Consider the following 41,067-nt stretch of genomic DNA (forward strand, 5'->3'; position numbering starts at 1 on the left):
GGAATTTGTTCGGAGTGCGGGCAACGCCATGTTTTAACATTGAATGATAGGCGTTTTACTTGTACGGCTTGCGGAGCGTATCAAAGCCGCGATCTAGCTGCTGCTAAAAGCATAGCTAGTACAGGTGAATTAGATATAATTGCGGCTGGAATCGTTGCAAGGGTAACACCCGCATCTCAGCAGAAACAATCTGTTAAAATGAAAGTCTTCGAATTATCGAAGTTGGATTTTGGATCTGAGAAAAAAAGCTGCCTAGCCGTTAAGCTAGACTGTAGAAGCCCTGTGATCAGAATGAACCGATGTTGCTGGGTAGTTCACCATCGTCATACCCTCTGATGTTTAAGTGAACTTGATGATTAGTGACCTTTCGCAACAAATAATCAAGCTGAAAACATTCTGATAAAAACGCATATCCTGTACCACCCGCACCAATTACTGATACATTTAATGGTTTAGAAATCCACTCTGATGAAATTAAAAGTATGTTTATTTTTTAACCTTTTAATATGGCCGGACATATAATGTGAATTATTCACAAGGCCGAGCTTAAAAACTCTCCCAAACGCATAAATCGATTTAACTCTCGCATTCTTACTTTTGCATTACTTAGGCTCCTTGTGTTGGCTTTAGCGATCCAAAATGCGAGCAAATTTTGCGTTGTTACAACTTCCTTTGCTTTAAGGGTCTTTTCGTGGTTTACGTGAGTAAAGTTTGAGGCCAGTACAGTTTTCTCAACATCATTCATGCCTTCATTCATTCAGTAATTGATGTGATCTTTTTGGGTAAAGTTGCATTTCCTTGGCAAACAACTCCATTCGAATAAATATTCATCAGTGGCGCATGATACAAATGCGTATTTTCATTAGGTCGTTGATTACTTGGCAAAGCAAACACAATTAACCCATTTGGTTCTCCTTGTTTATCTTTTTCCAAACAAAAAAGAAGGGCAGGGTAGATAATTGAAAAGTTCGTGCCATATACTGTTCCTTCAGCTGACCAATAGAAGTGGCTCACATCAAAGAAAAAGCTCAAATTACCATCAGTCTGTGCTTGTAGAAGCATTCCAGCAGGCTTAAATGGCAAGATACCATTCAAATCATCTACAGAATTTTCTAACTGAATAATATCCTTAGCCAATCTATGACCATCACTAGTGTATAACTTCATCTGATGAGAATTTATAGAAAAGTTAATATGATTTAGGAACGGCCTTACATCGTTATTCGCCTTGGCATAAAAAATACCAGAAATAGCAGACTTAAATGACTCAGCATCACAAGAAAATTGAAAGCCAATAGGAATTACAATTTTGGGAATAGGGTAGCTATCGCATGACATTGTAGCTATTGAAGCTCTTGAACGACCATGTTTAACAATTACTTTATTTTCATCGAATTGAAATTTTAGTGGCTTACTTTCATCGGTAAAGCTACTTATAAAAGTATTAAGTTTTTTGGCTTTGATACAAATCTCATAATCTTCAAACGCATCAATTGGTGAAGATTGCCTAACAATCGATTGAGTGTCCGTTCCTATCACTTCTGCTATGCCGCCAATTAATGAGAAGTGGATATAATCCAACGCAGATATGTTGCATTTTGAGCCATTTGCTACACCACAAGCATCCACAAACAGATGTTTTGCGGTAGAGAGTGAGATTGAAAAATTCATGAATATGCCTTCTATTGTTTATTTAACAACAGAATGACAGCTAAGTTACATCGTGCATTTTGCAAAGAACTAATTAGCTAAAGGTATTGAGCTTAGTTCTTTTTAAATACCAAATATCATTTTTAATTTGATTTGTTGAGAGCTAAGAATAAATATTAAGGATAATGATGGTTAAATATATAGGTTAGATCTTTAGGTTAGCGCTGTGGATTGTGCTATTAACTTATTGATTTTTATAGCTAATAAAAAATAAATGAGATCGCAATTACACGTTATTTAGATCGCAATTACACCTTACTTAGATCGCAGCTACACGTTATTGGTACTCATATTGATATTATTATCAACAGGTTATAAAGGGTTGCCTGTAAAATATCCACAACGACATTGCTCAAGATCGCATTTACACTTTATTTTATTCACAACCACAGTTTGATTTTTATTCGAAATGATTGAAAATAGGCCAAATTACTGTACCAGATCGCAATTGCACGCTTCTCAGATCGCAATTACACCTTTTTTTAGGGGGTTATTCACAGCCCTGCTGAATCCATACTACAGAAGTTTAGTGAATTTTCATTTGAAAAAAGTTTTTTTTCGCCCGTTACCTTTGTTTGCGTGTGGTACAATTCTGTAAATCACTGAAATATATGTGTTTTATTTTTCAGATCGGTTTTACACTTTATTTTGTAATTTCTCTGTCCTTTTTAGAGCAAATTCTTCCGATTTATTTTTGACCAATAGTTTTAAGTTCACATCGGGTACACAGAAGTAAGTTGATGAAATAATATACTGAAAATAAATCTCAGACCCTAATTACACGTTATTCAGTAGTTATGTAGCTTCTCAGATCGCATTTACACTTTATTTTATGAGCTAAATTTTTGTGTCAGATCGCATTTACACGTTATTTTATGACTTCAAATTTCATCCCAGATCGCAGTTACACGTTATTCTATGGCCTCAAATTTCATCCCAGATCGCATTTACACGTTATTTTTCGGCCTCAATTTTCATCCCAGATCGTATTTACACGTTATTTTTGAACTAAATCTTCACCTCAGATCGCATTTACACGTTAATCAAATAGATAGGTTTTGAACTCAGATCGCAGTTACACGTTATTCATACTGTTACTCAATCTACCAGATCGCAATTACACGTTATTTTTAATAGGCTTAATAGGTAGTCAGATCACAGTTGCACTCTATTATCTTAATGATTATAAAGAGTTTTTTAATAATGGTGCATTTTACTGTGTTATTTATATAGCGATTTGATATATTTGAAATTCAAGTATGCGGGAATTTCGGTATGAGCAAAAACAAACTTACAATAAATAATTTGCCAGAGACTATCAGCACTAAAGGGCTAGTAGTTCAGGAAGCCGCTGAGGTTGAGCAGCTCAAACTCTTTACTGATGTGCATTTTGAAGGTTTGAAATCAAATTCGTTATCAAATACCTTTCCTTTATATGATTTATGGTCTCGTTTTGTAAGAGTTAAAACTACCATATACCCAATTAGACAAGCACCAGAAAGGCTCGTTAATTCTCGTTCTATTTCTGATAAGTTGGATGGTGTTGAATACACCGGTGAATTACAAATTTCACCAGCTGTAATCAAAGGTAAAGAAACTGACTATGTTGCTTGGCCATCTGACCGCGAAGAAAAGGTAGAAAGGGCGCTTATATCACTTGCAACTAAAGGCAATATTTCTAAGATTAATAACGCAAGCGGCACTCGTTACGCAATTCATTTTAAAATGAATGAACTAAATGCAGAGCTTAAGTCAGTTAATCAATCATTATCTTATCCAGATTTAAAGGAAGCGCTACTAATCCTGTCAGGGAGTCAACTGTCTTTTAACTACAGCACCAGCTCAAATGGTGAAGTAGAAACAAATGAAGCAAAAATGCCTTATCTGGGGTCAATTCATTTTTCTGGTAAAAAAGGGCCAAGCACTCAGAGATGCATTGTATTTCTTAATGAGTACATGGCTCAGCAAATTGAAACTGTATCGTATAAAGGATATTACTTTAACCAGGCGCAACAATTTAAGAGAACCTTATCTAGCTGGCTTACAACCAGACTTTATACATTGTTTAGATACGCCAGCCCCGAAAAGACGTATCACTTCATGCTTGTAAGAATAATGATTAAGTTTGGCTCTATTGAGTCAGAAGACATCACTGAAAATCGCTTAATCGCTATTCGCAGAAATATGACTTCAACAATGAAAGACCTTATTAATGCTGGCATTTTAGAGAAGTATGATATAGCTGCTGTAAAAGACGATGAAGGTAAGGTTATCGATTACAAGTACACGTTATACCCAACAGAAGGGTTCTGTGATGAAATTGTGTCGCTCAACAAACACGCTAAAAAAATTAGAATCAAAAGCAATACGACGGAAGAAGTTGTTGAAACTCTTTTAATCGAGCAGTAAGGGGCAGTACATATATTGGTTATGGGGACTGCACTGTTAAAGTTGAACAGTGCAGTGGATTAATCTTAGTTAAGTTTAAACATCTTCTTCCACAGAAGATCATTAAACCAGCTATGTTTACTTTATCAATTTACACTGTGTTTTGGTTAAGCTTGTATCCAGTCATGGCAAAATTTCCCATATGGAAGACTGTTGCAATCTATTCAGAAACAACTTTATGCATATCGATGTATGCTATTTTCTTTGTTGCTTTTAATGACAAAGTTAAATGTGATAGTGCAGTTTGACTAGGGTTGGTTGGAAATTTCTTTAATCATTCCCTTCCAAAATTAATAAAACGAATTTTTCTTCTATTTCAATTTTTTTTCAGGCTTTATTGATTGGCTAAGTTGGTAAGTTAACTCTGAGTAATTCCAACAAGGTCTAATAATGAGTTATTTAAAGGCAGCGGCTTTAACTACTTTGATGTTTTCATTTAGCGCTATTGCTATCACAACTATCAAAGGAACGATGAATGTCTACAAACCAGAATTTGTCATCGAGAACAAATCAGGCACACTTATTTCAAACGTAAGAAACTTCAAGCTTGAGGCTCGCCAAACTGTTATAGACGATTACTGTACTGTCACTACAGATAACAATTTAGCATTACAAGGGGGAACCTTAAGCGCTGGATATTGTTTATTTGAATGGAATAACACAGCCGGTTATTCAATTGATGGATTTAAAGTTGAAGGCGTCGCCTCCAATTCAGGTCCGAATAGTATTGGCTACTCAATTTATTATTATTCAGGGTCAGCAAAAGCTAAAAAGTTAGTTGATACAAAAAACTTTATTTTCAATTTTGCAGCTCCAGTTAAGCCCACTGTCCAAAGATACTCAGTTAAGCTTGGAAACTCATGGAAAAGCGTAGGTAGCCATACCAATTACAACCCCGCAAACAAGTTTTCTGCAGTTAGAGTTAATGTTGAAGCAAGGGATTACAGTCAGAAGGTATCTATACCATCGCTTGGTAGCTGTACAGTAGTAAGTGGCGCTACTTCATGCGATATTTCATTTTCAGAAATAAAGCTTGGTGATGCTATTTCAAATAAAGTGGGCTCTTTAAGCTATCAAGTGTCAGTTGATTCGAGTAATAGTTATTGGGGAGTTAGTAACACCAAACACGCTTTAACTGTTCCTTGGAATTACCAACCAACAAAAATTGACCTTTTTGAGGTTAATTCAATGCCTGCTAGTTATGCGACTACAAAGACAATAAACGTTAATAGCAAATCAATTCAAGTTTCGAATAACACAGCTAAACTCGTTTTAAATAAGCCTTCAAGCGAGATTGTTGGCGATTGGTGGGCCCCATCTGAGTTAAATGTAAAATTCAGCCGAAATAGTCAGCCAACCATTTCAAGTGGCATCACCTATAGCGGGAATGTTCTATATACAAAAGATGGCTCACTAGTTACTGCAAATAAGACTATTACGAGCACTAAGAGAGAAAGTGTAAATGGTGCATATGTTTACACGTTCGATATGACGCAAATTGAAGATGGTTATTATGGTGCTTCTGTGGCTTTCACAAATTCAAGTGGCATCCCTTCTAACCAAAATTTTAATGGGTTAAGAATTAACAAAGCTGCCCCCAAAATTGATATTTTCAAATCAGGTGTTAAGCAAAATAACAGCAGTAACTTTGCATACAATCAAGAGCTGGTAATTTCAACTTTCAATTCATTTACAGATGACGTTGACCTGGTATCGATTCAAGTTAATTCTTCTAACGTTGCTTTTAACAAGCCAAAAATTGGTGTGGCCACAATACCTGACACTGTTATTTTCAAAAATGGCTTAAATACAATAAAAGTTACGGTCAAGGATACTCTGGGACATTTATATTCCAGAACAATCACACTAAATAAAGTTCAAGATGAAATCGAGTTTAAGATTAACAATTTAGGTGGTCGATTAGTATCTCACGTAAAAGAGTCTAGTTTTGAAGCAGTCCAAACTAAGTTTTCAGGTTTCTGTGACATTGTGACCAATGAAGCGGTTGCAATTGGTACCAACAAAAATGTATCTGGAAAGTGTTATTTTGAATGGGTTGGTATGGATGAGCTTGATAGAGATAACTTTTCTCTTAAAGGTCGATTGAGAATGAGCGGAGTTGTGCCTGTTGGGTATAAAGTGTTTGCCTATTTTGGCGCAGAGAAAGAGAAAACACTAATCAAGTCTGGAACTACTTCTTTTAACGTCGAGGCCCCAATTGCGCCTGAACTAACAAAATATTCTATTTATGTAGGGAATAAATGGATCGACAATAATAGCGATGTCAATCACGATCCAAACGCTCAGGTTAAAGCCATTTCAATCACTACTAAGCCAGTTAATTATTCACAACAGGTGATTGTCGATAATTTGGGGAGTTGTTTAATAAATGCTGGAAGTACATCCTGCACAATAAATATCACTCCTTATTTCCTTGGAAATAAAAATTACATTGGCTATGAGGATGGCATTGTTTCTCACCAGTTTAAGGTAAATTCAATTAATAAGTACTTTACTGATAAAGAAATAAACTCACAGGCCATTGTAAGTTGGGAATATGCATACTCTCGGGTAGAGCAAGTAAAAGTTAATGCAAGGGCTAGTGGTTTGCCATTGAGCTTTGGCTTGTTAGGCGCTTCTATAGATGTTGAGAACGAAACAGCGAGAGTTGTATTTGATAAACCGTCTCCAGCTATATCAGGTACATGGTGGCTTCCTAAATCGATTGAACTTGAGTTTAAAGTTAGTAGTTCGCACGAAGTCCTTAAGGAACTTGAATTTGACGGTACTACTCTTTTTAAAAACGATAATATTACTGAAGGTGAAACTGTAATAGTAAAAAATCTAACCGGGCCTGAAGTTATTAATAACAAGTTTATTTATACAGCTGATGTGCAGAGTGTACCAGATGGACACTACGATATTACGGTTACTTCAAAGTACTTATATTCAAAATCAGATAAAAAAGAATTTAAAAACGCTGCATTCTTATCTCGTAAGCAGCCATCAATTTCTATTTTCAGAAACAGCCAAAGTATGGAGGAAGATGATGAGTTCTACTTTGATAGTGAACTGTTAGTAGCAGGGTTTAATGGCTACGTAAATGGTGTCACTATTGAGAGTGTACAATCAAACGGCGTGCCATTAAGTTTAAATTCTGTTGGTGACGGTATTGTCACTATTAATGGCTTAACTCAGCTGTTATCACCAAAAGATAATGCAGAAATTAGTGTTGTAGTTAAAAACTCTTCAGGTGATAAATTTAATTATGATCTAAATGTTGTCTTTGCTCCTATGTCGTTTGATATAAAGCATCGTGAAAACGACTATCTACCGTTCAGACTAATTGAATTGGTTTATTTAGATTCTGAACAAGTGAGCGGCGAAGAGTGCCGGTTCTATAGTGAAAGAGACCTCGCGGTTAAATATGCGCGCAAAGGTGTTAAAAGTTGCATATTCAATTGGGTTAATTTACCAGAAGGCTTTGAAATATCATTGCGAGGTAGAACACCATCGGCTGTTGGTTATTTAGACAAAGCGCTTGTAGAAATTGAAAGCGATATCGAAATAATTAATGAGTTTGGTGAAACGCTGATCATACCTAATGAAAAAACACAGATTTCTTCTCAGGAACCAACAGGGATTTCAGTTGAAGCTAGCTCAAGGCGAGAACTTATAAACGGTTTTTATCCAGTTGAATACTCGGGTGGTGAAATTGTCAGAATGGGTACTGTATCGAGCCCTGGTTCATTAGATATGACATTCGACACCAAAGGGGTTAGCCAAACATTTCCGAAAAACCCTTCTACAAGAACAGGTGAAATATTTAGAACATCTGGTAGGTTCGATATGCCTTTTGAAGTTGAACGCAATCTATGGGAAGTATTCCCTATCGATTACAACGTTAAGTACCATAGAATGCCAGAAATAAATGCATCCCAAAGCATTAAAGCTTTAGTCGTTCCTGATAGCACACTTGGCGTTAATCTAGATTTTCAAGATGATCAGATCCTATCTACCGATGAAGTAACAGCTAAAATCAACCTTGGGAATTACAATCGAATCGATGGATGGGTTTATGACAAAAGCTCAATGGGTGAATGGGAAGTTTACATAGGTAAGTACGACAGAAGAAATATACCTGAACCATTAACAGAAACTGTCACAATTGATGCGAAAGGAGAAGCCTTCATAAAAATGCCAATGGAAGTTATTGGCGAAGAAAGTGGAATTTATGTTGCAGTAGCAAAAGCAAAAACACCTATACCTGATTATGAGTACTATATTCAGTCTGCTCGTGCATACTTTATTGTGTACAAAGGCACTAAAATTGAAGGGGAGCTAAAGGATGGCTTAATTAAGGGCCGGATACCATTGAGAGCTTCAGCAATTTACTCACCTGAAGACCGAGCAGATGTTGGATCACTTGGCCGAGTTGTGTGGGAAGTTTCAAGTAACGGTTCAGATTGGAGGGAGTCTACAGAACATAAAGATACTTTACGTTGGCGTAAGCGATATGAAAACGAAGAAATTGAATACTTGAGAGTTAAAGTTGAAAATAAGTTTACAGGTGAATGGTCAACTAGCGGTACTCTAAAAGTTGTTGCTTATGAAAAACCTGAACTATTAATTCAACAAACTAATGAAGTTCTATTTAATGAAGCTGCAAAGTTCGTTTTGTATGACGGAGATAACCTCGTTCAAAATGGGGATGGTGTTATCGAGTGGTCAACTGATAATCGTAAGTCTTGGTTCACAGGTCCAGCAGAAATCTCATTCTATAAAGATGACTTTACAGGAAGAGATATCAATGCCCGAATGAAATATAACGGGATAGCAAGTGACAGTAGTTTGGGTGATGAAGCTTTTGTCGAAGCTAGGGCGCGATACTACTTCTTAAGAGCGCCACGATTCTATTTTGATTTAGATGTCCCTGATCTAGTCGAAGTCGGCTCTACACACCACATTAAAGGAAGCTCTTTCACAAGAACTGAGTCTATTAATGGTAGGACTCAAAACCAATGGGTGTTACCGGATGGGAAAGTAATAAATGATAGTGAATTTGACCTGACATTTAGTGAAAATCTTCTTGAAGGAAGAAACTTTATTCTGACCTACCAAGCTTGGGTAGAGGGGTCAAAGCAAGAGACAATCAACGAGACTAGAGTTCGTGTGAAAAGCTGGACATACGAGTTTCCTGAAATTGAACTAAACATGCCAGCTACAGTAAATTATATGCCTTCTAAACATATTGCATGGGTAGGCTTAGAGCGTCATTTTGCTCCTGGCGTCGAGTATACATATGAGCTACTAAAAACACCCGGAGTTAAAGTGTTAAATCAAGATGACGGCAAGTTTACTCTGCAGTTTTCCCAAGAAGGAATGAAAAATCTCACATTTAGGGTTACTAACAGCAGGGGACAAAGCAAAGAAGTAAGCCAAATTGTAGAAGTTTTACCTCCAACCCCATTAGAAATTGAGATCGTGCGTACATTCAGTAATGAATACCTGAGATATCCATTAGATGTATCACTTAGATCTCGTGTATGGCTTTCACATCCAGATGATAGAGTTTCAGTGTATAAATGGTACTTGGATGGCGAGCTTGTCATGGAAAGCAAGCGCTATAGAGAAAGTATTGGAGATTTATCAGTTGGTGATCATACTATCCGCGTTGATGTTGAAACTGAGTTTGGTCAGACAGGTTCGCAGTCATTTGAAGTGAGCGTGATACCAAATCAGAAACCAACCGGTAGTATTAATATGCATGAAACAGATCAAGTGTTTGAATTACATCTCAACTGTAATGACTCGGATGGTCGAATTGCTGCGACTACATGGCAGTTAAATGGTGAGTTACTAACGCATTCTCATAATATTATCCAATTCAGCAAGGATAAGCTAAAAGGTACAAATTATGTTGTAGGTAGATGTTATGACGATAGTTTCGAATACATAGATATCACTCAGACAATTCATTAAATGATATGTGAATATGGAAGCTGTTTTGAATGCTATATTCAAAAAAATGAACAGCCTATGATTGGGCTCAATTATTGCCAAAAATGAACCTAAAAAGCTATTTAAGACATGAACTTGGATATAAACATTAAGCTTAAGAGCGGTTTTTATAGCATCCGTTAAAATTAACTTTAACAAAATAACTCATAAATGTTTTGATGATATCAATTTACTTATTCGAAAATTTATATTAATATAAGAGGTGTATTTTTATGAGGATTTTATGTCTAAAGCATTTTCAAAAGTCTTAGTAATAACGCTTATGCTATTTGCCTTTGTAGGGCAAGCATTTGCTTATTCTGCTATGTCTTGCGAAATGTCATTAGGTTCTCACGAATCACACATGAAGATGGATCATGGTGATATGAATAAAAGCAGTAATGGTCAATCAGAAGATTGTTGTGACGTTGAATGTATTTGTCCTGCAAATGCTTGCTCATCTACGACAGTCCTAAATTCCAGTGTTGACTCGACAGATATTCAAATATTGAGTGAATCTGTAGCTGCTATGCAATCTAAACAACCTCATTCAATTTCCACTTCCCTTTATCGTCCACCAATTTTTGCCTAATACAGGATTAGTGCGTCTAAATTTCGCGCACATGTAATTAATTTTTCTGTTAGTCAATATAGCGTCGTAGCGCTATAGCTATTTTCCAGCGATGTCTGGGGGCAAAAATGATCAATAAGTATTTAAAAATAGCAGTTCTAATGCTGCTTTCACCTGCGTTTGCAAACTCCAATGAACATAAGCATGCACACAATAACGACGTAACACCTTTGGAGTTAATCGTTTATAAAACCCCAACTTGTGGGTGTTGTAAAAAATGGATAACTCATATTGAAGACAAAGGGATCGTTGCGCATTCCAAAGATTTCCGAAACATCGGCAACATCAAAACTAAGTATGGTATCAAACCTAATTACCGTTCATGCCACACGGCAGTGAGTAGAAATGGATTTGCCTTTGAAGGTCATGTACCCGCTAAGTTTATTCAGAAGTTCTTGTCAGAAGAGCACCCCAATGCGATTGGATTATCTGTCCCAGCAATGCCTGTTGGCTCTCCTGGTATGGAAGTCGGCGACCGCTTTATGTCATATAACGTATTAATTTTATTTAAAGATGGAACGAGTAAAGTATATGCAGAAGTTAAGGCTTATGAGGAGCAATTCTAATGAGATTAAATGTTTCAAGCCTTACTCTAATTTCAACTTCGCTAATGCTCGGCTTGTCTGTATTCTCAGCTCAAGCTGAGAAAGTAGTGTCACTTGAACAAGCTATCACCTTGGCTCAGCAAAATGATCCTTGGCTTCATGGGAGTCGGTTAAAACAAAGCGCGGTTGAAAATAGAAGTATCGCTTCAGGTACTTTGCCTGACCCCAAAGTATCACTAGGGATAATGAATTTACCAACAGATACTTGGGACTTAGATCAGGAAGGAATGACTCAACTAAAGGTTGGTGTTTCTCAAATGTTTCCTAGAGGTGATAGTTTAAAGATTAAACAAGAGCAATTAAAAATTGAGTCAACGAAATTTCCACTGCTACGAGAGGATCGTAAGGCTAAACTGATAAGCCAAGTATCACAGTTATGGTTAGATGCTTACTTAGCTCAACAAACCATTAAATTGATTGAAGCGGATTGGGCGCTCTTTGAGCAGATGGCGGAAGTTACTAAAGCTAGCTACTCAAATGTTGTTGGTAAAACCAGACAACAAGATGTTATTCGTGCTCAATTGGAAATCGTGCAGTTAGATGACCGATTAACTTCGCAAAAGCAGAAACTAGAAACAACAATCGCTCGCCTTAATGAGTGGCTTCATATCTACGATGCTGCTGGCTTGAATGAATCATTTAACTTTGATACGCAACCATTAGAGTTTAGGGTTTCTAAAAAGTTGCCTGCAATTCATTTGAACAATTCAACAGTCCTAAAAGCATCTAATTACTCAAGAAATCTATTGGCTCAGGAGCTTTCGAATCACCCAGCCATACTTGCAATTGATATAAAACGCAAAGCTTCAGAAAAAGCAGTTGAGTTAGCTAAACAGCAATATGAACCGCAATGGGGTGTTAATGCTAGTTATGCCTATCGGGACAATATGCCCTCTGGTGATAGCCGAGCTGATTTATTTTCTGTTGGAGTAACGTTTGATTTACCCTTGTTCACCGAGAACAGACAAGATAAGCAAGTTGCAGCTTCTATTGCAGATTCAGAGACTATTAAAACCGAGAAACTATTACTGACAAAGCAAATGATCAGTATGGTGGAAAAGGAGCTTAGACAGCTTAAGCGTTTATCTGATAGGCAATCTATCTATCAAGAACAACTCCTTAAACAAACTCATGACCAAGCAGAAGCGTCATTGACAGCTTACACAAATGATGATGGCGATTTTGCCGAAGTTGTTCGAGCAAGAATCGCAGAATTAAATGCCAGAATATCAGCCTTAAGAATTGATGTTGACGCACTTAAAACAGTTGCTCGTATCAACTATTTCTTTGCACGTTCTCAATCTAACTCAAATGCTGAACATAAGTCGATGCAAACTTCACACAAAACTAATCAGCACTTATCCAATCAGCAATTTGGAGAAAAATAATGTCAACGAATACTAAAACAATTATTGCCATCATCATTGGTGCTGCGCTAGGCGCAGGAGTATTGAGCTTATATCAAGGTGCAGGGTCAAACAGTAATACAGATGAAACAACATCAGCAGAGAAAAAGCCTCTGTATTGGGTTGCACCGATGGATTCTAATTACCGCCGGGACAAGCCCGGTAAGTCGCCTATGGGGATGGATTTAATTCCTGTGTATGAGGAAGAATCATCTGGTGATGATTTTGGTCCCGGAGCAGTAAAAATTGCGCCTCATGTAGTGAATAACCTAGGGGTTCGCACTGCACCTGTTGAGCTGAAAAATATGCATACTGAAATATCAACGGTTGGTTACGTTCAATATGATGAAGATAAGCTAATTCATATCCACCCACGTGTTGATGGTTGGATTGAAAAACTCTATGTCAAAGCGGCAGGTAACCCTGTAGAGAAAGGGCAGCCTCTTTATACACTGTATTCTCCTCAGTTAGTTAACGCGCAAGAAGAACTTTTAATAGCTTTAAAGCGCGACAATAGTTCCTTAATTTCGGCGGCGAAAGATCGCCTTAAAGCGTTACAGCTTTCAGCAGATTTCATTCAAAAGCTAGAAAAGACTAGAAAAGTTCAGCAAACCATCACCTTTTATTCACCACAAGCAGGTGTTGTTGACGGTTTGAAGATTAGAGAAGGCTTTTATGTCAAGCCGGGAAACACCTTATTAAGCATTGGTCAACTAGATCAAGTTTGGGTTGAAGCAGAAGTGTTTGAACGTGACGCAGCCTTAATTAAAGAAGGACTGCCTGTATCAATGACACTGGATTATTTACCCGGAGAGGACTGGGCTGGTGTCGTTGATTATGTTTATCCAACATTGAATAGTAAAACACGCACACTCAGAGTGAGACTGAAGTTTGACAACCCAGACTATCAATTAAAACCAAACATGTTTGCACAAGTCTCTATTCACGCTAATCAAGCTGATAGCACGATACTCGTACCTAAAGAAGCCGTCATTCGCACAGGTAAACAAGACAGAGTTGTACTTGCCTTGGGGGATGGGCAATTTAAGTCTATCGAAGTGACAATTGGCCGGGTTGATATCGATAGTATCGAAATCTTAGAGGGTCTTAATGAAGATGATGTTGTGGTGACATCTGCTCAATTCTTGATTGATTCTGAATCAAGTAAAAACTCTGATTTTAAACGAATGACTCATGACGAAGTGCCTAGCTCTGTTTGGATGGAAGGCGAAATCAACAGCGTCATGGCGGGACATCGTATGGTTAATATTACTCATGGTCCTGCTGAGGCTTGGGATTGGCCTGAAATGACAATGGACTTCGATGTAGGTGAAAAGGTAGATATTGATTCACTGAAGTCTGGTCAATCTTTGCACTTTGAAGTGAGCAAAACCGAAGAGGGTGGATATGAAGTTACTGGAATTCATATCATGAGTGAGCCTGCTGATATGAGTGAAGAAGTATCATCAGCAACAGTATCAGGTTTAATTAATGCGATTGATATTGATACACGGATTCTAAATATTAGCCGAGGCCCAATAGAGAAGTGGGATAGACCTGCTGCGACGATGGATTTTATCGTCGCGGACAATATAGAAATAGTTGATTTCAATGTTGGTGATAATGTCACTTTCACTTTTGAGGTTAGGGATGACTTAGTTATCACTGAAATCTCTCTTGAATCAGATGAACAACACGGCAAGGAAAATAAAGCTGCTGTTGATCATTCTAATCATTAAGTGGGAGAAAAATAATGATTGAATCAATTATTAGATGGTCTATCGGCAATCGTTTCTTTGTTTTGTTGATTACCTTAATTATCGCGTTTGGTGGTTTGTATTCATTACAAAAAACGCCAGTAGATGCACTCCCAGATCTTTCTGATGTGCAGGTGATAATTAAGACGAGTTATCCGGGACAGGCACCACAAGTTGTGCAGGATCAAGTGACATTTCCACTTACTACAGCGATGCTATCAGTGCCGGGGGCGCAAACTGTTCGTGGTTACTCATTCTTTGGTGATTCCTACGTCTACATTATTTTTGATGATGATACTGATTTGTATTGGGCTAGAAGCCGAGTACTTGAATACTTAAGCCAAGTAGCATCAAGCCTGCCTGATTCGGCAAAACCTCAATTAGGACCTGATGCAACAGGTGTGGGTTGGGTATACATTTACGCTTTAACAGATAAGTCTGGAAACCATGATCTAAGCCAATTAAGAAGCATTCAAGACTGGTTCTTAAAGTATGAACTACAAACTGTTCCGGGCGTGTCCGAAGTTGCCGCCGTTGGTGGTATGGTTAAGCAGTATCAAGTGCAAGTAGATCCTGACAAATTGAGAGCTTACGATATTCCTCTAAGTTTAATACAAATAGCCTTACAAAAAGGGAACAAAGAAACTGGCGCATCCGTTGTGGAAATGGCTGAAGCTGAATATATGGTTACCGCAACGGGGTATATTCAATCAGTTAGTGATATAGAGAAAATTCCACTTGGTATTAACGAACAAGGCACGCCGTTGCGTATTGGTGATGTTGCCAACGTTAACCTTGGTCCTCAAATGCGCCGTGGTATCGCAGAACTTAATGGCGAAGGCGAAGTTGTTGGTGGTGTTGTCGTTATGCGCTTTGGTGAAAACGCTCAACAAACCATAAATGGGGTAAAAGAAAAGCTTGAGTCGCTCAAATCTTCTTTACCAGAGGGGGTGGAGGTTGTCCCTGTCTATGACAGATCGAAGTTAATAGATCGTGCTGTTGATAACCTTTGGAGCAAGTTGCTAGAGGAGCTTGCGGTCGTGGCTATTGTCTGTGTTGCTTTCCTATTTCATCTTCGCTCATCAATTGTGGCAGTTGTTACTCTACCATTAGGTATATTGGTGTCATTCATCATCATGTATATGCAAGGCATCAATGCCAATATTATGTCTTTAGGCGGTATCGCTATTGCTATTGGTGCGATGACTGATGGTGCAATAGTGATGATTGAAAATATGCATAAACATATGGAGAAAACACCACTAACAGATGAAAACCGTTGGCAAATTGTAGCTAAGGCTGCGAGTGAGGTAGGCCCTGCATTATTTTTTAGCTTGCTGATCATAACTGTCTCATTCTTACCTGTGTTTATCTTAGAAGCGCAAGAAGGAAGAATGTTTTCACCGCTCGCCTATACAAAAACCTATGCAATGGCTGCATCAGCAGGCTTGGCAATAACATTGGTGCCTGTTTTGATGGGCTACTTTATTCGAGGCAAAGTCGTCTCTGAAAAGAAAAACCCATTAAATCGATTATTGATTGCTATCTACATGCCTGTTTTAAAGCAAGTCATGAAGTTTCCAAAATTGACAATAGTCGCAGCAGTATTAGTGACTATCGTTGGTTTTTGGCCTGTCGATAAAATTGGTAGTGAATTCATTCCGCCATTGGATGAAGGCGACCTTATGTATATGCCTACTACATATCCCGGCATTTCAATCGGTAAAGCAAGAGAGTTATTGCAGCAAACGGACAAGCTTATTCGCACTGTGCCAGAAGTTGAAAATGTATTCGGTAAAGTAGGACGAGCTGAAACCGCAACTGACCCTGCGCCTCTAACCATGATTGAAACCTTTATTCAATTGAAGCCACGGGAGGAGTGGCGAGAAGGCGTGACAACTGAGTCGTTAAAAGCTGAGTTTGATAAGTTGGTTAAATTTCCGGGCTTAACCAATGCTTGGGTCATGCCAATCAAGACCCGCATTGACATGTTAGCTACAGGTATAAAAACGCCTGTCGGTATTAAAGTCGCCGGACCAGAACTTGATGTAATTCAGGATATCGGCCAACAAATAGAACAACTCTTGCCAGAAGTGACAGGCACAGCGTCAGTTTACTCTGAACGAGTTGCAGGTGGACGATATATCAAGGTTGATATTTCACGAGATAAATCAAGTCGCTTTGGGTTAAATATCGAAGATGTCCAACAAGTAGTTTCTACTGCGATTGGCGGTATGAATGTGACACAAACGATAGAAGGTCAAGAGCGTTACCCTGTTAATCTGCGCTATCCGCAAGATTATCGAGATTCTCCTGAGCAGCTAGCACGATTACCTGTTGTAACACCAAGTGGTCAACGCATTGCACTAGGTGATGTTGCTGATATTCGAGTAGAGAATGGCCCACCGGGTATTAAAAGTGAGAATGCCAGAATCAATGGTTGGACTTTCATTGATATTGATAGCGTTGATGTAGGTACTTATGTTGAAAATGCTAAAGAACACTTAGCAAATAACCTGACATTACCAGCAGGCTATTCAATTACTTGGGCTGGACAATACGAATATATGGAAAGAGCGAAAGAAAAGCTCACCTATGTATTGCCTTTAACACTCGCCATTATTGTTATTCTGCTTTACCTGAATTTCAGAGCGTTTAGTGAAGTGGCTATCATTATCGTTACCTTGCCGATGGCAATGATCGGTGGGTTATGGTTGATGTATCTAGAAGGGTTTAATTTCTCAGTAGCTGTTGGTGTGGGCTTTATCGCTCTAGCTGGTGTTGCGGTTGAGATTGGCGTGATAATGCTGGTTTATCTTAATCAAGCACTTGCTGAGCTTAAGGAAAAAGCGGTGGAGCGAGCAGAACTCATCTCAGATGATGCATATCAAGATGCATTATTGCACGGTGCTGGCTTACGAGTTCGTCCAGTAATGATGACGGTAGCTACAATCATTATAGGTTTAATGCCTATTTTATATGGTACTGGTACAGGTTCTGAGGTCATGAGCCGCATTGCTGCTCCTATGGTAGGCGGAATGACAAGTGCTGTGCTGCTCACGCTTATTGTACTCCCTGCAATTTACTCAATCATTAAAAAGCCTGAAGTAAATGCCTTTAACAAAGAGCTTTCTAACGTGGAGCCTGAGAATAATGCTTAGCACGGCTAGAAAATATCACAAATGGCTAATGGCATTTGTCGGAATACAATTCCTCTTCTGGTCTATTACAGGCGTGTATATGGTGACTATGGATATTCACTATATACACGGCGAAACCTTGGCTAAGAGTGAGGAAGCCAAAATAGATTTAGCAAGTATGGATTACTCCATTGTAAAGCTAGCTGCGGATTATCCTAAAGCTAGCCAAGTTACACTTACTCAAAGTATGGGCCGTCCTTTGTATTCTTTTATTAATGGAGAAAATGGAAAAGTAGCAATAGATGCTAAAACTGGAGCTGTTCAGGCCCTTGTAGATGAAACCAAGGCTAAAGAAATCGCACAATACCATTATGCGCTGAATCATCAAATCGACAGCATAAGGTTGATTAAGTCAGCGACAAACTTGCCTGCTGAGTTGTCCCCAAGGCATTTACCTGTTTGGAGAGTGACGTTTGAGCAATTCTCCACACCGACATTTTATATAAGTCAACAAACAGGATCACTTGTTGCCAAGCGTCATGATTACTGGCGATTGTTTGATTGGATGTGGCGGTTCCACATTATGGATTACTATGATGGAGAAAACGTATCAAACTGGTTTTTGTTCTTGGTCGCAACTCTAGGTCTAATGGGAGCAATTACTGGCGCAGTATTGACTTATTACCGAGTGCTTTCCCCAAATAAAAAGAGAGTCATTTGATGCGACTATTTAAGTTAAATACAACGATACACAAGTGGCTTTCTTTATTTGTTGGTTTACAACTGCTTATTTGGTTGGGAACGGGCCTTTACTTCAATTTGATGGATCACAGTAAAGCCAGTGGTAATGAACTTAGAGTTCATTCTCATCATGAAGGTAGCATTACAGGCTTTGACCTATTCCCTATTAAAGACATTACTAGTAATGCTCCGCAGGAAGTAAACCTTATATGGGTTTTACATCAGCCTTACTATCATTTTGTGTTCGATAAGGGGCAGCATAGCTATCAAGAGCGCCACTCAAAGCTATTTGATGCTGTAACAGGAAAGCCATTTAATTTGTCTGAAGAACAAGTACTAACTTTGGCAAAAAACTCCTACTCAGGACAGGGTAAGTTAACTACTCCAGTGTTATCTCAACCTCCGTTTTCTGATCACGTAAGGCAGCAAAATCCTATGTGGCAAGTTGCCGTTGAGGATGAGAACAATACAACTATTTATTTAGATAGTATTACAGGTCAAGTACTTCGCCATGCCAATGATGATTTCAGATTGAAAGATCTGATGATGAAGCTTCACTTTATGGACTATGGCAATTCTGGAGGATTTAACCATTGGTTGATCATTGCATTTGCTTTTGCAACGCTATTCCTTTCAATTACTGGTGTTACTTGGCTGATACAACAGTATAGAAGTGGTTTACTGAAGCTAGGTTGGGGCACTAACAGGCAAAAAGTGGCAGTGACGTTTTCCAATGAAAATATTATTACTGACATCTCAGCAGTTGGTCGCTCAACTGTATTAGAAGGGCTAGCTAGTTCACATGTATACCTTCCTTCAGGTTGCGGTGGTGGCGGTACTTGTGGCAAATGCGTGTTCTTAAGTTCAACTAAATTACCTATCACACTATCTGAACAGGAACATTTATCTCAGGAGCAACTTAAGGAAGGTTATCGGCTTGGATGTCAGCATAGGTTCTCTGAAATTAGTTCGATTGAAGTTAATACTGATCGCAATATTGAAAATCATGAGCTAGTTGTGGTTGCGACTAATTTCATTACTCCTTTTATCAAGGAAGTGAAATTTAAGCTGAAATCAGGCAAACAGTTGGCATTTAAAGCTGGTGCATATATGCAATTTGATGTGCCAGCAGGGATGAATAGCTTACGTCCAGATGATATGCCAGAGTGCTATGAAAAATACTGGGATAGCTACTATCATGGAAAATTTTCTCATAACGGTGTAACTCGCCACTACTCATTAGTTAACTTTGACGAGGAGTCTGATGAGTTAATGTTTAATATCCGTTGGCAGACCGCAAAGAATGGTTTTAAAGCAGGAATAGGTTCAAGTTATTTAGGTTCACTCCAAGTAGGTGAAACGATAACTGCAAGAGGCCCTTTTTCTGATTTTTATGCCACTTCAAATAAAAAAGTTAGTCGCGTGTTTATAGGTGCGGGTTCAGGACTTGCACCACTGAGGTCTATTATTTTTGAACAGTTGAAAAAGCATAAAGATAAAAGTGGTTTGACTCTTATCTATGGTGCGCGAACTGAAGATGACTTGCTATACCATAATGAATTGAAGTCACTGAGTGAGAAGCATAAAAACTTCTCTTATATTCCTACTCTTTCTAATCCTTCAGAAGAATGGCAAGGGCACTCAGGCTATGTTCAAAAAGTACTTCTGCCGTATATGAACCAAAAAGCAGAACTGCATTTGGCTGAGTTTTACTTGTGCGGTCCAGAAGCAATGATGAGTGAAGTGGAAAAAATAATTACAGATGCTGGGATTCCAAGTAATCAAATTTTCAAAGATAAATTTAGTCGTTAATCCATTAAATAAATAGAGGTATATATGAAAACATTAATTAAACTTTTAACCATAATCAGTGTTGTTTTTAGTAGTGCAGTATTTGCACATGTGCATCTTGAAAAAAGCGTGCCTGCTGATAATGCAATGCTAATGAATACTCCAGAAAAATTGACATTGGGATTTAGCAAAGAGGTACGTGTAGTTAAAGTTACGTTGAAAAATAAAAAAGGTGAAAATATTAAATTTGACTTTAAACCATCAAAAGAAGCTTCCAGAGAGTTTTCATGGGAACTACCTAAATTAGCTCCAACAAACTATATCGTTGATGTGACCTATTTAGGTAAAGATGGACATAAAATGAAAGATAGCTTCGGCTTTATGGTTCATTAGTAAGGCTGTGTGATTGATATGGAAATGTATATCTGGAATACAGTCATTGTACTGTCAAAAATTGTATTTTACGTCGGCTTTGCCTGTATTGCCGGCTATACATTTTTCAGACAAATTTTTGAGCATAATGAATCTCATAGTAATGCTGTAATAGCGAATTTAACGTGGACAAGAACTTATATAGTTATGGCTTTGATCGCTAATATTACTTGGTTCTTTGCCAGTACTGGTGCAATGGCAGAAGAGGGAATTCAGGGGGCGATAGACGCTGATATATTGGCTATTATGTGGGACTCCTCTGTCGGCACTGGAGCTTTGCTTCGAGCGCTTGGGCTAGTTACCGCAATAATCGCTTTAGCTTTAAGGTTCAAACTCGCTGTGAACTCGTACTTAAAACAAAGCGCTTTAATGTTGAGTTTATTAATCCTTGCATACTCATTCACGTTACTGGGTCATATTTCTGAGTTAGGCACAATTGAAAAAGGCTTGCTTATTTTGCATGTGCTCGTTATGGCATGGTGGTTTGGGGCGTTATTGCCACTAAAACAGGCTTGCCATCAGCTAAGTTATGCAGAACTTCATTTGCTGATGGAAAGCTTTGGCAAACAAGCAAGTTTTACATTGAGCCTATTGTTGGTAGCAGGCCTCTGGCTCGTGATTCAATTGGTCGGAAGTCTTGATGCACTAATAAGCTCAAGTTACGGACAAACACTGTTGTTTAAATTGGCCCTTGTAGTGTCTATTTTGGCACTTGCTGCTAAACATAAACTAATACTCGTTCCACAACTTAAAAATAGTCAAGGCAGAGAGGCTTTATCTAAATCTATCTCGATAGAAATGGTAGTAGCTTTTGCCATTTTATCTGTAACGGCTGGGCTTACTAGTGTTGTTGGCCCTGCAAATTAAAACCTAAAAGAGAGAATGAAAATGAAAACAATAAATATATTACTCGTTTTATTAATGACGTTTAGTTTCGCAGCAAACGCTCATGGTGATAAGAACAAAGACAAAGGTTTGTTTAAAGGTATAGATACCCCAGCCGCAAAAGTTGTTTTGGCATTTCATCAAGCACTTGAAACTGGCAATCAAAAACAGGCTAGAGCGCAGTTAGCGGATGATGTCACCATTTTCGAGGGAGGCCGCGTTGAAAGGAGCGCTGATGAATATGCTCATCATCATATGTTGTCGGATATGAAGTATTTAGCAGCGATGAAGAGCGGCACACTTGAACATCAAGTGACGATACTTGGAAATACCGCTATCTCTGCGTCGCGCAGTCAAACTACAGGTACTCATAAAGGTGTTGAACGCGATTATCAAGGCATGGAAACGATGGTGCTGGAAAAACAAAATGGTGAATGGAAGATTAAGCACATTCATTGGTCACATTAATTTATTGTTCAAACAACGGAGAGTAAAATGAGAAATAACAATCCATTACATCAAGTTTCTACGCCACGTAGACGCTTTGTACAAGGATTAGCTGCTGGCGGTGTATTAGCTGCTTTTCCAAGTGTTCTTCATGCAGCTTCATCTTTGCTTGCTGGAACTTCAACAGGTACTGCGCCCGAACTAAGTGGGGAAGTCATAGATCTGGTGATAGATGAGTCACCAGTAAACTTCACAGGTGTTGTAAGAATGGCTACAACAATCAATGGCTCAATACCAGCTCCTACCTTGCGCCTCAGAGAAGGTGATGACGTTACTATCAGGGTAACGAATAAATTATCAGTGCCGAGTTCAATTCATTGGCATGGGATCATTCTTCCGTATCAAATGGATGGCGTACCGGGTATTAGCTTTAAAGGTATAATGCCGGGTGAAACCTTTGTTTATAAATTTAAGCTGCAACAAAGCGGCACATATTGGTATCACTCACACAGTGGTTTTCAAGAAATGACAGGTATGTACGGCGCATTAATTATTGAGCCAAGAGAAAAGGATATTATTAGTGCTGACAATGAGCATGTCATCCAATTGTCTGATTGGACTGATGATGACCCAATGGATTTGTTTCGCAAGTTAAAAGTACAGAGCGATGTATTTAACTTTAATCAACCTACTGTTCCAGAGTTTTTTGATGACATTTCAAATAGCAGCGTTTCAAATGCGCTACAACGCCGGGAAATGTGGAATAAAATGAGAATGAACCCTACAGATCTTGCAGACTTATCAGCATCTGCAATGACTTTTTTAATGAATGGTTGTGCGCCTTTGACAAATTGGCGTGGAATGTTTAAAGCTGGCGAAAAGGTTAGGCTTAGATTTATTAACGGTTCTAGCAATACGTTTTTTGATGTAAGAATACCTGAGCTGAAGTTAACAGTTGTACAAGCTGATGGACAAAATGTTGAACCTGTGACAGTAGATGAATTTAGATTTGGTCCCGGTGAAACTTATGATGTACTTGTCGAGCCAAAAAATGACGCATATACGATTTTTGCACAAAGCATGGATCGCTCAGGTTATGCTAAAGGTACTTTATCAATGGCACCTAACGTTGATGCACCAGTACCTTCTTTAGACCCCGTTGAGTGGTTAACGATGACAGATATGATGGGCAATATGACCCATGATAGTGTGCATTCTACAATGGCTGATACGGCAGGTATGTCGGGCATGAATTCTAATAAAATGGATCATAGTGCAATGGGTCATGGAGCGATGGCAATGGATCATAGTAAACATGGAATGACTAAAAACCCATTAGCTGTTGCTAGCACTAAAGTGCGTCATGCAAAAACAGAGTATGGAGCTTCTGTTGATATGCGTGTTGATATGCCTAGAACAAACCTTGATGATCCCGGTATAGGTTTACGTAAAAATGGACGCCGTGTTTTAACACTTGCAGATTTACATTCTCTTGAGGGAATTACAAGCCAGCAAGAGCCTGAGGCTGAAATTGAATTACATTTAACTGGAAACATGGAGCGTTATAGCTGGTCATTTGATGGCTTGGAATTTGGAAAAAGCACGCCAGTTCACATGAAGCATAATCAACGTTTAAGAGTTATTTTACAAAACGATACAATGATGACACATCCAATGCACCTGCATGGTATGTGGAGCGATTTGGAGAATGAAAAAGGTGATGTACAGGTTCGTCGCCATACTATCCCTGTACAACCAGCGCAAAGAATTAGTTTTTTAACAACACCTCATGACGTAGGTCGCTGGGCATGGCATTGCCATTTATTATTCCACATGGATGCAGGTATGTTTAGAGAGGTAGTTGTATCATGAGAAAATTAATACTAACCAATACGTTAAAACTATTATTAATAGGTTTGCCCCTTATAAGTGTATCTGTATCTGCAAAAGATGAGATGACTGAGATGGGTGATTCTAAAATGCAAGCACAAGGTGGAGATGCACCTAAAGATGCTAGAGACCCTCATGCTTATGCCGCAGGTACAACATTGACTGAAGGTCCTTATGCACTCAATAGCGACAAACGACTGACTTTGGCAGATGAGCATTCATTTTACGCGCTACTAGGGGATCGTCTTGAATATAATGAGCAAACAAACGCAGGTGTTTTTGACTTTCAGGCATGGTATGGCACTACTTTTGATAGATTAGTCATCAAAACTGAGGGAGATTTTAGCGAAGGTAATTTAGAGGAGAACCAAACAGATTTTCTATGGGGCCACGCAATATCTGCTTATTGGGATACACAAGTCGGTATTCGACTTGATTACAATAACGAAGGTGAAAACCGCAAATGGCTAGCTTTTGGTTTACAAGGTCTAGCCCCCTACTGGTTTGAAATTGATATGACTGCGTATTTAGGAGAGCAAGGTAATAGTGCATTTTCGATCGAAGCTGAGTATGAGCTATTACTTACTCAAAAGTTAATTGTTCAACCACGAGCAGAGTTGACGCTTTACGGTAAGGATGACGTCCAAAATAACCTTGGTAGTGGCTTATCTAGCAGTGCTATTGGTTTTCGGGTTCGTTATGAGTTTACCCGCCAGTTTGCTCCCTATGTTGGCGTTGAGTGGACAAATAAATTTGGTAATACAGCCGAATTTGCGAAGTTAAATGGGCAAAGTACTCGTGATACTGCTTTTGTTGCAGGTATCAAGTTCTGGCTCTGATGTGAAGAAATACTATATTGACTTGATGAGAGCTACCGCAACTATATTGATGGTAGCTTTTGTTTTTTGGGATTTAAACCATTTTAGTTATGTTAGGAAAGGCCTAGCTAATAGTTTTTTTGGAAAGAACTAAGAGCAGTAATAGTAAGCTACTTCTTGTTTTCAGTCTGTGCCAGTCTGGTGTATACCTATCAAGGTGGAATATCAGCTAAGAAGTAAAGTTGGCGAATGGTAAAGGTTAAAGAGTCAAGCCAAAAAACATCGCCATTGAAAGACGTACAATAGACTATTTTATCACTTTTGATGAACGGGAATTGGGTGTGCTCGGGATAGAACCGATTGTTGCAAAGTACTGTGCTTAAAGCTGAACAATTGGAAAAATGATCCCTTACTCAATACCTAGTTATGAGCGTAGGGTTTTTATTTTTTTATGGTGCTCATGCTTGGCTTCAATCTCATGAGTATAAATCAGACACCCCTTTTATACTTGTTAAGTTTAAGCTGTTTAAAAAAGTAAAAAGTTTAGGTTTTAGTTCAAAGGTTGATCAAGATCATAAAATTATTTTTATAAAGTGGCTAATATTGTAGGAGCTAAAGAAGGAATGATAATGTTTGGACTTTTCAGGTGGTTTAAAATAGTGATAATAACTGTGTTGCTTACGCAGCATAGTTTTGCTACAGCTAAGCCAATGAATTGTGAAGAACATCAAAATGGATCTTCCGACACGCATATTATGCAACGAAGCAAAAATATTCACCATCAATCAATGAATGACAATAGTCACTATCACACTGTAAACTCGCAAGACTCTAAACACCGTCATGGTGATGAAGTCTGTGAAAAATGTAAAGCTAGTGATTGTGTTTGTTGTGAGGGGGGATTTTGTTCAAGCTTTCATTTAAATCCCTATCTTGTGCAAGCGCAAGAGGAAGGTATTTGCAATATTTACTCTGAGCTATTTCTACAGCGTACACCTCTACCAAAATCTGGTATCCATCTCTTACTTTATCGTCCACCAATTATTGGCTAATCACGGGATCAGTGCGTCTTTTTTTCGCCACTCCCATCAAAAATAGAATGACTTATTCATTGATTTAAATAATCAATTGTTTTGAACGATTAGTACGATATTTTGAAGGCACTATGAAAATTCTCAAACTATTGCCATTTACAGTACTTAATGCTGTCGATTTTGGCCGAGATTTCTCTTTTACCAAAAAATTATTTTTTAGCTTATTCACTAGAATTAGTACTTGACCTGTGTCTTAGACACAGGTCTAAGCTGTAGGTGAGAGTACAAACTTAGGTGAAAAACTAAGGAGTAAATATGAAAGTAGCAGAACTGTCAAAAAGCCTTGGAACGACTGCTGATACGGTGCGCTATTACACGCGATTGGGACTGTTAAAACCTGCTAAGTCAGTGAACGGCTACAAGTCATACTCGAATAAAGAAGTATCGAGACTTAAGTTCATTTTAAGTGCCAGAAATCTTGGTTTTTCCGTTGCTGATATCAAGCAAATTCTTAATGAATCTGAAGATGGTACAAGTGCGTGCCCATTAGTCAGAAGCCTCATCAAAGAGCGGCTTGAAGAAACAGAAAAACAGTTTCAAGCAATGTTGGCACTTCGAGGGAAAATGTCTTCAGCGCTTTCTCAATGGGAAGAAATGGAAGACAAAGCGCCGACTGCAAACATGGTTTGTCATCTCATCGAAAACTTTGAACAAATTAAAAAGGCATAGGAGGAAAAATGGTAACTACTAATACAAATATAGAAACCGAATCAGGCTGTTGCTGTCAGGCAAAAACTCAATCCTCTTCGTGTAAAAGTAAGGAGAATACGTTGGAAAAAACATCACAAAGCCAACAGCTCATCATTGAAGGCGCTGGGTGTGCTAGCTGTGTAGGCAAAATTGAAGGGGCGTTAAAGGCAACTCATGGAGTCGTCAGTGCAGAAATGAATTTTGCTGATAGGACTGTAACAGTTTCTGGGACAGCTAAGACAGAAGAATTGATCAAAGCTGTTGAGTCAGTGGGGTATAACGCGAAGCCAATTGATGATAGCTCAGCAACAGATGCGCTTGACGAGAAAGAGGCGGCGGATTGGGCATATTACAAAAAGCTAATGCGCGATACGTTTATTGCCCTTTCACTCGGCGTTCCTTTGATGATCTACAGCATTGTAGTTGGAGAAATGACAGTTGAAACAAACCTTGAACGCATGTCTTGGCTGGTTGTCGGTATTTTAACTTTTGGTGTTATGTATTTTTCAGGTAAGCATTTTTATGTTGGCGCTTGGAAAAGCTTTAAAAACCACTCCGCTAATATGGACACACTAATAGCTTTGGGAACAGGTACAGCTTGGGTGTACTCAATGGTTGTTGTGTTTGCACCTGACGCCGTTCCATTGATGGCTCGGCATGTTTATTTTGAAGCGACCGCCATGATCATTGGCTTGATTGATTTAGGTTTAGCATTAGAAATAAAAGCCAGAGGTAAAACCTCTGAGGCCATTAAACGTCTTATCGGCTTGCAGGCCAAAACGGCAACCGTGGTTCGTGATAGCAAAGAAGTTCAGATTGGTATTGAGCAGGTTTTACTTAACGATATTGTGAAGGTAAAACCGGGTGAAAAAATTCCCGTCGATGGTGTGGTATTGGAAGGACACACGTCAATTGACGAGTCCATGCTGACAGGTGAACCGATGCCCGTTGAAAAAGCCGAGGAAGATGAGGTTGTCGCTGGCACGTTGAACAAATCAGGCATGATTTTATTCAGAGCCACACGTGTTGGTAAAGATACGGCGCTTGCACAGATCATCAATATGGTGAAACGAGCGCAAAATTCAAAACCGCCGATTGGCCGCTTGGCCGATGTTATTTCCGCCTATTTCGTTCCTGTAGTCATGATCATCTCGGTGTTAAGTGCGTTAGCATGGCTTAACTTTGGCCCTGAGCCAGCAATTGCTTTTGCTATCGTATCAGCAACTACTGTGCTTATTATTGCCTGCCCGTGTGCTTTAGGCTTGGCAACACCCATGTCTGTCATGGTCGGAGTAGGAAAAGCAGCAGAAGCCGGAGTACTTATTCGCAACGGTGAGGCACTGCAAACCGCCTCTAAAATCACTGCCATGATTTTAGATAAAACGGGCACTATTACTGAAGGGGCACCTAAGGTAACCGATATTGTTTTAGCAAAAGCTACTGACGAAAAAGACGTACTACAGCTTGCAGCAAGTTTAGAAAGCGGCTCAGAGCACCCTTTAGCGCAAGCGATTGTTGAAAGTGCTTTAGATAAGGATATTGAGTTACTAAAAATTGAATCGTTTAATGCTATTACGGGTTTTGGTGTAGAAGCAAACTGTAACAATAAAGTCCTGCTTTTTGGTAACGATAAACTAATGAAGTTAAAAGGCATAGACCTCACAGGCTTTGTTGGAAAAGCCCAGTCTTTAGCCAAAGAAGCCAAAACACCTATGTACTTTGCTGTAGATGGTGAACTTGCCGCAATCATTGCTGTCGCAGATCCCATTAAGTCAGACTCAATCTCTGCTATCAAACGGCTTCAGGCTAATGGTATACGCGTCATCATGTTAACAGGTGATAACAAGGAAACCGCTGCCGCTGTTGCCAAAAAAGCAGGTATTAGCGAATTTCTTGCTGAGGTGCTGCCAGAAGATAAAGCCAACAAGGTGAAAGAGCTACAAGGCAGTGGCGAAATTGTTGGTATGACAGGAGATGGCATCAACGATGCTCCTGCGCTAGCGTTAGCCGATGTTGGCTTCGCCATAGGCACAGGGACTGATGTAGCTATCGAAAGTGCTGACATTACCCTAATGCGTGGTTCACTTCATGGCCTTGCCGATGCCATAGCGGTAAGCAAAGCTACTTTACGAAATATCAAACAAAACTTGTTTGGCGCGTTTGTCTATAACGTAGCCGGGATTCCTTTTGCTGCGGGGGTTCTATACCCCTTCTTTGGCATTCTGCTTAGCCCTGTAATTGCAGGTGCTGCAATGGCGTTTTCGTCATTGACTGTAGTGTCAAATGCAAATCGACTTCGCTTTTTTAAAGCAAAAGAGCATTAAGGAGAATCACAATGATGGTTATTAACTTATTAGGCTTAATGTTAATCGCGCTGATTGTTTGGTGGTTTTGGCTATATAAACCCAATAAAACAATCGTTCAAGGTAATGAAGTACTCATTGAAGTGAGGGATGGCGTGTATTCCCCATCCTCAATTCAGGTGTCTGCTAGCCAGCCTGTCACTCTGAAGTTTATGCGCAAAGATCAATCCCCCTGCGCTGAAACAATGCTTATTCCTTCATTGGATATAAGCGAACAGCTTAAATTAAATGAAATTACTCAAATTACCCTATTGAACTTATCACCGGGAGAGCATGAGTTTCACTGTCAGATGCAAATGTATCGCGGTGTCTTAAAAGTCGTTTAGGAGGGCAATATGAAAAATCAACACCCTAATTTTTGGTCAACACCTACAGGCTGGGCTGCACTGGCACTTATTGCCGCAGTGACCTACTTCTTAGTGCTTGAGCATGGTCAACATACGCTGCAATTTCTTCCCTACTTGATTTTATTGCTATGCCCCTTGATGCACGTATTTATGCATGGCAATCATGGTAAACATGGTCACGATCATTCACATGCGCCTGATGAAAAAAAGGAAGAGAGCTTTCAAGAACTCACGGATAAAAATGCAGCCTATCGCGATGGCTACATACAAGGGTTAGAAAAGGCACGTAAGGAATCACATAAAAAGGAGAGCAGTGATGAATGAAACATATGATTATGGCTTATGGTCAATGGTGATACTGAACTCAGCAATTTTTATCTTTTTTGCCTTTAGTTTTGTCAAACCAAAAACATCAACTGATTGGAGAAGTCTAAGCGCGTTCTCTGCCTTTATTGTTGCCCTATTTACTGAAATGTATGGCTTTCCTTTAACTATCTATTTTCTGTCGGGGTGGCTGACGGAGACCTATCCAGAAGTAAATTTCTTTGCGCATGAAAATGGGCATTTATTACATACTTTCTTTGGATTTCAAGGTGATGCCCATTGGGACCCATTTCATATAGTGAGTATGGTGTTTATTGTTGCAGGTTTCTTTATGTTGTCTTCAGCATGGAATGTATTGCATCACGCGCAAAAACATCATCAATTGGCTACAACTGGATGGTATGCAAGGTGTCGCCACCCACAGTATGTAGCTTTCATTCTAATCATGTTCGGCTTTTTATTGCAGTGGCCGACAATCCCAACACTTGCGATGTTTCCGATCTTAGTCGTTGTTTACGTCAAGCTAGCGAAACGCGAAGAAGCACAGGCGATTGCTGAATTTGGTTCGGAGTACCACAGGTATATGGAATCGACACCAAGTTGGATCCCAAGTTTTAATAAAAGTGTAGAAGGTAAAAATCATGAAAACGTTAACTAAATCAATTTTATTTATTGGTTCACTACTGATAACCACTAGCTCATTTGCCCAAAACAATGAGCATAAACATGAAGGTGCGAACAAAGCTGGTATGCATCAAGGCATGACAATACCACATGAGAACATGGGAGAAATGCATAAAAAGATGATGGAAATGAAAAAGGAAGTCCATGCCATTAAAACTGAAAAAGATCCTGACAGGCAACAGCAGATGATGGTTGAACATCACCGTTCAATGATGAAGATGATGCAATCCATGCACAAAAACATGGAAGAAATGCCAATGCATCAACAAATCAAGATGACTGAACATCATTTAGAAATGATGGAGAACATGATGCCGCAGATGAACCGGAAAATGGAAGAAATGAAAGATAGCAATCAACAGCATTCACACAAACATTAGGAGAAAAATTATGAGCGATTTAGATCATAGAGTTGGCGTTAGAGAGCAAAATTTAGTTGTTCGAAATCTAAAGCTTAGCAATGTCACAGAAGAAAGCTGTGACGAGTTAGTAAAAGAAATAGATCAGCTTTTTGGTATAGATGAAGTTAGTTACAACATCAAAGAAGGTGAAATACACCTTGCCTATGATGCCGCAAACGTAAGCCTTGATGGGATTGAGGAGGTAATCCGTAAGTATGGCGCAGATGTTCATGATGATTGGTGGACACATACTAAAGAAAGTTACTATAAATTTGTTGATCAGAACATCAAAGATAACTCTGTTCATAAGCCTTGGAGTTGTCATCAAGCACCTTCGGGGGCTGGCCGGAAAAACAAATGAATTCATAAAAAAGTGTATAGATAATTAGTTAGTCAAATGAGGTAACAGTGATGAAAACACCCTATATAAAAGCTCTTTTATTGCTTACATTCGGTTTATATTTAGTGGGTTGTTCCAATACCACTTTTTATCATAAATACATGATGAGGGGTCAGGTAGTAGAAAGTTCTGATAATCGAACTCTAATCTGTATTGGTGCTAAGCATGGTGCAGAGGTTGGGCAAAAATACAGTGTTATTAGATTCCATGAAAGAATAGTATTGAGTGAAGGTGAAGATCCCTACACTATCGAAAAGGTAGGAACGGTACAAATTACTAAAATTGTGAATGATCATTTCGCAACTGTAAAGCTAGTGTCTGGTGACATTGCAGCGAAAGATATGGTGGAACTTGAAAACTAATAAAGTGGTGGCGAAAGCCACCACAAGAGCATAACAATAAAACTTAATGAAAAAACTTTAGTGTTATTTTGTACAACCTCTGAGATTGTTTGCTCAGTTCTGGTTATCTTGATGCCAGTACGACAGAAAAAATGTTACATATGGATTAGAAAGGTGTGGGCAGGCATCCTAGGTCTAATCTTAACAGTTAAGGGGCCGCCGAATAGAGCTATACCTTTACATCAGCAGCATAATCAATGCTCCCGCGATCATAAATAAGTTTTCAGATAGCGATACAAATCCAAGTGGCACACTGCTATCGCCGCCTACACAGGCACACTTTAACTGGCGTTTGTCAATGTAAACGGCTTTGAAAACTGAAATTGCTCCAACTGTGCCGATAAACAATGAAAATGGTGCCACTGCGAGAGGCTGTAGTTGGGCAACCATACCAATACCTGCATATGCTTCAATGAAGGGATAAATATAACCATATCTTATCCATCTCATCGTTAGTAAATCATAAGTAATAAACGAATTTGTGAAACTGTATAGGTCTTTCAGTTTTTGCACCGCTAAGAGCGTCATTGAAAAAGCTATAAATAGCATCAGTGTTCTGATGGAGATAAATGAGTCGGAAACAAAATGTTGAAATGCGACAGCAAGAAGGAGACTGTAACTAATTTTGTGTAATTGCCTATCTCAAATTACCCTTTGGATGGGTTAAGGATAGGCAGATGAACATGAATAAGAAAGAACTTGAAGCTTTCGCAAGAGAAGCCGCCAAAGGGATTAAATCCTCTTAGGACCTAAACGAATTTAGCCAGATGCTCAAGAAAATCACCGTTGAAGCGGCACTAAATGCAGAGATGGATGAGCATCTAGGTTATGAGAAGCACCATAAATCAACTTCTACAAACAGTCGCAACGGTAAAAGTACTAAACGAGTTAAAACTGAAGATGGTGAATTTGAACTCGACACTCCTCGTGACCGTGAAGGCTCCTTTGAGCCAAAGTTGGTCAAAAAGAACCAAACCCGCTTTACGTCCATGGACGATAAAATCCTCTGGCTTTACGCGCAGTGTATGAGTACCCGTGAAATCGTCAGTGCATTGGATAAATGGTATGGTGCTGAGATATCGCCTACGTTGGTGTCTCGTGTCACGAACGCGGTTATTGAGCAGGTAATTGAATGGCAATCTCGCCCTTTAGACGCTGTTTACCCTATTGTTTACCTAGACTGTATCGTCGTTAAAGTTCGCCAAGATAAACGGGTTATCAACAAGTCCATTTTTCTTGCATTAGGAATAAATACCGAAGGCCATAAAGAGTTGATGGGAATGTGGATTGCCGAGAATGAAGGTGCCAAATTCTGGTTAAATGTGCTGACCGAACTTCAACAGCGTGGTGTAGAAGACATCCTCATAGCGTGTGTTGATGGCCTAAAAGGCTTTTCAACACATTATTCCCTCAAACCAACATTCAACTGTGTATTGTGCATATGGTGCGAAATTCATTGAAGCATGTTTCATGGAAAGACTACAAGGCCGTTACAGCAGACCTCAAGCGCGTTTACCGCTTAGCCACAGAAGATGAAGCCTTACTTGAATTAGAGCGCTTTGGTGATGCCTGGGATAGCCAGTATCCGCAGACTACAAAATCATGGCGCAATCATTGGCAAAATCTAAATACGCTTTTTAATTATCCTGAGGATATTCTAAAGGCAATCTACACAACCAATGCGATAGAGTCGCTTAACAGTGTGATTAGGAAAGCGATTAAGAAGCGAAAAGTCTTCCCGAGTGATGACTTAGCAAGAAAGATGGTTTACCTTGCAATTCAAGATGCCAGTAAAAAATGGACAATGCCCATTCAAAACTGGCGTCAGGCGATGAGTCGATTTATCCTCGAATTCGAGGAACCCCTCGAAAGACATATAAACTAAGTGGCAGCTACACAGAATCTGTTACGGGGTCAAGACATTGGCGAAATTTGCCTTAGTTAACAATCTAATTAAATAATTCAAAGCTCAACTTCATTATGCTCAACTCTCTAAAATTGATTAGATATTAAAACTTTACCAAACAAGTGCATTAAGACAGGAAATGTCTAAGTTAAAAAAAAGGTAGCCTCAACCAAAGGCTACCTTTTTTTATACTAGAGTTCTTTGGAGGAGACTTTAGTATGTTGTTAATGTACCACAAATATTCTCTTAACCCCCCAAAAAAAGTTCAATACGAAAGAAAATCTCAGAATTACTCAAAAATCCCACTGTAGAATTTATTTACGTTCTCACAAAAACAGTTAGCTATGAATAGCATAAAGTTAAAAAGCACAATCATAGTCTGCCTTACACTACTAGGCTTATATGGGTTAGCGGAATTATTTTTTGCTCGCTTCACATTTTCTTTTCCTACCTTTCAAGAGCAGTGTTTGTATGCTCGCATGTTCATAGTCGACAAGCGTGATAAGGATATTAAAAGGGGTGATTTAGTTGCATTCAAATTTAACAAGGAAGATAAAAATTTTGATAAAGGGCTGAGCTTCATAAAAATTGCAGCCGGTGTTCCAGGAGATGAAATCAAATACTCGCCAAATGAAATGTATGTAAATCGAGTCGAATCTGAAATTGCTGGAATGACGCATGCCATTAATTTCTTACAGTTAAACCCAAAAGAGTATGAGCGACAAATCACCTTGAATGAAAATGAATTCTTTATGGTTGGTGAGACTATTTATAGCTATGACAGCAGGTTTTGGGGGCCAATAAATGAAGAGGACATTTTGGGAAAAGCATATGCAATTTTTTAAGTCGATAGTCTTTCTTTGTGCGTTTTCAGTTTCGGTAAGTGCCAATCAAAAAAACGAATATGATGTTTCTAGTTTTCAAGACGCTGCGAATAAGGCTGTCGAGAAAGCCAAAGAAAATGGGTGGTTAAAAGATATAGATAAGCCAACAATTCAAGAGAAAGATATAGCTTTAGCCAAGTCAATTGCAGATCAGGCTGTTGTTATTTCCAGTGAAACAATGAAGAGAGCGCTTCCACAACAACAAAATAAGATTGATTTATTAGAAGGTACAGATGGCGCTATTTTCGTAAGTTTCTCAATGCCCAGAAGAGCACTTATTGATGCCTTCCAAGTGGCCAAAGAGCATAACTTAACAATTTTATTTAGAGGGCTAGAAAAAGGGGCTACACACATATCATCGACGATGAAGCTTATTCAGAAATTAAGTGCCATATCAAAAGTAGAGCCAAATGTAGGAATAAACCCACTAAGATTTAAAGAGTTTAATGTAACCGGTGTACCAACTATCGTCATAAGAAATGGTAATAAGCATCTTATTGCTCAGGGCACATTGAATGCGCAATATGCAAAAGAGCAGTTTGATCAAAAACAAGGCGATTTCAAGTTTGAACCATTAGGTCAATTATTCAATATTGACGAACCTGACATCATAGAGCAAATGAAAGCTGTAGCAGGCAAGATTGATTGGGCTGAGAAGCAACGTTTAGCAAAAGAAAGGTTCTGGAAGAAATATAAAACTTACCCTCTCCCCACGTCAGATGAATCTAAGCAGTGGCTAATAGATACGACTGTTCGCGTAACTCAAGATATCAAAAATGGCCGTGGAGAAATATTGGCTCGAGCTGGCGACATAACAAACCCTTTAAAACAATACCCTATGCATTTAACCATTTTTGTAATTGATCCCTATGTGAAGTCACAGGTTGATTGGGTTAAGGAAGAATTAAAATCGATATCAGGACAGTTTCAGATTCATCTAACCCATATGGATAAAGACAAAGGGTGGGATGACCTTAGTAAGTTTCGAAATGAGTTTGGGGCACCAGTTTTCATTTTGCCTAAACAAGTTATTGAGAAATTTAAAGTGGAAGCTACACCAAGCAAAATCGAAACACAAAGCAATGGCTATTTACTGGTACGTCAATTCGATTGGAGTGAAAAATGAAATTAATTTTAGTTGGGTTAGGCGTTTTGGGTGGGATCTATTTAAGTTACGAGTACCCCACTGTAGCAAAGCAAATTTGGGATACCGCTTGGCATTACTTTCTAATCGCATTTAATTGGTTAGAGTCAAAAGTGGGCCAATTGTAATGCGCTTTACATTGATTTCCCTTATTTTCTTAGTTGCTTTATTTTCAACGCAAACAAAAGCTGAAGGTAACGCATGCAATAACGCGAATGTATTTAGCAACATAATAAATGAAGTTTGTTGGTCGTGCTTCTTGCCAGTACGATTGATGGGAGTAGGTCCAAAACCAAATGGGGCTGCACCTGACCAATCGATTTGTGCTTGTAATGATGCTCTTGGAATCCCGGAGTTTGGCTATCAACTGGGGTTTTGGCAGCCGTCTAGATTAGTCGAACATGTGAGAGTTCCATGGTGTGCACCCGCATTAGGGGGAGTTAGGCTTCAGGATGATCTATTTTCATTGTCGACTGGAGTGGATGTTAAAAGTTCCGGTGGTGCAGACTTGGCAACGTACCAATACCATTACTATTCATACCCATTATTTGCGATGTTGGAAATTTTGTATTTGCCTAAATGTGGTGGTGAATATACAGATTTTGATTTGATGTACCTTAGCGAGATTGATCCAACTTGGAACAATGATTTGCTCTCAATTTTACTATCCCCAGAAGCATTTATATTTGCAAATCCAATTGCAAAAGCGTGGTGTACTGCGGATTGTGCCGCAATTACAGCAGGAGATGTTCAAGAATCTACATATGGTTGTGCTGGCTGCGACGGAAGTCTCTATCCATTTACTGGAAATGTTTATCATGGTGAGTCTGGGCCGCGTGTAACTTCTCTTTTGACACAACGTGTACTTGCGAGTTTGCACCGAAAGGGGTTGGCTAGAAAAACAATCGGAGAGGATGCAATGTGTAAACCCGAGTTTTGGCCAATGATCCCCAAATCCCAGTATAAGCTTTCGATGCTTCATCCCGTAGCTGAAGCTGATATAAACTCCCCCAATGGTAAGTGCTGTCACCCATTGGGGGAGTCTGAACATAAATGGTCTACAGCGGCAGGTGGTAGAACCATCCCAGGTCTTGAAGACTACCTATATTTACTGTGGCGGTTTAATGACTGTTGCGTAATTAGTTCTGGTATTAATGTGCCTTCAAAATAGTGAGTAATTGTACTTTCTGTTCCAAAACTGGAATGGTTTCTGAGAAGAATGGAATAGAAAGTCTTTTATGACAAGGCTTTTAGCGCGGAGGGGAATATCGATATTTTTGATTTTCTGATAAGTGTTATTCAGCCATAAATGCTCTTTGAACAAGATATTACTCCACGTATTGTCAGTTATGAATAAAAAAACACTATATACGCGACTTTCCTTCTTCATAGTATAAAAATGAATCAATTAGTGACATTGCGCATTAGGGGGGGGTTGCAATAAGATCTGTAAGTAGATGGAAATATTGCGTAAATGTAAAAACTAGTGCTATTCTAGTTTCGCTATTCAAGGAAAGAGTTTGTCCTCGTGTTGTCATTCCAAACCCTCGCAATGTTGTTCCTACTGGCTATTTCTAACTTAAGTATTTGGCTTGCAGATGGTTTCATTACATTTATTGCATTTACCGATAATGTCGGAAGTATGACTTTTTCACAGCTACTCAATGCAATGACAGAGCTTAATTTGTTTGTGATTTTAGCATTACCTGAATACTGGCATGCGAATTCCCATCATTCATTTTTGGAAGCTCCAGCATTTTGGTTTGAGCCTGCAACAAGTATTGCTGCGTTCATCACGTTTGGCTTGTTATTGCTATTTTCAAGTATTGTTCATTCGTTAATAGGTTACACAATTGCAGCTATCATGCTTGTACTTGGGATTGGCTATATGTTAGTCAGCTGGGGTATTTTAGTGGATGTAACAGAGCCACAGCAGGTTGGCTCATTTTTAAGCATCGGTGTACAGGGCTTGTTAGTTCATTCGATATTTTGTTTTGGATCTTTGCTATTTATAATAATAAAAAATGCGTACTACAAAATATACTCTATTAATAATATTAAGCTTGCTCAGTCATTTTTGCATTGCAGGTGATGTAAGTTGGCAAAAACAAGCAATAGAGCAAACAAGGCTCAATGTTGTTTTTTTGTTAATATTGCTATTTTTGCCGTTGTACAGGAATTAACATTATGGCAATTAGTAAAAAATAACGAGCCAATCAACATCATTATTAACAAAGTGAGTTAGACACCTTAACACAATTATTGAATCGTCATGGTTTCCATCAAAGTGTTAACAAGCTTGATGATAAATCTGGGTTTTTATTAATCGCAGATATAAATAACTTTAAATCTATTAATGATCGTTTTGGGCATAATATTGGTGATAAGGTTTTGCATCGCGTAGCACAAACATTAAAAGAACAAGTTCGTGGTAGTGATATTGTAGCTCGTTATGTGGGGGAGAAATTTGTGATATTTTTCCCTTCACAAGATAGTGACCAACTAAAGTTGATCTCCCACAGATTAATTTGTTCTGTAAGCGCACTCGATTTTTCAGATTTAAACGAAAATCTAACGCAAGTTACTATAAGTGTAGGCCTTGATAAAGGTAGTGTTGAGGCTAATCATTTTGAGCTGTTGTATGAAAAAGCAGATACACTCTTGTACAAAGCTAAAAGCTCAGGTAAAAATCAATTTATTATGGGGCACCTTGAACGTGTGACTGTTTAAATTAGCTTAGATCAATATTCACATGTCTAGCTTAAGCAAAAGTTAAACTACCACACTATTTTTGCCATTTTGCTTGGCTTTGTATAAGTTCAGATCAACACGTTTTGCTGCCTGTTCAGCAGTCTCATGCGGGGTTATTTCAATAACACCAATGCTTACGGTTGAATTAATACCCAAAGAAGTATGTTGTTTTTCTGCTATTGAATGCCTAATTCGCCCCGCAATGTCTTTTGCATTTTCGAGAGTTTGGTTTTCAAGCACAATCAAAAACTCTTCACCACCGACTCGTCCCACCATACCTGAACAGCGAACTGTGCTTACAATGGTATTTACGACAGAAATGATAAGCTCATCGCCAATATCATGGCCGTATTGATCATTTACAGCTTTAAAATGGTCAATATCAATAGAAATCAGTGAACTTACTTGCTTATTGTGTAAGTTTTTTTGCATGACACTTCGCTTCAAATTAATGATAGCTCTGCGATTTGCTATGCCTGTAAGTTCGTCTTTTAAGGCGAGTACTTCAAAATACTTTTTTTGGCGGACTTGTTTAAAGCTGTAAATGGCAAATAGGATTAAACATACGCTGGCAATAATGAGTGTTAAGCGCTGCCAAAAGGCTTTATCTTCAGCCACTGTTAGTAACTCTTTTTGCAGAGCTGAAGCTTGTTCTAGACGAGTTATTTCACGCTTCTGTTGTTCAAAGTTAAAGTTTAGACGTGCTGATATAAGGGCGTTATTGGCTATGTCTGTTTGCTTTTGTTTTATTATTATTATTAGTTGTTGTTGAGCATTTATGTGTAATAAGGAATCATTTGTAGCTTCAGCAATTAATGAGGCAAAGCTTAAATACCTTTCTTTAAAACTGACCGGCCATGAGTTTTGCTTAGTTTGTAACTTGTTAAATAAAGTGAGAGCTGCGTTTAGATTATTGCTTTTTAAGTGCCATTGGGCTTGTGTCATAGTTAGTAGTGTTGTGATCCAGCTATCATCTATCTTAAGTTTATCAACAGCGGTTAAATATGACTTTGCAGCATTGAGCTGGTTTAGTTCGGTGTACAACTCAGCTAATTTTATCAATACATAAGCATAACCGTTATCGCTTTCGTAAGACCTTACATCTTTTTTGATTGACTGATACAACTCTATAGCTTTAGGGAGATTTCCGCTTTTTTCATGGGCAAAAGCGATCTGATCGATTACTTTGTAATGTTCTTGTTTATTAAATTTGGCTAATTCGGTTGCAGAGCGTTGCAGTTGTTCAATTGCTAGATCAAAGTTGTAAAGAGCAATATGAATATCTGCTATTTCTTTTAGGGCAAGAGCTTGTTCATAGCTATTTCCTGATTTTTCAAATAGCTGATAGGCTTTTTGCGCTGCATGGAATGCATCTTCATAGTTTCCTTGGGCTAAGTAAATACGATTGAGTACTGTACTAGCGTTAGCAATGCCGTTTAGCTCTTCAGGGTTTTGCGTGTTTGCAGAGTTTTGAGTTATAGGGGTTAAAAGTATTGTGGCTAATTGGTAATTGCCTTGGTTGTACTCTTGGAAAGCTTCACAGACTGTGAGGTTTTGTTTTAATATTTCGCTACCTGAGTTATGAATTATTGACTTTGCATTATTTAAAAAGTCATTGTAATGGAGTAGCCCATTAGATGTAGTGACATCAGAAAACCAACACTTAAACGCCATTACTCGCGCATCATCAAGCACATTTTTATATGGCATTCCTTGTTCTAACTTTTCTAAAATAGCTCTCGACTCAGAGAAGGTGGTATAGCCATAAAGAACCTTATCTATTTCATTTTTTACTTCATTGGCGGTTAAATTGGCAGAAAAAAGAACAAAGCATAAAACCCTTAACATTTAAACTGTTACTCCATCAACTACTATTCCGTTACTAAAATTTAGTTATTATTTTTAATTGAGGTTAACATAAAAGTTGTTCAATAATAACAATTACGAGAAGCTTAAAACTCGAAAGGTTTTGGTTTTCTGCTGCCTTTTAGATTCCATCAAAGATTTGCTTAATTTCAGCGACTTTTCGTAATAAAACACAAATTCCAATGTTTTATCAGAAACTTTAATAACTCTCTATCAGAAACTGATACACAATTTTATCGTCTGTAGTATAGCTAAATTCCAGCCTTGGATCAGAAAGAACAATGGTTTTAGCTTAGCTAATTTTTTGGAAGCTGCGCGACCTCTAGATACTCCGGCTGTTGAAAGTGTTGTAAGGGTAGCTCCTTTTATATAAGCTCATATTGCGTTCGTTAGCTTTACATATTTAGGGACTCATTTGGGAAAATTTGTTTTTAGCAAAAAATTACTAGGTAATTGAGCGATACCCCCTAGATTTATCTAATTTTAATATTAAATTAAGCTTATACTTGTTTCGGTTTTTTTACTCCACCTATAAAAAGTTAATATTAAAAACATGGAGTTATTGAAACAACAGTGTGAAGTGAATCACTTATGGGCGCCACCTTAATGTCGAATAAGGGGGGCTCATAAAGTTTCGAAAAATTTTTAAGTATGGAAGTTTGACAATAATAAGCACAGCCTCTATATTTAAAGTGTATTTCATAAATTATTGAGCCAGCAATTTCCTAATTGATTATCAATACCCAAGCATACAAACTCACCTTCATCCCTAAGTTTGTATGCTTTTTTCTTTTGTATCCTAGTTTAGCCAGAATGACGCTGGATTTGCTTTTTGTGCTTCTATACTTTGCTGGTTTGGTATTCTATAACAGAGGTTTAGCTATTAGGTGACATTATGTTCTTGTCGAGCATTTTCTATTGCTAAAGACTCCCTATATTCAGCAGTTTCTGCTGTCAGTTTCCAATGAACATCAGGTAAATCCTGTTGCTCAACTACTTGTCTAACCTCTGCTATAGAGGTTTTGAACATTAGGCTTGCGCAATCTCACCCTTTCAAGGGCGAGTCAAGCAAGAGGTAACTAGTCTTTTTTCTGACTTAAAGCGCGTGAAG

At 38.6% G+C, this 41,067-nt stretch carries 31 protein-coding genes and 3 pseudogenes; 31 read left to right on the top strand and 3 right to left on the bottom strand.

The features are described from left to right. Positions 1-3 precede the first annotated feature (3 nt). Complete coding sequence (locus tag AN394_RS16245; RefSeq protein WP_268795665.1) at positions 4-336, top strand: zinc ribbon domain-containing protein; 333 nt, start codon at positions 4-6, stop codon at positions 334-336. A 417-nt stretch (positions 337-753) separates the two neighbouring features. Here the strand turns inward: AN394_RS16245 and AN394_RS16255 are convergent, their stop codons facing one another. Further along, positions 754-1,671, bottom strand: coding sequence for a hypothetical protein (locus AN394_RS16255; RefSeq protein ID WP_055022002.1), 918 nt, complete (start codon positions 1,669-1,671; stop codon positions 754-756). A 1,314-nt stretch (positions 1,672-2,985) separates the two neighbouring features. Here AN394_RS16255 and AN394_RS16260 point away from each other — a divergent pair. The 23 genes from AN394_RS16260 to AN394_RS16370 all read left to right on the top strand — a co-directional run bounded on the left by AN394_RS16260 (position 2,986) and on the right by AN394_RS16370 (position 31,366). Continuing rightward, a complete protein-coding gene (locus AN394_RS16260; RefSeq protein ID WP_055022003.1) occupies positions 2,986-4,119 on the top strand; it encodes a hypothetical protein in 1,134 nt (377 codons plus the stop codon). A 429-nt stretch (positions 4,120-4,548) separates the two neighbouring features. Then, complete coding sequence (locus AN394_RS16265; protein ID WP_055022004.1) at positions 4,549-10,140, top strand: hypothetical protein; 5,592 nt, start codon at positions 4,549-4,551, stop codon at positions 10,138-10,140. Between the two features lie 262 nt (positions 10,141-10,402). Then, entirely contained in the window at positions 10,403-10,750 is a 348-nt protein-coding gene (locus AN394_RS16270; protein WP_055022005.1) for a hypothetical protein, read from the top strand. A gap of 107 nt (positions 10,751-10,857) precedes the next feature. After that, positions 10,858-11,355: a DUF411 domain-containing protein gene (locus AN394_RS16275; RefSeq protein ID WP_055022006.1), complete on the top strand. Its 498-nt coding sequence runs from the start codon at positions 10,858-10,860 to the stop codon at positions 11,353-11,355. Then, positions 11,355-12,782 carry a TolC family protein gene (locus AN394_RS16280; RefSeq protein WP_055022007.1) on the top strand — a complete coding sequence of 476 codons (1,428 nt, stop codon included), beginning with the start codon at positions 11,355-11,357 and terminating at the stop codon, positions 12,780-12,782. The genes AN394_RS16275 and AN394_RS16280 overlap by 1 nt, the downstream gene beginning before the upstream one ends. Further along, positions 12,782-14,539 (top strand): efflux RND transporter periplasmic adaptor subunit, encoded by a 1,758-nt coding sequence (locus tag AN394_RS16285; protein ID WP_055022008.1) that lies wholly within the window; start codon positions 12,782-12,784, stop codon positions 14,537-14,539. The genes AN394_RS16280 and AN394_RS16285 overlap by 1 nt, the downstream gene beginning before the upstream one ends. Positions 14,540-14,553: 14 nt before the next feature. Continuing rightward, positions 14,554-17,718: an efflux RND transporter permease subunit gene (locus AN394_RS16290; protein WP_055022009.1), complete on the top strand. Its 3,165-nt coding sequence runs from the start codon at positions 14,554-14,556 to the stop codon at positions 17,716-17,718. 88 nt (positions 17,719-17,806) lie between these two features. Beyond that, positions 17,807-18,418 carry a PepSY domain-containing protein gene (locus AN394_RS16295; protein WP_226899251.1) on the top strand — a complete coding sequence of 204 codons (612 nt, stop codon included), beginning with the start codon at positions 17,807-17,809 and terminating at the stop codon, positions 18,416-18,418. After that, positions 18,418-20,250, top strand: a complete 1,833-nt coding sequence (locus tag AN394_RS16300) for a 2Fe-2S iron-sulfur cluster-binding protein (RefSeq protein WP_055022010.1) — start codon at positions 18,418-18,420, stop codon at positions 20,248-20,250. The genes AN394_RS16295 and AN394_RS16300 overlap by 1 nt, the downstream gene beginning before the upstream one ends. 24 nt (positions 20,251-20,274) lie before the next feature. Next, positions 20,275-20,622 (top strand): copper resistance CopC family protein, encoded by a 348-nt coding sequence (locus tag AN394_RS16305; protein WP_016708251.1) that lies wholly within the window; start codon positions 20,275-20,277, stop codon positions 20,620-20,622. Between the two features lie 18 nt (positions 20,623-20,640). Further along, positions 20,641-21,528 carry a copper resistance D family protein gene (locus AN394_RS16310; RefSeq protein WP_045979603.1) on the top strand — a complete coding sequence of 296 codons (888 nt, stop codon included), beginning with the start codon at positions 20,641-20,643 and terminating at the stop codon, positions 21,526-21,528. A 15-nt stretch (positions 21,529-21,543) separates the two neighbouring features. Then, on the top strand, positions 21,544-22,014 hold the full coding sequence (locus AN394_RS16315) for a DUF4440 domain-containing protein (RefSeq protein WP_055022011.1): 471 nt from the start codon (positions 21,544-21,546) through the stop codon (positions 22,012-22,014). 27 nt (positions 22,015-22,041) lie between these two features. After that, positions 22,042-23,865, top strand: coding sequence for a copper resistance system multicopper oxidase (locus AN394_RS16320; protein ID WP_045979602.1), 1,824 nt, complete (start codon positions 22,042-22,044; stop codon positions 23,863-23,865). Continuing rightward, a complete protein-coding gene (locus AN394_RS16325) occupies positions 23,862-24,722 on the top strand; it encodes a copper resistance protein B (RefSeq protein WP_045979601.1) in 861 nt (286 codons plus the stop codon). Before AN394_RS16320 ends, AN394_RS16325 begins: the two co-directional genes overlap by 4 nt. A 608-nt stretch (positions 24,723-25,330) precedes the next feature. Further along, the gene (locus AN394_RS16330) at positions 25,331-25,753 is read left to right on the top strand and encodes a hypothetical protein (protein ID WP_045979600.1); all 423 of its coding nucleotides are present in this window, start codon (positions 25,331-25,333) and stop codon (positions 25,751-25,753) included. A 297-nt stretch (positions 25,754-26,050) separates the two neighbouring features. After that, on the top strand, positions 26,051-26,464 hold the full coding sequence (locus AN394_RS16335; RefSeq protein WP_045979599.1) for a MerR family transcriptional regulator: 414 nt from the start codon (positions 26,051-26,053) through the stop codon (positions 26,462-26,464). Positions 26,465-26,565: 101 nt separating this feature from the next. Continuing rightward, positions 26,566-28,809 carry a heavy metal translocating P-type ATPase gene (locus AN394_RS16340; protein WP_055022012.1) on the top strand — a complete coding sequence of 748 codons (2,244 nt, stop codon included), beginning with the start codon at positions 26,566-26,568 and terminating at the stop codon, positions 28,807-28,809. Between the two features lie 11 nt (positions 28,810-28,820). Continuing rightward, positions 28,821-29,174, top strand: coding sequence for a cupredoxin domain-containing protein (locus AN394_RS16345; RefSeq protein WP_004589267.1), 354 nt, complete (start codon positions 28,821-28,823; stop codon positions 29,172-29,174). A gap of 9 nt (positions 29,175-29,183) precedes the next feature. Further along, the gene (locus AN394_RS16350; RefSeq protein WP_055022013.1) at positions 29,184-29,519 is read left to right on the top strand and encodes a DUF2933 domain-containing protein; all 336 of its coding nucleotides are present in this window, start codon (positions 29,184-29,186) and stop codon (positions 29,517-29,519) included. Next, entirely contained in the window at positions 29,512-30,177 is a 666-nt protein-coding gene (locus AN394_RS16355) for an isoprenylcysteine carboxylmethyltransferase family protein (RefSeq protein ID WP_016708241.1), read from the top strand. The genes AN394_RS16350 and AN394_RS16355 overlap by 8 nt, the downstream gene beginning before the upstream one ends. Next, positions 30,161-30,583, top strand: coding sequence for a hypothetical protein (locus tag AN394_RS16360; protein WP_055022014.1), 423 nt, complete (start codon positions 30,161-30,163; stop codon positions 30,581-30,583). The genes AN394_RS16355 and AN394_RS16360 overlap by 17 nt, the downstream gene beginning before the upstream one ends. Positions 30,584-30,593: 10 nt before the next feature. Then, complete coding sequence (locus tag AN394_RS16365; RefSeq protein WP_019677951.1) at positions 30,594-30,965, top strand: hypothetical protein; 372 nt, start codon at positions 30,594-30,596, stop codon at positions 30,963-30,965. A gap of 50 nt (positions 30,966-31,015) precedes the next feature. Continuing rightward, positions 31,016-31,366: a hypothetical protein gene (locus AN394_RS16370; RefSeq protein WP_004589646.1), complete on the top strand. Its 351-nt coding sequence runs from the start codon at positions 31,016-31,018 to the stop codon at positions 31,364-31,366. A gap of 216 nt (positions 31,367-31,582) precedes the next feature. On the opposite strand, the pseudogene AN394_RS16375 reads toward AN394_RS16370, so the two are convergent. Beyond that, positions 31,583-32,020, bottom strand: a pseudogene (locus AN394_RS16375) (MauE/DoxX family redox-associated membrane protein); the annotation flags it as partial. A 68-nt stretch (positions 32,021-32,088) separates the two neighbouring features. Here AN394_RS16375 and AN394_RS16380 point away from each other — a divergent pair. The 7 genes and pseudogenes from AN394_RS16380 to AN394_RS16405 form a co-directional block, all read left to right on the top strand. Next, positions 32,089-33,290 (top strand): annotated as a pseudogene (locus AN394_RS16380) (IS256 family transposase). Between the two features lie 365 nt (positions 33,291-33,655). Further along, positions 33,656-34,156, top strand: coding sequence for a signal peptidase I (gene lepB / locus AN394_RS16385; protein WP_055022015.1), 501 nt, complete (start codon positions 33,656-33,658; stop codon positions 34,154-34,156). Beyond that, positions 34,143-35,321, top strand: a complete 1,179-nt coding sequence (locus tag AN394_RS16390) for a TrbC family F-type conjugative pilus assembly protein (protein WP_055022016.1) — start codon at positions 34,143-34,145, stop codon at positions 35,319-35,321. The genes lepB and AN394_RS16390 overlap by 14 nt, the downstream gene beginning before the upstream one ends. Beyond that, positions 35,318-35,467, top strand: coding sequence for a hypothetical protein (locus AN394_RS22065; RefSeq protein ID WP_155950869.1), 150 nt, complete (start codon positions 35,318-35,320; stop codon positions 35,465-35,467). The genes AN394_RS16390 and AN394_RS22065 overlap by 4 nt, the downstream gene beginning before the upstream one ends. Further along, the gene (locus AN394_RS16395; RefSeq protein ID WP_055022017.1) at positions 35,467-36,510 is read left to right on the top strand and encodes a TraU family protein; all 1,044 of its coding nucleotides are present in this window, start codon (positions 35,467-35,469) and stop codon (positions 36,508-36,510) included. The genes AN394_RS22065 and AN394_RS16395 overlap by 1 nt, the downstream gene beginning before the upstream one ends. A 357-nt stretch (positions 36,511-36,867) precedes the next feature. Then, positions 36,868-37,431: a hypothetical protein gene (locus AN394_RS16400; protein ID WP_138601319.1), complete on the top strand. Its 564-nt coding sequence runs from the start codon at positions 36,868-36,870 to the stop codon at positions 37,429-37,431. Between the two features lie 155 nt (positions 37,432-37,586). Continuing rightward, positions 37,587-38,069 (top strand): annotated as a pseudogene (locus AN394_RS16405) (GGDEF domain-containing protein); the annotation flags it as partial. Positions 38,070-38,111: 42 nt separating this feature from the next. On the opposite strand, the gene AN394_RS16410 reads toward AN394_RS16405, so the two are convergent. After that, complete coding sequence (locus tag AN394_RS16410; RefSeq protein ID WP_036973798.1) at positions 38,112-39,938, bottom strand: diguanylate cyclase; 1,827 nt, start codon at positions 39,936-39,938, stop codon at positions 38,112-38,114. Positions 39,939-41,067 lie beyond the last annotated feature (1,129 nt).

The organism is Pseudoalteromonas sp. P1-26 (genome assembly GCF_001401795.1).
In the GTDB taxonomy this organism is placed as follows: domain Bacteria; phylum Pseudomonadota; class Gammaproteobacteria; order Enterobacterales; family Alteromonadaceae; genus Pseudoalteromonas.

Coding starts and splice junctions, on each gene's coding strand:
- AN394_RS16280 (WP_055022007.1), top strand. CDS start 11,355: ATGAGATTAAATGTTTCAAGCCTTACTCTAATTTCAACTTCGCTAATG.
- AN394_RS16295 (WP_226899251.1), top strand. CDS start 17,807: ATGGATATTCACTATATACACGGCGAAACCTTGGCTAAGAGTGAGGAA.
- AN394_RS16395 (WP_055022017.1), top strand. CDS start 35,467: ATGCGCTTTACATTGATTTCCCTTATTTTCTTAGTTGCTTTATTTTCA.
- lepB (WP_055022015.1), top strand. CDS start 33,656: ATGAATAGCATAAAGTTAAAAAGCACAATCATAGTCTGCCTTACACTA.
- AN394_RS16335 (WP_045979599.1), top strand. CDS start 26,051: ATGAAAGTAGCAGAACTGTCAAAAAGCCTTGGAACGACTGCTGATACG.
- AN394_RS16255 (WP_055022002.1), bottom strand. CDS start 1,671: ATGAATTTTTCAATCTCACTCTCTACCGCAAAACATCTGTTTGTGGAT.
- AN394_RS16285 (WP_055022008.1), top strand. CDS start 12,782: ATGTCAACGAATACTAAAACAATTATTGCCATCATCATTGGTGCTGCG.
- AN394_RS16390 (WP_055022016.1), top strand. CDS start 34,143: ATGCAATTTTTTAAGTCGATAGTCTTTCTTTGTGCGTTTTCAGTTTCG.
- AN394_RS16290 (WP_055022009.1), top strand. CDS start 14,554: ATGATTGAATCAATTATTAGATGGTCTATCGGCAATCGTTTCTTTGTT.
- AN394_RS16370 (WP_004589646.1), top strand. CDS start 31,016: ATGAAAACACCCTATATAAAAGCTCTTTTATTGCTTACATTCGGTTTA.
- AN394_RS16365 (WP_019677951.1), top strand. CDS start 30,594: ATGAGCGATTTAGATCATAGAGTTGGCGTTAGAGAGCAAAATTTAGTT.
- AN394_RS16345 (WP_004589267.1), top strand. CDS start 28,821: ATGATGGTTATTAACTTATTAGGCTTAATGTTAATCGCGCTGATTGTT.
- AN394_RS16305 (WP_016708251.1), top strand. CDS start 20,275: ATGAAAACATTAATTAAACTTTTAACCATAATCAGTGTTGTTTTTAGT.
- AN394_RS22065 (WP_155950869.1), top strand. CDS start 35,318: ATGAAATTAATTTTAGTTGGGTTAGGCGTTTTGGGTGGGATCTATTTA.
- AN394_RS16260 (WP_055022003.1), top strand. CDS start 2,986: ATGAGCAAAAACAAACTTACAATAAATAATTTGCCAGAGACTATCAGC.
- AN394_RS16320 (WP_045979602.1), top strand. CDS start 22,042: ATGAGAAATAACAATCCATTACATCAAGTTTCTACGCCACGTAGACGC.
- AN394_RS16330 (WP_045979600.1), top strand. CDS start 25,331: ATGTTTGGACTTTTCAGGTGGTTTAAAATAGTGATAATAACTGTGTTG.
- AN394_RS16325 (WP_045979601.1), top strand. CDS start 23,862: ATGAGAAAATTAATACTAACCAATACGTTAAAACTATTATTAATAGGT.
- AN394_RS16310 (WP_045979603.1), top strand. CDS start 20,641: ATGGAAATGTATATCTGGAATACAGTCATTGTACTGTCAAAAATTGTA.
- AN394_RS16275 (WP_055022006.1), top strand. CDS start 10,858: ATGATCAATAAGTATTTAAAAATAGCAGTTCTAATGCTGCTTTCACCT.
- AN394_RS16270 (WP_055022005.1), top strand. CDS start 10,403: ATGTCTAAAGCATTTTCAAAAGTCTTAGTAATAACGCTTATGCTATTT.
- AN394_RS16265 (WP_055022004.1), top strand. CDS start 4,549: ATGAGTTATTTAAAGGCAGCGGCTTTAACTACTTTGATGTTTTCATTT.
- AN394_RS16360 (WP_055022014.1), top strand. CDS start 30,161: ATGAAAACGTTAACTAAATCAATTTTATTTATTGGTTCACTACTGATA.
- AN394_RS16350 (WP_055022013.1), top strand. CDS start 29,184: ATGAAAAATCAACACCCTAATTTTTGGTCAACACCTACAGGCTGGGCT.
- AN394_RS16315 (WP_055022011.1), top strand. CDS start 21,544: ATGAAAATGAAAACAATAAATATATTACTCGTTTTATTAATGACGTTT.
- AN394_RS16355 (WP_016708241.1), top strand. CDS start 29,512: ATGAATGAAACATATGATTATGGCTTATGGTCAATGGTGATACTGAAC.
- AN394_RS16300 (WP_055022010.1), top strand. CDS start 18,418: ATGCGACTATTTAAGTTAAATACAACGATACACAAGTGGCTTTCTTTA.
- AN394_RS16410 (WP_036973798.1), bottom strand. CDS start 39,938: ATGTTAAGGGTTTTATGCTTTGTTCTTTTTTCTGCCAATTTAACCGCC.